Source organism: Lewinella sp. JB7 (genome assembly GCF_024297185.1).
Lineage (GTDB): Bacteria > Bacteroidota > Bacteroidia > Chitinophagales > Saprospiraceae > Neolewinella.
Map to the genome: position 1 here is coordinate 230,687 of NZ_JANCTD010000005.1, position 57,671 is coordinate 288,357.

The following is a 57,671-nucleotide window of genomic DNA, read 5'->3' on the forward strand; positions in this document are numbered from 1 at the left end:
CGGACTCCCCGGGCGGCCAGCCGGCTGAGATGGGGAGTTTGAATGGTCGAGTCGCCGAAGGCGGCCAGCAGCGGACTTATGTCCTCGCATACGATCCAGAGTACGTTGGGCCGCGCGGGGGCGGGGGAGCCAGGTGGTGATTCGTCGGAGGAGGTAGAGCAGGAAGCCAGCGTCAACAGCAGGGCGGGAACGCAGGAGCAGAGCCAACGGTAAGGCATAGTTTCGGGGTAGGGGGGGAGAATGCAAGTGGTCTTCACAAATATAGTCGACCCGCCAACAGTTCCCGAGTACCCCGGGCTACCTCCGGATCACCAGGGGTTGGGGACGTAATACGCGACCATCCGCCGTACCGCTCACCCGATAAATTCCGTCCGGAAGGGTTTCCAGCGGCAGGTCGGTATAGGTACTGCCGGCCACCCGGTCGCACTGTCGCTCCAGTACGCGCCGACCCATCGCGTCCACCACGGTGAGGGTAAGTTGGCGTACCGCCGGCTTATCCAACAGAACGTGCAGACGGTCCCTGGCCGGATTCGGAAAGAAACGGAGGTCGTCCGGTACCGGGGCGGACCGGACGGAAACCGTCCGACTGACCGTATGGCTACCGTCCAGGTCATACGCCAGTAAGCGGTAGAGCACGGTAGCGGTGGATCCGTCCGCCGGATCCGTCCATTCGTATTCGTGCGTGCCCTCCCGGATATTCTTGGCGGTCCGTTCCCCAACGGTTATCCAGTCGCGCTGCGTGAAACGTTGCACGAGGAAGCGGTCGGTAGCTATCTCGTTCGTGGTGGTCCAGTGGATCCGATTGAAGTCGCCGCGTGCTTCCCCCTCCAGGGAGAGCAGTTTGAAGGGCAGGGAAGAACTGAGCAGGTTTGGGTTGTCACTGATGGTGAGGTGATCTACCGAAGTGCCGTCTTCCCGCATGAGGATCTGGATGGTGTGCTGGCCGGTGGTGGTGACGTTGAGGGTGCCGGCAATCTGTTCGGTTTCCCAGATGCTGTCGGTGTTGACGGTGAACTCGTGGGTGTCCACGAACCCATCGTCAAAGAAAACGTGGAGGGAGTTATCGTTCTGGTTCGGTGATCGGTGCCGGAAGTAAATGTAATGGGTGCCCGTACTGACGAAGTTCACATCGAACTCTACGGTCGGCGAGCCCCCCAGAATAGCCGGCAGTACGGGCAAGTCGTTGTTCGGGACCCGGGTGTAGGCGCTATCCTGGGCCGTAATGTCGGTGTCTTCGACCCACCGGTAAAAAATTCCTTCGATGAGGGTAGCGATATTCCGGGTGGGGTGCTCCAGGGGTATGGATACCAATTTGTCGGCTCCCGGGTCTTGCGTATACACGTTCGCGGGATCGGCTTGTGCCGTCAGTTGAGTGCAGCCGAGAATGACAAGCCACACGGGCGCCAGCCAGCGGCTACCGCGGCGGTGCATGATGAAATCGGTAAGGAACATTTTTCACGAGACTACAAGACACAAGGAACACGCTTAGCTAACGGTAGAACCCTTACGCTAGTATGACAGTCCGTTTGCCGCCCGGAATTTTAGCATTTGCCTGAACGCATGGCTCCCGCGTCCCCGCCCGCTCCTACGTCACAGCAAAAGCCCGCTCGGATACGTGATCCGGCGGGCTTCGCGATAAGGAAAGTGTAGACAGATGCTTTTAGTGGTTCACCACGATGCGCTCGACGATCGTACCGCTACTGCCCAGCGACCCGGTCAGGACGTAGGTGCCGGCGGGCAGGCGATCGAGCGGAATGTGTTCCTCGTTCGTGCCGGCCAGGGCGGTGATCCGTTTGGTGGCGACGGTTTGCCCGCTCAGGGACGTAATCCGCAGGTCCACGGTTCCTCCGGTCGGGTGGTCATAGCGTAGAGTAGCGTAATCGCTGGCGGGGTTGGGGTAGACGGAGAAGGAAGCGGTTACTACCCGCGTAAACTCTCGCACTACGGAGATCAGGCTGCTAATGGATTCGGAGTCGTCCAGGTCGACCGTCACGATGCGGTAGTAGGCTAGTGCCGGTGCCTGCCGGTCCTCGAAGTAGTAATCAACCCGCTCGCGGCTGCTTCCCGCCGCCGCTACCCGACCGATGGTGGTCCAGCCGTCGTGACCGGATTCGCTGCGCTGTACCAGGTGGGCGAAGGTGTTGTCTTCGTAACTGCTCGACCACTCCAGGCGATTATGATCCGATTCCGCCCAGGCAGTAAAGGAAATCAGGTCGATGGGCATGGTCCGGGCATTAAAGGCGGGGCTGCTGCTGATGACCATGTTGTCGAGCGGGGTGCCGTCTTCCCGCATGGCAATGGTGAGCGTGTGAAGCCCGGTAGTGGTGATGTCGAAGGTGGGCAGGTCGTCCTGGTATACCCAGTCGTCGGGGCTAAGGGGATTAATGTGCTTCTCCTCCAGCTTCACCCCATCCAAATAGATGGTGTACGAATTATCCGAGCCGGTGGGTGCACGGTGCCGCATGGACAGGTAGTGGGTACCGGTCTGGGCGAAATCGATCACGTATTCCAGGAGGGGGGCGTCGGCGGATTTTTCGTTGTTGGCCAGGACACCTCCCGTGCTTACGTTCGGAACGATGGCGTAGCTGCCGCCCAGGGCGCTGACGTCGGTCTGGTTTTGCCAGCGCAGCGTATCGTACTGCCCGATGCCGGCCAAATTGCGCGAGGGTTTTTCCACCGGAAGCTCGACCACGCCGTAGGTGCCGGTCTGGGTATACACCCGGTCGGGGGGGCTTACTTCGGTCGTCAACTCCTTGGTCTCGCTGGGCTGATAGTTCTTGTCGGTCGTGATGATGATCTTATCGATCGGCGTGCCGTCTTCCCGCATGATGATACTCAGGAGGTAGGTGCCCGTAGTGCTGGTGAGGTAACCGTAGTTGGGGCTTTCCCAGGTCCAGTCCGTCGTCTGCTGAGAAATGTGCCAATCCTCGACGAAGTAGTGGTTCACCGACACCCATACCGAATTGTTGTTGGTCGTACCCCGGTGACGAATGTGGATGTAGTGGGTATCGATCTCGGTCACTTCGATCTCGAAGTCGAGGCGGGGCGCTGTCCACATATTGCTGGTTGTGCTCCGCTGGTTGGCATTGGTGGTATTCATGTAGCTACCTCCGCTGGCCGTAGGGTCGGCAATTTCTTCCCACTCGCGGCAGGCGAAGTTGTCGGTACCGGCTACGGCGTGGGTAGGCATTTCGACCTCCAGAATGATCAGGCCCTGTTCCGAGCGGTTGTCCTGGCGGTAACCGATGCGTTCGTCGGCGGACTTAGCGGTCGTGGTACCGGCCTCGGTCACGTCGGGGCCGAAGTCCGTGAGTTCCATATCGCTGACGGAGGTGACTACGGCCTTATCGAGGAGTAGTCCGGCTTCCCGGTGGTAGATGGTAATGGTGTGGGTACCGGTGCTCGGTACGTGAAAGCTCGACGGGGCGCGGAGCCAGGCCCAGTCCGCGCTTCCGGCCGCCATATTCCAGGTGTTCTGAAATACTACACCATCAAAGGCTACGTACACGGAATTCGAACTGGTATTCGGGGCCAGGTAGCGCAGATTCAGGTAGTGGATGCCGGTCTTGACAAATTCGATTTCGAAGTCCAGGCGTGCTCCCTTGGGTGGAGTTCCGTTGGCCGTCTGACCTCCCGCGGGTACCTTGATGTATGCGCCATTACTGGCAGTGTTACTGGTAAATTCTTTCCAGCTGACCTCCGCCACGTTTTGAGTGCCTACCGTCGACCAGCTGCGGGAAGTGGTTCGTTCCGCTTCCAGTACGACGAGTCCGTCGCCGGTACTATTGTCCTGTACATAAGTGACCGGATCGCAGGTCGACGTGGTGGCGGTGAGGGGGAGGGAAAGAAGGGAGCAAAGGAGGATGAGGGCCACGCAGGGGCGGGCCGTACCCGATAGGGCAGGGAAGGAATACTTGTTCATGATGTGTTTGTGTACTTGACCGCACGCAAAAGCGTGACGGGCAACTGTTTAAAAGCAGTATAGTGTCTACGGAGCGCGGAAGCGCGAATTAAAAAGGGGAAGGGACCGGACTATAGGAGACCGGAGCGATGCGTCGCGAACGTAAGGGGTCAGCCGGGGAGCGGACGGTTACGGAGCGGATCACATAAGGGGTGGGGGAGGGGCGATCGCCGATGGGCGACGCTAGCCACAATAGTGGCGGTAATGTACTTGTTCATCTGTCGTGTCTGTGAAATAAAAACGGATCATCGCAAAAGCAATGATATTAACTAGCCCCACAAATATACAACAAGCATGTACGAACAACCAAAGACTCGGCAAAAAAAGTCAAATAATTTTCTACCCCGGTAAAATACCGGGTACTGTTTTTCCCCTCACTGATATATATACCGGCACGACAATCAGTACCGGGGCGGGATTCCGGCGTATATTTTCGCGGTAATACCCCACTTTGCCCGGGGAGTTCTTCCCCGTGTTGTCCCTTATCCGGCAGCCTACTCTCCTAATCTTGATATATAAACGCCTTTTGTGACTGCCATCCGTATTCCTCCGTTTTTGCGCTTTCGCCCGTATGTCGCCCTTTGGTTGCTTCTGGGATTGGGAGTGGGGTCGCTGTGTTTATCCGGACAAAGTTCGTCGATCAATCTCCTGGATCGAGCCGCTACCCGCGCCCGGGCATTCGTGCGTGTAAATAAGAACGATAGTGCCCTGCTGGTGGCGGACTCGCTGCTGAGGGTACTACAACAGGAGGACATACTCGATTCCCCGGTAGGTCTTCGCGTACAACTGACGAAGGCAACGGCACTGGAATACGAACAGCGGGATTCCCTGGCCATGACCCTTTTGCTACACGTCCGGGAGGAGAGCCGGCGGCAGGAGCTGTGGGAGGTATACGCCCACACGCTGATCGCCCTGGCCGATCGCTTTGAGCACATGCGCCGGGCGACCAGCGCCCGGGAGGTACTTCGGGAAGTTCGTGCTACCCTCGATGCTCAGCCCTTGGATGCGGTATACCCGATCTACGCCATGCAATTATCATCGTGGCACCGCAATTTTTCGCCGACCAAGGATTCGGCGCTCTACTATGCCCGCGAGGTGCTCCGCACGGCCCCCGCCTACGGCGACACCGTGACGCTGGCCATGGGTTACGAACTGATGGGGCGACTCACCGACCACGTCCCCGTGCTTTCAATGAAGTATTACCAGGAGGCCATTCGGCTATATCGCCGTCTGGGGAACTACGCCGGGGAAAGTACCATTCACATCGAGATGTCCAAGCGGCACCGGAAGCTCAACCGTCCCGAACAAGCGCTCGTTTCCAACGATTCCAGTCTGATGGCCGCCCGCCTGGCCATGGAGAAGCAGGGGGAAAACGGCTACGCCCAGGCGCTGGCCTACCAGGCCAGGGGCGAGATATTTCACGAATTGGGGGTAATGGATTCCGCCGTTACCTACGTTCACGAAGGACACGACCTCGAGATCGATTACATTAAGCAGCAAGAGTACCAGAAAGCCGTCGAGGTCGAGGCCCGCTACAACGACCGCCTCAAGGCGGAGCGCATCGCCCGCCAGGAACGCGAACTCCAGAGTGAAGCCCGGGTCATCAATCTGCTGTTGGGTATCGTATTTCTTACCGTGGTAGCGGCGGCAGTCGTTATTTATTACGCCGTCCGCCTGGGCAGGGCGAACCGGGAAAATTTGGAGAAGTCCGAGCAACTGCGTAGTCTGGACGTCGCCAAAAACCGCTTCTTCGCCAACGTTAGCCACGAGCTACGTACCCCCCTTACGCTGATTCAGGGACCCATCGACACCCTCATGACCGAGGGCCAACTTTCCGATCGCCAACGCCGCCTGCTTAAACTGGCCGGGAGTAGCAGCCGGCAATTAAAGGACCTCGTCGACCAAATTCTCGAACTCCGCAAATTGGAGGCGGGGAAGGCCCAGGTGTACGCCGTCCTTACCCCACTTGCGGAGTTTTTCGACAACTGCTGCGCGCTCTTCATGACCCTTGCTGACCAAAAACAGATCGATCTGGCGTGCGACTTTTCTCTCGCCGATGATTTCACCGCGCTGATCGACCGGGAAAAATGCCGCGTAATTCTCTATAATCTGCTCGCGAATGCCTTCAAATTCACCCCCGCCGGCGGGTCGGTCTGCCTGCGGGTTTCCGCTACCGATACTACGCTCACCATCGTTGTCGAGGATGACGGCGTAGGTATCTCCGCGGAAGATATTCCCCACGTATTCAATCGCTTCTATCAGACCAACCGCACCAACCGGACCGCGGAAGGGGGTACGGGCATCGGGCTGTCATTGTGCAAGGAATACGTGGAACTTTTCGGGGGGCGGATTGACGTGGACAGTACGGAGGGGGAGGGAGTCACCTTCACGGTCGAGTTACCCATTGAACGCGTAGTGCCGGACCTGCCGGCGGAACTCGCAATGCCTACTTCTCCCCCGGAAGTTGACGGAAGCCCCCCGGCCGTCACCGCCCCCCGGCAGAAGGGTCCGGACGGCGAAGCCGCGAAACCCTCCGTACTGGTGGTCGAAGACAACGCCGACGTGCGGAAATACCTGGAGTATATTCTGTCGGGCCACTACCGGGTACGGACCGCCGACCACGGTAAACACGCGCTGGAGCAACTGGAAAAAATGCCCGATTGCCGGCTCATCCTCTCCGATATCATGATGCCCGTCATGGATGGGTACCAATTGCTGGAAGAGCTGAAGTCCCGGGATTCCACGCGTCACCTTCCCGTCGTGATGCTTACCGCGCGCAGCGAGCCCCGCGATGAACTCCGGGCCCTGCGCATTGGCGTGGATGGCTACCTTACTAAGCCCTTCAAGGAGCAGGAGCTGCTGGTCACCATCAAAAAATTACTCCGGCAGCAGTCTACGCGGACCGAAGTAAGGGCTAAAGAGTCTACTGCATCGGCGGAAAACGGAGTGGTGATTTCGGAAGAAGATCAGGTATGGCTCCAGGAATTCGAGGCTTATATCGAGGAAATGCTTTCCGAAACCAGCCTGAGCATCCCCCAAGTTGCGGAAACCTTTAACCTGAGTGAATCGACCCTCCTCCGGCAGGTAAAGCGGTTGGCCGGACTCAGTCCTCAGCAATACATCCGCGACGTCCGCCTGAGTAGGGCCCGTAAAATTCTGGAGAGCGGCGAATTCTCTTCCGTCGGCGAGGTAGCCGGCGCCGTGGGCTACCGCGATCCCCGATCCTTTAGTCGGGCCTATCAGAAATGTTACGGCAAACTGCCTTCGGAGTATAAGTAGGCTACTATCCGCGGTTCCGCAGATCGTCGATGAAGCGCGTGAGCTCCATCTCGTCGTACACCAGGACCTCCCGGGGCTTGGATCCCTGGGCGGGGCCCACGATGCCGAGTTGTTCCATTTGATCCATGATCCGTCCGGCGCGGTTATAGCCGAGCTTGAGCCGGCGCTGCACCATACTGGTGGAGCCGTGCTGCTGCTGGATGATGAGGCGGGCGGCGTCCTCGAACATGTCGTCCAGGTCGGCGTAACTGAGCGCGCCGGAACCGGCCATCTCCTCGTCGGTGTTGTACTCGGGCAGGAGGTAGGGTTCGACGTACCCGCGCTGGTTGCCGATGAAGTTGATCACCTCCTCCACTTCCGGTGTATCGACGAAGGCTCCCTGTAGGCGCACCACGTCACCACCGTTGCTGAGCAGCATATCCCCCCGCCCGATGAGCTGATCGGCGCCGCCGGCGTCGAGGATGGTACGGGAGTCTACCTTAGCCGTCACCTTGTAGGCGATCCGCGCGGGAAAGTTGGCCTTGATCACCCCGGTAATGATGTTGACCGAGGGGCGCTGGGTGGCGATGACCAGGTGGATGCCTACCGCCCGCGACAACTGAGCCAGGCGCGCGATGGGCATCTCCACTTCCTTACCGGCCGTCATGATCAGATCGGCGAACTCGTCGATGATCAGCACGATGAAGGGCAGGAATTTATGACCCTTCTCCGGGTTCAGGCGCCGCGCCACGAACTTCTCGTTGTACTCCTTGATGTTGCGCGCGGCCGCCTTCTTGAGCAGGTCGTAGCGCTGATCCATCTCGATACAGAGCGAGTTCAGGATGTGGATCACCTTGGTGGTCTCCGTCGTGATGGGCTCGGTCTGTCCGGGCAGGAAGGCCAGGAAGTGGCTCTCGAGTTTGGCGTAGGGGAAGAGTTCCACCTTCTTGGGATCGATCATCACGAGCTTCACCTGGGAGGGGTGCTTCTTGTAGAGGATCGACATGATAATCGAGTTGATACCCACCGACTTACCCTGTCCCGTGGCACCGGCCACCAAAAGGTGGGGCATCTTGGCCAGGTCGGCGATCAGCACTTCGTTCTTGATGGTCTTGCCGAGGGCCAGGGGGAGGTCCATCTTGGCGTTGCGGAACTTCTCGCTCTCGATCACCTCCCGCATACTTACCATCTGCGGGTTCTTGTTGGGCACCTCGATACCGATGGTTCCCCGCCCCGGGATGGGGGCGATGATGCGGATACCGAGGGCGGCCAGGGAGAGGGCGATATCGTCCTCCAGGTTCTTGATCTTCGAAATGCGCACGCCGGGGGCGGGTACGATCTCGTATAGGGTGACGGTAGGGCCGATGGTCGCCCGGATCTTCGTGATCTCAATCTTATAGTTGAGGAGCGTCTCGATGATCTGGTCCTTATTGGCCTCCAGTTCCGCGCGGTCGACTTCCTGCTTCGTTCCGTCGAACTCTTCCAGCAGCTGCAGGTGAGGACTTTCGTAACTCGGCAGATCGAGCGTCGGGTCGTAGGGTTCGGTATGATCCGTATTCTCCTCGGTCACCGCCAGACTGGTATCGATCCCCTCGTCGCCGTCGGCCACGATCAGGTTATCGTTGCCCACCGCCAGGGGGTCGTGGCTGACCAGGGTCAGATCACCCACCGATTCGAGGGGCATCTCCATCTGGTCGCCCTTCATCTGCTCTACGCCCTGCTCGGAAAGCGTGCGTGGACCCTCGATCTCAAAGTCGCCCCGATCGCCGGGAGCCAGTACGCGGGAGGGGCCGTTACTTTCGGACCGGGAGGGGGCAACGGACAGGGATCCACCGGGCGGGGCCGCGGGAGCGGTGCGGGTGGCGGAGGAAGCGGACGGACGTGGTTTACCCCGGAAGCGAAACAACTCCGAGAAGTGGTCCACCACGTCGTTTCTGATCTGCAGGGGCGACCCGTTGAAGTCGATGCGGGCCTCGAAGATGAGGTACAAACCCAGTAAGAGGAGCAACAACAGGATCACCCCGAATCCGCCCAGTACGCCGCTCAGGTGGGAGACGAGGTAGTCACCGACCCCGCCGCCGAGGGGAAAGTCGGTCAGGCCGCCGAAGGCGAAGCTCAGCAGTACCGCGGCGCCGATCGTCGACAGCATCACCTTCACAAAAAGGTTGGCCATGGGGCGCAGGGGCGCCCGACGCAGCCGGTTGAGTCCCAGCCTTCCGAGAAAGTACACGAGGATGAAGCTCGGCAGGCCGAAACAGAAGTAGATGAAGAAGTTGGACAGGAACGCCCCGAGGCGACCCAGCCAGTTATCCACCGAAGCGGCGTCTTCACTCAGCAGTTTCCAGCTAAAACGCAGGACGCGGTCCTGATCGATCTTCCAGGTGAAGAGGTAGGAAACGAAGGCGACGGTGAGGTAAACGGCAATGAAGATCAGCAGCAAACCGAACAGTTTCGGAATGCGCTCGTCGTTGAGTCCCATGCGAAGACCCAGTTGTCCGCTCTTTTTTTTCGTCTTGGCCATGCAGTAAGTCAGGCTTTGGCGCCGGGCGGCGAAATTACGATAAATGAGGGGAACGAACGGGACGGCGGATAACTTATGTGACCGGCCGGGAGCTTCGTCCCGATATTTCGGGGCCGGCAAAAAATTGTGCTCCGTATTACCAGCGGCTTCCGTAGTATTATAGTCCGTACCAATTCACTCTTCGATCACGCATGCGCTTCCCGACCTTTATCTGCCTGCTGCTGCCCTGCCTGCTCCACGCCCAGGACAACAAACCGTACCCCCTGCAGATCGCCGACCAGCCGGTGGACCTCACCGGACTTTCCTTTCAAGTCACGGAGGTTGTCGACGAAACCGGCATCACCAACGGGCGCTACGGTACGGTATACACCGGCCTGATGAACAACGCGCGCGACGTGACCTTCGAGCCCACCCTGGCAATGGATCTGCACGCGGCAATCGTGCGTAGTGCCACCGAACGCGACCTGCCCCCCGCCACCCTCGTGGTCCGCTTCTTCCGTCTGGATGAAGAAATCCAGGCCGCGAGCGAACGCCGCCGCCTTCAGTTCGAGGCCGCCCTCCGCACGACGAATGAGGAGGGCCGGATACAGACCTACGGTCCCCGACAGCAAACTGTGGTCGAGGGGGGGCTGGACGTAACCTCTGGCCACGCCGCGGCGGTGGCCGAAGCCTTAGCGGTACTGCTACACGAGCTGGACGCCGACCTGCGCGACGGAAATACGGAAACGGCTCGTGAGTTTTCGCCCGGAAATATGCCGGACGGTGCCTTTTTCTCCGTAGCCGATTACCGCGCCGGACGGATAGATACCACTCTACGTCTCCACCTAGCCGCACGCAACACTACCCGCGTTCTGGAGGACATTGCCTACGAGGAAGCTTTCTTCAACCGCCCGGATGACCTTACCCGTCGCGCGGTCCGGGAAGTGTGGGGCTACTACCACGGGGGCGTCACCTACCTCTGCATCCAGCAGCGCTTTCATACCCTCCGGACCGGAGCCGACGGGCAGGCATACGTTTTCATTCCCGGCGGCATCCCGGATCCGGAGAAGGTCACCCAGCGAATCGTCGTCGGTCAGTTGATGTTCGGCGCGCTGGGCGGCGCGATCGCCGGCGCCGGCGCCGCGCGCAACGTCCCCGAACTCTATCGTCTTGACCTGACCACCGGCGGGCTGGAACCCGTCCGCATAGTGCAGGACTACAAGAATGACTATACCGACCGGATCATCTTACACCACCCCGCCGCGGACGGGGCCCCGGAGATCACGGTCCGCATCAACGACCGGGAATACCGTTTGCCGGCGGGTACCCACGTAGTTGTCGATCGCGGAGGAACCCTGCGGCTGACCACCACCCCGGACATCAAGCCCCTGGAAAAGGCTATCTGGGGAACCGACGGTAAGGTAGCCCTGTACACGGTCGAGATCAACGCTAAGGGCAAACTCGCGCTCACCCGGGGCAGCCAGCAGAGCGCCGACGATGCGGCCCGGGCGGCGGCGGTTGGTGAACTGCCCCCGGCCGGCTGAGGACGGGCTCAGACTCCCGACCCGGGCAGTTTTTGCTTGTTCTCCGCTTCCAGCACGAAGGAGTTGCTCCGTGCGTCTACCTTCAGTCCCCAGCGCTCCAGGATCGGCAGTTCCAGTTGTCGTTCCCGGTACTCGTCCGGCGACATGATTGGGATGCTGTAAATAATGGGGTAGTATCGGTTACAGGCCGGACAAGTCAGCAGTCCTTCCAGAATTTCCCCACTTTCACTTTCCCGGAAGATGTGGGCGTTCAGGTCGCCCTTGTCAAATGGGCAGCAAAGCTTTTCCAGGAGTTTCGTCTGCATGGGTGCTAAGGTTTCAATTTGTGCAATGCCGCACGGTAGGCTTTTACCGCCTCGGCCGGGTCCGCTACGTCCAAAATACCCGAAATCACCGCAACACCGTCAAAGTCTAGACCGGACAAACGGAAGAGGTTATCGGGGTGGATGCCACCCGATAGGAATATGCTCATATCCGTAATGGCCCGGGCGGCCCGGATATTAGCGGGTTGTACAATCTCGCAATTTACGGCGGATGGTGACGGGAATATCGCGCAGAAGCTGAAGTAGTCTACACCCAATTCCTCCGCCTTTTTGATTGTTTCCCGGTCATTGCTGACCGTTACGCCAATGATGCTACCGCTAAGGACCTCACGGATGTGAACAAAATCTCCGGGGATCACGTCAAAGTGCACTCCTTGCAAGTCGGCTTCGTGGGCCAATTCCCAGTCTTCGTGCATAAGTACGGGTACCCCGAAGCTGGTGCAGATCGCCTTCACCTCCCCGAGAAAATTCAACTTTTCCATCCGGGGCACTCCCTCCGTCCAGTGGTTCCAAACCTGGACGAGCCCCAATCCACCCCGTAAGGCTTGCTCCAATTGTTGCAGCAGTCGCGGCCGATTTCTTTTGGGATCCAAAACCAGGTAAACCCCACCGAGTCGCTTTATCTCCATCCCTCCGCGAACGCTTTGTTGAACGCTCCCCAGTACGGGTCCGTACCGTCAAAAGAGAAAACTTGCCGGCGACCGGCTACGACGACCGTCTTATCCACCGAATCGGTGAAGTGTCCGACGGAGGCGGCTTGGATCCCTGCCGATCGTAGCGCGTTCAGTAATTTGCTTTCCGCTTCGGGGGCGACGGCTACGATCATGGAGCCCGCCCCGACGGACAACAGGGGATCGATCTGAAACACTTCCGCCACGGCCTGCACCTCGGGCTCCACCGGAATCAGGTCCGGGGTAACCGAAAATCCCAGTCCCGATGCCTCGGCCATTTCGTCCAGGGCCCCCAGTACGCCCCCCTCGGTGACGTCGTGCATGGCGTGGAGGTCCACATTGGCCGTCAGCGTGGCCACGGCGACGTGGCTCTCTTGTAGCACGGACATCGCCCAGAAGTTTTCCGCGGCTTTCCGTTGCACCTCCACTCCCGCCTTGTTGCTCACCGTCTCCGGAAATGCCAGGGCCAGTAGGGCCGTAGAAGATAGGGCGGCCGATTTGGTGACCACTATGGTATCGCCGGCCCTGGCCCCGTTACTGGTCAGGATGCGGGCCCGCGGGGCAGTAAGAAACATCGTGCCGCCCCCGGCGATAGTGGAATTCTGACCGCTGACCTGCCCGGTATGCCCGCCGGTAATGGCGATGTTGTGGGTTTTGCAAAGTCGATCGATGTGATCCCAGTACGCGTTAAAATCTGCCCTGCTCAGGCTCGGGGGTAAGTTCAGAACGAACTGGGCGTACTGTGGCGGGAAGCCGGTGGTGCTCATATCGTTCGCCAACAGATGCACCGACAACCAGGCGGAAACTTCCGGGCCCAGTGACAGAATCAGCGAAAGGGGGTCGCTGGATATGGCCAGCGCCAGGCCGTCTGACAGGTTGATCACGCTGGTATCCACGCCGAAGGAAGCTCCCTGGATGACTTCCGGTCTTACCGCGCCGCAGCGAGGCAGCAAGTCTTCCTTGAACACCCGCGCACTGACCTTCCCGCTTCGGTCTTCAAAAGCCCCCATCAGACGTCGTTGAGTTGCACGTGCAATCCGAAAAAATCACCGTAAGGCACCTTCCACTGCTGGGTCGGAAACCATTTGGGGAGCCCGGTAGCGTTCCAACGGATGGAATAATCCCGGTCGGGCAGCGCCTCCTTGATCAGGGCCTGCAGTGTCTTGGGCGTGTAGAAAGTGGCGGTGACGTAGTAGTTGTTTCTGCCGACGGCCTGCTGAACCTTGCGCCGGATGAGTTTGGGGGTGTTGCGGTTCATCATTCCGAAGATGATCCCGTACTTGCCCACGCGCACCGCCTCCCGAATTACCTGTACCGGATCTCTGTAATATTCAAAGGTGGTGACGAAGGCGAGCGCGTCAAAAGTGTGGTCCTTGAAGGGCATGAAATGTGAGTCCGCCATCACCAGATCGCCGGCAAACAACTGACGCCCCTGTGCCAGCATAAAGGGGGAGATGTCACCACCGGTAGCCTCGATACCGATCTCGTGCCACCAGCGCGTAAACCGGGTAGTGCCGCAGCCAAATTCCAGCAGGTTCTTTACCCGCGTATCCTGTGTGATGAGTTGCTCCAGCGTGCGCTTCTGCCAGACCTCCTGCCGCTTGTAGGGGCCTTCGTAATACTGTTCGTACTGGTCCGTATCGTCGCGATTGAAGAACCACTCTTTTCTACCTTGCCAGTTGCGAAGTTCACCCCCTTCGGTCAGTTCGAATGGCTGTTTGGCCTCAATCTTCTTCATCAGGTGCGGTTTCGGGGTGCAAGTCAACGTGCGGACTCCAGCACGCTCTTCAAAGATACCGCATCCGCTCGCCCGGGTTCAAATTAAATTAGGAAAATATCAATGTAAAGGATGCGGCATGCCACCGGCGTAATCCAATGACGTCCGGAGTGGCCGATCTATATGGGTTAGAGATTTTGGTGATATCGGCGGCGGCCGGGTGGGTGCGCCCGGACCCGCTAAACCCTACAGCGCAGGACACTGCCCTAGCGGCAAAGCGGTAAGTTTATGCACCATGCTACGTATTCTTCCCCTACTGCTGAGCTGCCTTGCCGTATGTGAGCTCGTCGCTCAGGCACCCGACCGACCCAACATCATCTTCATCCTCACCGACGATCAGCGGTTCGATGCGCTGGGGTATGCCGGAAACCCACTGGCCGTAACCCCGGAAATGGATCGGTTGGCAGACCACGGAACATACTTCCGCAACGCACTCGTTACTACTCCGATCTGCGCGGCCAGTCGGGCCAGTATCCTGACCGGTCTGCACGAACGCACCCACCGCTTCAATTTTCAGACCGGCGACGTGCCCGTCACGTATATGGATCACGCTTACCCGGCTGTCCTACGGCGCGCCGGCTACCGCACCGGTTTCTACGGTAAGTACGGCATCCGCTACGCCGGCGCCGATCGTCTCTTTGACGAGTACGAGCTGTACGACCGCGACAACGCTTATCCCGATCGCCGGGGCTACTACTTCAAAACAGTTGAAGACGACACCGTACACCTCACCCGCTACACCGGGCAGCAGGCCCTGGACTTCGTGGAACGCCACGCCGACGACGATCGGCCGTTTTGCCTATCGCTCAGCTTCAGCGCCCCCCACGCCCACGACCCCGCCGAAGATCAGTACTTCTGGCAGGCCGAATCGGACACTCTCCTGCAATCGGTCACCGTGCCCGCTCCCGCGCTCGCCGCCCCGGAGTACTTTGCCGCCCTGCCCCCGGCCGTCCGGGAGGGCTTTAACCGCCTCCGGTGGACTTGGCGTTATGACACCCCCGCAAAGTACCAGCACAGCGTAAAGGGATACTACCGCATGATCGCCGACATCGACCGGGAGATCGGCAAGCTGCGGCAAAAACTGGCCGAGCGGGGCCTGGACAAAAACACCGTAATCATCGTCATGGGCGACAACGGCTACTTCCTCGGGGAACGCCAACTCGCCGGCAAGTGGCTGATGTACGATAACTCCATCCGGGTACCCCTCATCGTGTACGATCCCCGCACCCCCGAACACCACGACAGTGAAGAACTGGCCCTGAACGTCGACGTGCCCGCCACCATCCTCGAACTGGCCAACGTGTCCCCACCCGCCGGTTACCAGGGGCGAAGCCTACTGCCGATCATCGCGGGCAAGACCCCGACGCTAGGACGGGATACGGTGCTGATCGAACACCTGTGGGACTTCGTGTCCATCCCTCCCAGTGAGGGCGTGCGCACCCGGGACTGGAAGTACTTCCGCTACGTGAACGACCGGTCGATCGAGGAGCTCTACCACCTGGCGGACGACCCCCGGGAGGAGCGGAATCTGGCCAATGATCCCGCCTACGCCGGACAATTACGGGCACTGCGCCGGTCCTGCAACGAACTCATCGACCGGTATTCCGACGAAGCTTCCCGGGGCCCCTACGACCTGTCGGTCGAGTACCTCCGCCAACCGGCGGGCCTGAAGCTGCACGATCCGACACCGGAATTCGCTTGGGTGGTACCCGACAGTGCCGTGCGGCAGCGGGGATACCAGGTGCTGGTCGCCTCCTCCGCCGCTGAACTGGCGAACAACCGGGGTGACGTGTGGGACAGCGGCCCCGTACGGAGCGCCGCATCCATCAATGTCGAGTACGGGGGCACCCCGTTGGTTGCCGGACAAACCTATCACTGGAAAGTACGCATCTGGGACCACCTGAACCGCCTGACCCGCTACTCCCAACCCCAGTCCTTCAGCGGCCCGGCCCGGGATACGCTGCCACTCACGACGCCCAATCACTTCGCGGTAGACCGCATCGCCCCCGTCGAAGTGCGGACGACGAAAGACGGATACTTCGCTGACTTCGGCCGGGATGCCTTCGCCAATCTCGAACTCACCTACACCGCCCGCCGTCCCCGTACGCTGACGGTGCGCCTGGGGGAAATGCTAAAGGAGGGTAGGGTCGACCCCGCGCCGGGAGGGACCATCCGGTACCGGGAAGTGGAGTTGCCGGTACGGGCGGGCACCCACACCTACGCTCTTTCCCTGCCGCCCGACGCGCGGAATACGAAAGACGTCGCCGTCCAGTTGCCCGATTCCTTTCCCGTACTGCTGCCCTTCCGCTACGCGGAGATCGACGGGGTCGAGGATGGCGGATTGGTGAGCGTCACCCAGCTGGCCTACCGGGGATACTGGGAAGATGCCCGCAGCACCTTCGCGAGCAGCGACTCCATCCTCGACCGGGTTTGGGACCTCTGTAAGTACACGATTAAGGCTACGACCTTTGCCGGTCTCTACGTCGACGGTGACCGCGAGCGCATTCCGTACGAGGCCGACGCCTACCTCAACCAGTTGAGCCACTACACCACCGATCGGGAATACGCCATCGCCCGCAGCACGATCGAATACTTCATGGAGCACCCGACCTGGCCCACCGAGTGGCAGTTGCACGTCGCGCTGATGTTCCACGCCGACTATATGTACACGGGCAATACCGAACTGATCGAGCGCTACTACGACCGGCTGAAGTACAAGACCCTGGTCGGATTGATCGGGGAGGACCACCTCGTCAGTTCCGCCCGCGTCACGCCCGGATACATGAAACTTCTCGGGTTTGCGAACCCCGACGAGAGCCTCCGCGACATCGTCGACTGGCCCCCCGCCCAGAAGGACACCGGCTGGAAACTGGCCACCGCGGAGGGTGAACGCGACGGCTTCGTCTTCCGGCCCAACAACACCGTCATCAATGCCCTCTTCTTCCGCAATATGGAGATCATGGCGGAATTCGCGGGGGTGCTCGGGCGACCGGAAGAACAGGCGGAGTTCGAGCTCCGTGCGCTGCAGGCCCGGCGGGCCATAAACGAAAAGCTGTTCGACCGGGAACGCGGAGTATACGTCGACGGGGAGGGCACGGACCACGCCTCCGTCCACGCCAACATGTTCCCGCTCGCGTTCGGATTGGTGCCGGACGAATACGTACGCTCCGTAGGGGAGCACATCCGCAGTAGAGGCATGGCCGCCAGTGTGTACGGGGCTCAGTACCTGCTCGAGGCCCTCTACCGGGCGGGAATGGCCGACTATGCCCTGGAAATGATGACCTCCACGAGCGACCGCAGTTGGTACAATATGATCCGGAGTGGCTCCACCATGACCATGGAGGCCTGGGACCTGAAGTACAAACCGAATCTTGACCTCAACCACGCCTGGGGTGCCGTGCCGGCCAACATCATTCCGCGTCACCTTTGGGGTATTCAACCTGCCGTCGCGGGGTACGGGGTGGCCCGTATACGTCCGCAGTTAGGCAGCCTGGACCGGAGCGAGATCACGGTGCCGACGCTGCGCGGACCGATCCGGGCCACCTTCGTCCGGCACGGAGCGCGCCGACAGTCGTACGAAATCACCATTCCGGCCAGTATGGTCGCTCGCTTTGAAATGGAACAACAAGATGATTTTGCCGTCACGCTCAACGGCCGGTCCGTAAATCCGGGCTTCGGGAGCATCCGTTTGGAACCCGGCATTAACCGGATCGAACTTCTGATCCAGTCTTTCTAGACGGCCGAACGACTGGCGCGTCCCCTGCCACGGCGACGACCGCTCGGTGCGGATTGATCCTTCCACCGTTTACTGGGAACGAGGGGAGTAGGGTAGTTCGCCCCGAGCCGCAGCCCGTGAGCTGAACGATCCGCCTCGTCCAGGGTGTCGGGCTGGTGCACGTACTCCACGGGCAGCTCCCGCAACTCCGGACACCACAGCTTGACGTAAGCCCCTTCGGGGTCGTAGCGCTCGGCCTGGTTGAGGATATTGAAGTAGCGGTTGTCGCGGGGGTCGGACCCGACGCCGGCGACGTAGTTCCAGTTGCACCAGTTGCTTGTAACGTCGTAGTCGATGAGCATGTGTTCGAAGTACTCGGCCCCGAGGCGCCAGTCCAGTTCCAGATCCTTCACGAGGTAGCTGGCGACGTTCTGTCGTCCGCGGTTGCTCATAAAACCGGTACGGGCGATCTCCCGCATATTGGCGTCGATGAAGGGAGTGCCGGTCTGTCCGTCGATCCACCGCTGCAGCAAGTCGGGGTTCTTTTTCCAGTCCGGGTGGTCGGTCGACTCCGAAAAGCCGTACTTCTGAAAGATGCGGTCGCCGTGTTTCTTACCCATGAGGCGGAAGAAGTCGCGCCAGAGGAGTTCGTAGATGACCCAGTAGGTACTGTCGTTGGCTCCGTTCTTGGCTTCGTAGGCCCGCACTTCCGCGTAGATCCTCTTGGGGCTAAGGCAACCCTGGGCAAGCCAGGCGGAGAACTTCGTGCTGTAGTCGCCGCCGATCAACCCGTTGCGGGTTTCCTTGTAGGTGGCGATGGCGTGGCTGTCGAATAAGTAATAGGCCAGTCGGTCGAAACCGCTCGTTTCGCCCCCGTGCCAGTCGATGGCCGAGCGCTCGTCGGCGGGCGGGGGGAGCACGCCGAAGTCAGCCAGTTGCGGAAGCTCTCCGGGATCGATGCCCGCGCCCTCGACCATGGGGAGGGAACCGGGGGCGGGCAGGGGATCGCGCACCGGGGTGAGCCGTTCGGTTTCCTTGCGAAACTGGGTGAAGCCGTCGGGAGTCTGCGTAATGGGGAAGGGAAGGTCGGAGGTGTAATAGAGCAATTTGCCCCGCGAATAATACACCTCCCGGCCGATGGCCCAGAGATTTTGCTCGACGGCATTCTGCACGCGGAGCTCCTCGGACGTCCGCTCGCGGTTACAGAATACCCAGCTGCCCTGACACTGCTTCGACAGTTCGGGCAGAATATCCTCGGGGTGGCCGGTACGAATGATCAGGTCTCCCCCCCGGCGGCGTAGGTTATCGCGCAGGTCGGCCACGCTCTCCAGGATGAAGCGGGCGCGGTGGGGGCCGATCTTCGGCAGGCCGGTCAGGGGGAGGGTGCCCCGCCATTCGCGGGGATCGAAAATGTAGACCGGCAGCACTTCGTCGCCGTGTTTCATGGCGTCGGTGAGTGCCTCGTTGTCGTGGAGCCGCAGGTCTCGTCTAAACCATACAATTGCCGCTCGCTTACCCATTTTCGTCGTGTTGGTTCCTGGTAAACTAACCGGGAGGGGTGGGGATGGTTGCGGTATTCCACGCTTCATTTGACGGCTTTACAAGCCCGTGATATTCCGTGTGCGGCGGGTGCGCGGGAGCCGGCCGAGGGTGGAAAAAGCAAACGCCAATGGTGGTAACCCGGCTTATCTCCACGGGATGCGTACCCTACTTCTTTGCTTTTTCGTGGTGCTTTGCTCCTGCGTCCGCGCCCGACCTGCACCCGTGACGCGGTGGCGGCGGTCGCCTGGACCCTGCGGAACATCGCGGACTACGGGGGCGACCCCCGGCGGATCTACGTGAGCGGTCATTCGGCGGGCGGCTACCTGACCAGTATGGTCGGCCTGGACACGACGTACCTGGGGGAATTCGGCCTGCACCCCGACAGCCTGGCCGGGCTCATTCCCTTTAGCGGACACACCATTACGCACTTTACGCCGCGGCAGGAGCGGGGCTTGCAATGGAATGATATCGTCGTGGATCGCTACGCCCCTATCCAGCACCTGCGGCCCGGGGCGCCGCCGCTGCTGCTTATCACCGGCGACCGGGAGCGGGAACTCTTCGGGCGGTATGAGGAGAATGCCTACTTCTGGCGCATGCTGCGGCTGTCGGGACAGGAGCGGACGTGGCTCTACGAACTGGAGGGCTTCGACCACGGAAATATGGTGGTGCCGGCGACGCTGCTGACGCTCGATTTCGTGCGCGGGAGGCTGCCCTAGTCGCGATCGCCCTCTTCCACGGGCAACTCCCGGGCGGCGGGCGTGGGTTCGTGGGACGTTTCCGAGGGGCTCATCTCCAGGCGCGTCTTGGGCAGGTGCTCGGGGTAGTTTTCCTGAATCCAGCCGATGAGGTGTTCGCGGATGGCGCACCGCAGGTTGAAGGTCTGTCCGGAATCCCCGGCGCTGGCAATGATCCGCACGGTGATCACGTCGGCGTTGTTGTCGGTGACGGCGACGCCGAAGACCTGCTTGTCCCAGAGTTCCTGGGTTTCGACGAAGCGCTGGGCCTCCTCCCGGAGTTTGGCAACCGGGAAGGTGTAGTCGACGTACATGAAGACGCTGCCGATGAGTTGGGTGGTACTGCGCGTCCAGTTCTGGAAGGAATCGTCGATAAATTTATTGAGGGGGACGATGAGGCGGCGCTGGTCCCAGATCTTGAGGGTCACGTAGGTGAGGGTGATCTCCTCCACGCGCCCGAATTCCCCGTCGACGATCAGGGCGTCGTCGATGCGGATCGGCTGGGTGAAGGCGATCTGGAAGCCGGCCAGGAGGTTGGCGATCGACTTCTGGGCCGCGAAGCCGATGATGATGCCGCCGACCCCCGCCGAGGTGAGCAGTCCCGTGCCGATGCTCCGTACGGCGTCGAACTGCAGCAGGATGAAGGCCACCGTAACGGTGAAGATGACGATGCCGACGATGCGCTGGATGTACTGCAGCTGGGTGAGGATCTTGCGTTCCTGCAGGTTGTTCTGCTCGTCGATGCTGTAGCGGTGCCGCACCGTATCGGCGGCTACGTTGACGATGCGGATGAGCAGGAGGGCACCGGCGATGTAAAGGATTGTCCGGGCGATCAGCACCAGGGGTTGTACGTACCAGGGATTATCCAGGTTACCGTCCGCGTCGTACACCAGCAGGCTGTTCCAGAACAGGACGATCAGGATGAAGGAAAGGAACCAGAAGAAGGCGTTACGGGAATTTTTCCGGATGGCGTCGAGGGTGTAGCTATCCGTGCGCCGGGCCCAGCCACCGACCACGGCGAAGAGGGTCAGGGTGACCAGGGTGGCGATCAGCAGGGCAACGCCGGCGAAGATGGCCATCTGAAGGTATGTCGGGGTATTGGCTACCAGTTCGGTTAGTTCTTCCATAAAGTTTGGGGGACTAAGTCAAAGAACGGGTAACGGGTGGGGCCGCAGCGGGTTCGCTTACTCCGTGTCCGGCGGCGGCAGAACGTGCAGGTGGACGACCTCGATGCGGGTATTGCTCACCTCGAGCATCCGGAAGTTGAAACCCTCCAGCTCCAGGCTTTCGTCCTGTTCGGGTACCCGTTCGGCGGTGGTGACGATGAAGCCGGACAGGGTCTGGTAGTCCCCTTCCGGGAGGCCGAGACCGTACTTCTCGTTGAGGTAGCTGATCTCAAGGCGGCCGCTGAAGCGGTAGTATCCGTTGCCCTCGTCGATCTCTACGTAGTCGTCTTCGTCGTACTCGTCCTCGATCTCCCCGAAGATCTCCTCCAGCAGGTCTTCCATCGTGACGACTCCCGCGATCCCGCCGAACTCATCGACTACGCAGGCTATGCTGAGCTGTTCCTTGACGGCCATGTCCAGGATGTCGGCCACCCGGGCAACCTCGGGGATAAAGGTGAGTTCGAGGATGCAGTCGCGGATCGTCTGGGGGAACTCCAGCAGTTGCTGGTGGTGTACGTAGCCCAGCACGTTGTCCATATCACCGTCTACGATGATGAGACGGCTCAGGTGGGTGTCGATAAATTTTTGTTCCAGTTCCTCGACCGTAGCGGATACGTCGATGCTCTCGATTTCCGTACGCGGCACCATGCAATCGCGAATCCGGACGTCCCCCAGGTTCAGGGCGTTGCCGAACAGTTTGGTGTCGATGGCCGCTTCCTGCTCTTCGGAGGTCTGGCTGCGGTTGATGAAGTTCTCCAGGTCGAGGCGCGTGAGGACGGTGTCGAGTTCCTCGCTGGGCCGTTTGAAGAACAGGCGCAGCAGCCAGTCGCTCGTCGTGGTCATGATGATGCTCGGGATCCACAGCAGTGCCTGGAGGAACCGCAGGGGGAGGGCCCAGAAGTACAGCGCGTTGTCGGAATACATCCGGAATACCGTCTTGGGTACGTACTCCCCGAAGATCAGGACGATAATGGTGATGAGCAGGGTGTTGACGAGGAGCACGACGATCTCCGTTTCGATGCCCAGGTAGGTGTTCACGACGATCGTGAGGGGCACGGTCATGAGCGAGGTGAAGGCCACCAAAGCGATATTGTTGCCGACGAGCATGGTGCTCAGGAACTGGGCCGGGCGCTCGAACCAGCGCGTAAGGATGCGGCTGCGGGTATTGTTGCGCTTCTTCTTAAGTTCGACGCGCAGCTTGTTGGCCGAAACGTAGGCGATTTCCGAACCACTGAACAGGGCGGAAAGCAGCAGGCAGCTAATGATGGCAATCGCCAGGCTCATGGGTTGAATTTACGGTTCTCCACCGAAGTCGATCTCCGTGTTGTCGCCGATGTTGAGGCTATGGCGCATGCCCCCGATGCTGGCGTCGTTGCCGACCACCGACTTGCGGAGCACGATGTCGTAGATGCGGGCGTAATCCCCGATGATGGAATCCGAGACGATGGCGTTGACCATTTTAGTGTTGGCACCTACCGTAACGTGCGGCCCCACGATGGAGTTGCTGATGTCGCAATCATCGCCGATGTGGACGGGGTGAATGATGATGGCGTTGTCGTAGGGCGGCGGGTCGTCGGTGGCGAATCCGGGGCGGTCCAGAAAAATGGCGTTGGTCTGCAGCAGCACTTCGCGGCGGCCGCAGTCGAACCAGTTGTCGACCCGGATGGCCCGCAGTTCCACGCCCCACTCCAGCATCCGGGCCAGGGCGTCGGTAAGGGGATACTCGCCGATGCTGCGGATCTTGTGTTCCAGGTTGTGGGCACAGGCCTCGATGAAGAGTTGTACTTCCCGGATCTTGTAGCACCCCACCATGGCGAGATTCGATTTGGGAATGATGGGCTTCTCCACGAGTGCGCGAATATTGCCCTCCCGGTCCTGCTCCACCACGCCGAACTGCCGCGGATCTTCGACGGTCTTCACGCCCAGGCAGGTCACCTCCGATTTCACGAATTCGCTGAGGTCCGCATCGATGATGGCATCACCGAAGAAGATGATGATTTCCCCGGCATCCGCGTAGTGATCGCGGGCCAGCCAGATCGCGTGAGCCGAGCCCATGCGCTCCTCCTGATTGACGAAGACGGTATTCAACTGCGGATACACCCGCTCGATGTACTCCCGAATCTTCTCCCCGAGGTAGCCGATGATGAATACGAAATCAGTCACGCCCAACGCGATCAACTGATCGACGATGAAGCTGATGATGGGTTTTCCGGCCACCGGAATCAGTGGCTTTGGCTGAGTGTAGGTCAGGGGTCGCAGACGCATGCCCGCCCCGGCAACGGGGATGATGGCTTTCATGGCGGCAAGTTAGTGTATTAGACGCTCACCGCGTTCACGGGCACATTCGCGCAAGGCGTGTGCGGGGCGGCGGTTAGATCTCGCCCTTCAGTTTTTTGTGGACGACCTCCATCTTGGAATTTACCTGCAGCTTGCGGTAGATGTTCTTGATGTGGTCGCGCACGGTTTCGATGCTGATGTCGAGGCGTTCGCCGATCTCGCGGTAGCTGAGGTTGTCGACGAGGCCCTGCACGATGTCGAGCTGGCGGCTGGTGAGTTGATCGGCGGCCGAAACGCTGCTTTTTTTCCGTTGCTGATTGTGAAAGGCCACTACCTGGCGGGCGATGCTGGGACTCATGTAACTACCGCCCCGGTTGACGGTATGCACGGCGTCGCGGATGATGGTCGGGTTGACCCGTCGCTTGGAAATGTAGCCCACCGCTCCGGCCTGTAGCGCGCGGAAGATGTTGTCGCTCTCGTCACTGTTCGTGAGCATGATGATGTCCATTTCCGGCCACCGTTCCAGGAGACGGGGGATACCCGCGATGCCGTTCATACCCGGAAGCATGATGTCGAGCAGTAGGGTATTGAGGCGACTATTGGTGGGTACCCGGCTCAGGAAGTCCTCGACGCTCGTGGCCGCGTGGATCACGGTCACGTCGCGGTTCGCTTCAAAGCACTCCTCGATGCTGGCCAACATGATCGGCTCGTCTTCAATAATTCCCAGGTTTATCATATCGCTTATTTTTCAGGAGAATCCTCGCCCGCTCGACGCTTACGGTAGGCCACTGCTCCACGGTACACGATCAGGCAGAACAACAGGACGCCGAGACCAAGGTAAAGATAACTCAGTTGGCCCACCTTACCGAAGATTACGGTGAATACGATACTCACCAGAAAGAATGTGGGCACTTCATTCCACAGCCGTAGCTTCCACGGAGATAGTGGCCGTTCCCCCCGCTGCATGGGGTGCATGATCCGGTATTTAGTGTACAACTGATAAACGACCATACCCACCACGAGGAATACCTTCAGCGCCAACCACCCGGGTGTGCCGGTAACGAAATACGCCGGATTGAGCGCGACCATCAGCAGGCCCCCGGCCCAGGTAATCATCATGGCCGGAATGGTGATGATGCGGTACACCCGATCTTCCATACCGACGTACTCTTCCCGCAGGATACGGGCCCTCAGGGCGCCGTCGGGAAGCCCGGAAGCGGCTACCCGGTCCGTCTCGGCGTGATTGACGAGCAGTCTGCCCAGAAAGAACAAGCCGGCAAACCAGCTGATGAAGCCCACCACGTGGAGAGCCTTGGCGAAGAGGATGAGCATAGTTTAGTCGGGAGCTTGCGGAGGCCAAACGACAAGCGAACACGCGGAGGGCCGATCTGTTTCGGAAGTCGGGAACGGTCGGACGGGATTTGTGGCGGACCCGGCTCCCGCGGCCCCGCAACCGCCAAATGGTGTGTACGCCTATGGTTCACGATCATTTAATGTGAAAAATGCGTGCCCCAACACCAGTCTCGACCCCGCACGCGTTAATTTTGCGTCCTCCCGGAAGCGTTTACACTTACTACACCTATATGCTATGAAATTCGACCAAATCTGCGGCAGGCTGTTCGTTATCCTTCTCCTGATCGCCCTCCTGTATTCGTAAGTCCGGTTTTCCCGGTGACCCATTACCTTAGCCGGCGGTAAACCCCTCTTGATGACCCGCCTGTCTACCCTGTCCATTGTAATTCCCGCCTACAATGAGGCACGGACCATTCATCTGATCCTCGATCGGGTACGCCAGGTAGAGCTGCCCGCCGGCATCCGCAAGGAAATCATCATCGTCAACGATTGTTCGACCGACGATACGGAAGCATCCATCCAGAACTACCAACGGGGCCACCCCACCTTCAATATTCAGTACCACCGGCATCCGGTCAACCGCGGTAAGGGAGCCGCCCTCCACACCGGCATCGCCCGGGCTACCGGAGAGTACCTGATCATTCAGGACGCGGATCTGGAGTACGACCCCCGCGAATACAACGAACTGCTCCAGCCCGTACTGGACGGCTTCGCCGATGTCGTGTACGGAAGCCGGTTCCAGGGCAGTAAGCCCCACCGTATTCTATTCTTCTGGCATACGATCGGAAATAAGTTCCTCACCACCCTGAGCAACGCCTTCAACAATCTTAACCTGACGGACATGGAAACCTGCTACAAGCTCTTCCGCACCGACATGGTACAGTCTCTTTCCCTACAAGAACAACGCTTCGGCTTCGAACCGGAGGTCACGGCCAAGATCAGCCGCATCCCTAAGGTGCGCATCTACGAAGTAGGCATCAGTTACTACGGACGCACCTACGAGGAAGGCAAAAAGATCGGTTGGCGCGACGGCGTACGGGCTATCTACTGCATCGTCAAGTACGGGGTAGGATGAGTGGAGGGGAGGAGGATTGGACTAGGGGACGACATCCAATCCTCCTACCTTCTACTCCTCGATTTCGAACAGCGCCTCATCGAGGTCGCCGTTGACGCTCAGTTCGGTGACTTTCAGCTCAATCGGGAAGGGAGCCATGCCTTCGAGGGTGAACGTACGGGGGAATTTGATGCCCTCCGTGACCTGGTAATCGCCGTACTTCTGCGTGATCGTCTGGGGTCCCTGCTGGCGGATGGTCTGCAGTTTCAGTTTGGAGTCGGCGTCGTAGTACTCGCGGACGGTGCCGGCGGGGGTTTCCGCGACGAGCACGAGGGCCCGCTTACCGTCCACCATCTCACTGCCCTCGATGCTCAGCTTATCGGGCGTTTCGAGGTAACCGGCTTCCTGAAAGATCACGGCCTGCTGGCCCATGGCGGTGACGGCTTCGTCCGGTAGGGGTACTTTTTGTCCCTGCTGAATCATCATGGCCTTGCCCTTGTTGTACCGTTGATCGGCCATGGTCATGCCCATCATATTCATCTGGCTGCTCATACGGCCGTCGTTGGTGGTGACGACCTGCTGACTGATCGTCTGACCCTGTACGTCGCCCTCCATTTTGATGGTTACGCTCCGCAGCGCCATGGCTGCTTCCTTTCCCCCGATGGCTTCGAAGTACCCGTTGAGAAGATCTTCCGGCGTAAGATCGGTGGGGGCGGAAAGGCTGGCCATATCGACCGGCATACCGTTGACGTCGTAGTAATCGACCTCCCCGCTGGTCGCGAACCGGGCCAGCTTCTCGGCGACTGCCTTGTCACCTACGACGATGATGTTGGTGTTTTTCGGGTCGACGATGTCACGGGCCACTTCGCTGATGTCGTTCACGCTGGAATTCTCCACGACCTTGAGGTAGTCGGGGTAGAAATCACGGTCGAGACCGTAGCGGGCGGTATTGAGGGCATAGGAGGCGATACGCTGGGGGCTCTCCAGGGCGCGACCGAAGGAGCCGGCAATTTGCATTTTGGCGTCCGCCAGTTCTTTCTCGGTAATTGGCGTGGAGGCGATCCGGTCGAGTTCCAGCATGAACTGGGTTACGGCGGAATCCGTCACCTCGTTCCGCACGTTGGCGTAGGCCCGGAAATTTCCGACCAGGGGATCGTCGCTGGTGCTGGAATACGCTCCGTAGGTATAGCCCTTGTCTTCCCGCAGATTGGCGAAAAGCCGTCCGTTGAAACCGCTGCCCAGTACGATATTCAGCAGGTTAGCCCGGATGGACTCCTTCGTTCCCGGCTTCAGTTTGATGGGCTGGGAGACGATGACGTTGGACTGTACGGCGCCGGGGCGGGGTACGAAGGTCACCCTCACCCCCTCCGGGCGCTGGGGGGTGGGAAACTCCGGTACGGCTACCTCCCTGCGCTGCCATGCGGAGAAATGCGTGTTGGCGAACCGCCGCGCCTCGTCGGGAGTGATATCGCCCACCATGACCAGGTAGCTGCGGTTGGGGACGAAGTAGGTGTCGTATACCGATTTGACCACTCCGAGATCGATGTTGGCCAGGGATTCCTCGGTCATCAGTTCGCCGTAGGGATGGTTTATACCGTAGGTTACGGCCTGGCTGACCCGGCTGGCGATGGCATCGGGAGTGGTGAGTTGCTGGGCCAGCGCGGCCTTGGTGTCTTCCTTGACTTTGCTGAACTCGGTCTCGGGGAAGCGAGCATTCAGCACCACGTCGGCCATCAGTGCGATGACGTCCTCCTTGTACTTACTGATTGTGGAGGCGTAGGCCCCGGAACCACTGGTGCTGAGGGTGGCACCGATGAAGTCGATCGCCTCGTCGATCTCTTCCTTCGACCGGTCGGCGGTGGCCCGGCGCAGCATACTCCCGAGAAGTTGCTGGGCGCCGGCATACTCGCGCTCCAGATGGGGAGGCACGTCAACGTAAAGCTGGTAACTCACCCGCGGAAGTTTGTGGTTCTCGATGACTACGACTTCGAGCCCGTTGTCGAGGGTGAAATCCTCGAAGTCCCCCAGGCTGATCTCCGGGGCGGGACCCGGTTCGGGCGCCGTAGCGCGGAAATCATTCCGCGGCTTAATGGTATCGGAAGCGGGGGGCGGGGCCGCGGGAGCCTGATATCCGGAAGCAGCCATGAGGGTCTGGCCGCTACCCGTGAAGCACAGAACGAACAGCAGCGTAGTGAGGGTAAGGTATATGCGTTGCATGGTATATTTTTTGGGAGATCTACTTGCTATCCGGCTGGGGGAGCCAGTACAGGACGATGCGGTTTTCGGGGGTGTAGTATTCCTGGGCTACGCGACGGATGTCTTCCTTGGTTACGTCCGTGTAGCGTTGCACTTCGGTGTTGATCAGATCGGCATCTCCGAGGAACATCTCGTAGTTGGCCAGACTTTCGGCGATTCCGGCTACGCTGCCGTAGCCGGAGATGGCATCGGCCTCGATCTGGTTGCGGAGTTTCTGAAACTCCCGGTCGCTGATCAGTTCGGTCTGCAGCTTACCTACTTCCGTGTCGAAGGCCTGCTCGACGGGACGCAGGTCGGTGGTCCCGGGGCGGGTGAAGGCGTAAGCGATGGCAAGCCCGGGATCCTGACTGGAGGCCGGGAAGCTTCCCGCCTGTACAGCAAGCTCTTTTTCGTCGACGAGTACCTTATTCAGACGGCTGCTTTGCCCCTGGCTCAAAACCTGGTTCATCATACTGATGGCATAGTAATCGGGGTGGGAGCGGGCCACGGTGCGGTAGCCGATGATGAGGGCGGCCAGGGGCACGTTGTCGTACACGGTATCCCGGACTTCCCCGCCGAGGGGCTTCTCCTCGATCTCGATCCGGGGGGGCTCGGGGCCCCGGGGGATGTCGGCAAAGTATTTTTCGATCAGCGCCTTGGTTTCCTCTACGTCGATGTCTCCGGCGATGCTCAGAATGGCATTATTGGGTACGTAGTACGTCTGGTAGAAGCGTTGAAAGTCGGCTTCTTCGGCGTTATTGAGATCCTCCATGTAGCCGATATTCGGGTCCTTGTAGGGATGCTCCTTGAAGGCGCGCTGGTAGAGTTCCAGGGTGATGGTGCCGTAGGGTTGGTTGTCGTAGCGTTGTCGCCGTTCCTCCTTGACGACTTCGCGTTGGGTTTCGACCCCGACCGTTTCGACCCGGGCGTGGAGCAAGCGTTCGCTTTCGATCCACAGGCCGAGGGCCAGTTGGTTGCTCGGCAGGATCTCGTAGTAGTAGGTGCGGTCGTTGCTGGTATTAGCGTTGAGGGCTCCGCCGGCAGACTGTACGTAGTCGTCGATCTCGCCCCGCTTCAGGTTTTCGCTACCCTCGAACAACAGGTGCTCGAAGAAGTGGGCGAATCCCGTACGGCCCTCGAAGCTGTCCTTGCCCCCCACCTCGTACATGATCGATACGGCCACGATCGGAGTCGTATTATCCTGGTGCAGAATGACCTTCAGGCCGTTGTCGAGGGTGTACTTCTCGAATTCAATGGAGGGTGACTGAGCCACGGCCGCGACCGACAGTCCGAGGAGCAGGAGCGGCAACAGTAACCGCCGTTTCGGGGAGTGCATAAGCAGATGATTTTTTCCGGTAAACGGAAAACATCTAGCATCGTTTGCGAACCGGGCTTATTTAGCGCATTTCTACAGGGCGCCCACGTCCTTACGGCGGCGTTCCAGCTCCTGCTGAATGATGCACCGTAGCCGTTTGCTCCGATCGTGGCAGCTGAACCGGCCCCGCACGTAAACGGTGGCACTGATGAGCACGACGGCCAGGAATGCCAGGGCGGCCAGCGTGCCGTAAACCAGTGGATGCCACCCCAGCAGGCCGGCCGCGCAGGCCGCGAAGAGCATGGCCGGAATGCACACCCCCAGCCGGAAAATGGTGCGGCGCAGCTCCCGTAGTCGCATGGATTCGATGCGCAGGCGGCGCAGCAGATGGTGCAGTTCGTGGGTGGCATACGCGGCCGCTCCTCCGGTAAGGATCAGGAGAAAGTCGTCGTTACCCGCGCGTTCCAGGCGGTTGATTTGTCGGTTCCAGAAGCGGTTGGCCATGTCAGCCCTAAAAATATAGCCCGCAGACCGGGCCGCAAAGGATTGCGAGAAATTTGTCGTACACCGTCCGGACTCGCCCGTTCATCACCACGATCCACTAACCGGTAAATATCAAACATACTTGGAAATCATAAAACAAATTGTAATATTTGCGGCTGCCCCACCACTTAATTAGAGAAAATGACCGCAGAACTGGCTCGTTCGGCCCTAAAGAAATTCTTTGGCTACGATGATTTCCGGCCCCAGCAGCTGGACATCGTCGAGCACGTATTCGCCGGGAACGACGGCATCGTGCTCATGCCCACGGGCGGCGGGAAGTCGATGTGCTTCCAGATTCCGGCGGTAACCATGCCGGGTACGGCCGTGGTGGTCAGCCCCCTCATCTCGTTGATGAAGGATCAGGTGGACGGACTGCGCGCCGTAGGTATCCGGGCGGCCTACCTCAACAGCAGCCAGCGGGGAGAAGAAAGCCACGGCGTGGAGCAGGCCTACGAAAACGGCGAACTTCACCTGCTGTACGTGAGTCCCGAAAAGCTGCTGTCTCCCGGGTTCTTCACTTTTTTGAAGCGACGGCGCGTTTGCCTTTTCGCCATCGACGAGGCGCACTGCATTTCGGCCTGGGGCCACGACTTTCGGCCGGAATACACCATGCTGCGTCAACTCAAGTCAGCCTTTCCCGCGGTCCCCGTACTCGCGCTGACCGCCACGGCCGACCGACTCACCCGCAAGGATATGGCCGAGCAGTTGGGTATACCCGACGCCCGCCAGTTCGTCGCTTCCTTCAATCGGCCTAACCTCAGCCTGGAGGTCCGCCCCGGACAAAAGCGGCGGGAACAGATCGTCCGCTTTATCCGCGAACGGCCCGGGCAGGCCGGCATCGTGTACTGCCTCAGTCGTAAACAGACCGAACAGCTGGCCGATAAACTCCGCGAATCCGGCTACAACGCGGAGGCCTACCACGCCGGGCTCAGTCCGGACCGTCGGGGCAAGGTGCAGTCGGATTTCATCAACGACAAGACCCTGATCGTATGCGCTACGATCGCTTTCGGTATGGGCATCGACAAGAGCAACGTACGCTGGGTCATCCACTACACCATGCCCAAGAACCTGGAGAACTACTACCAGGAAATCGGGCGGGCGGGCCGCGACGGCAGCAAATCGGATACCCTGCTCTTTTATTCCTACAACGATTACACCACCCTGAAGGACATGATCTCGGGCGGGGGTAATGCCGATATTCAGCTGGCGAAACTGGACCGGATGAAGGAGTACGCCGAAAGTCTGGCTTGCCGTCGGCGTATCCTACTCAATTACTTCAGCGAAGATCACAGCGACGACTGCGGCAATTGCGACGTGTGCGCTAATCCCCCCCAGCGTTTCGACGGAACGGTGCTCGCCCAGAAGGCCCTCAGCGCCGTGGCCCGTCTGCGGCAGTCGGTGGGCATCACGACCGCCATCGACGTGCTGCGGGGCTCGTCCAAGCAGGACATTCTGAAGAACGGCTACGATCGGGTGAAGACCTACGGCGCCGGCCGCGATATGTCTTCCTACGACTGGACGCAGTACTTCGGTCAACTCATCAGTCTGGGCTACCTCTACGTAGCACACGAAGACTACAACAAGCTCCGGCTGGCCCCGGCCGCCCGCCGGGTCCTGTACGACGGGGAAAAGGTGGAACTGGTGAAATTCCAGACCATCCGCGACCGCAAGCAGCAGGAGCAGAGCAAGACGGCCAAGCGCGCCGCCGCGCCCCGCAGCCGCGGCTCTCTCTTCGAAACGCTCCGGGAAGTCCGCCGGGAGCTTGCCCGCGAAGCGGCCATCCCTCCCTACCTCATCTTTTCCGACAAGACCCTCGAGGAGATGGCCGCCGCCGCCCCGACCACCGAACTCGCCATGGCCCGCATCAGTGGGGTGGGGGAGGTGAAACTGGCCCGCTTCGGCGCCCACTTTATACAGGCCATTCGGAACTTCAGCGATGAGTCCGTCTCCGCGACGGCGACGGCCGCGAGTGGGGAACCGGACGACACGCCCACTCACCTGCTCACCTACCGGCGCTACTTGAAGGGGGAGTCCGTCCGGGACATCGCGCGGGATCGCGGGCTCCAGGTCACGACTACCTACGGCCATCTGGCCAGAGCCTACCGGGAGGGGCACGATCTGGAGATCGAAGACCTCATTCCCGGCCAGACCATCGACTGGGTGGACGAGGCGGTGCGAGCTCTGCCTGACGATCAGGGCAGAAAGGCCATCCTGGCGTACATTGCCGAGCATCACCAGGACGGAATCGTTAAGTATCACCACCTGGATCTCGTTGAGGCTTACCGCACCCGCCATCCCCTAATCACTGCGTCATGAGCGATCACCCTGAATACCTCTTCGTATATGGTACCCTGCGCAGCGATATCCCGTCGAGCATGAGCAAATTCCTGCGCCGGCGGGCCGCGCTGATCGGAAAGGCTACCGTTTCCGGTCACCTCATCGACCTCGGCGATTATCCTGGCTTCATCCGGGGCGGCGGCTCGACGAAGGGTGAGCTGTACAGGATCAGTCCCGATCGGGCCGGAGAAACCTGGGAGCTGCTGGATGCCTACGAAGGTGTATCGGGGCTGTCTTCGGAAGATTACCACCGGGTTACCGTTGATGCTCAGGTAGCGGGCGGCGGCCACTTTCGGGCGCACACTTACGAGTACCAGCAGCCGCACCGGGATAAGCCGGTGATTCCTAACGGAGACTACCCCCCATTCTACCGGCAGAATTCCGCCCACCGAAAATTTACCGGCAACGACTGATGCGTATCCTGCACACCGCAGACTGGCACCTGGGCCACCGCCTGTACAACCGTGACCGGACCCCGGAACACCGGGCCGCCCTGGAGTGGCTGCTCCGGACCATCGACGAAGAACGCATCGACCTACTCGTGGTGGCGGGCGACGTATTCGACGTCACCAACCCCTCGAATCAGGCCAGGGAACTCTACTACGAGTTCCTCGCTCGCCTGATCCGGACGTCCTGCACCTCGGCCGTAATCGTTGGCGGCAATCACGATTCCGCTTCCCAACTCGATGCACCCCGGGAGTTGCTGCGCCATCTGCAGCTGCACGTCATAGGTGCGGCGACGACCGAGGCATCGGCACGCGTCATCCCCATTCGCTGCGGGGAGGAGGAACTGCTGGTGGCCGCCGTGCCCTACCTCCGGGAGCGGGACTTGCGCACGTCTACGTTCGGGGAAAGTCACGAAGACCGGTTACGGGGACTGCGCAACGGTATAGATCTGCATTTCCAGTCGATTGCCCGGGCCGCCTGCGCTTACCGGGGAAACAAGGATATCCCCATTATTGCTACCGGCCACCTATTCGTCGCGGGCGCCAGCGACGACGAGGAGAAGAAGTCCTATATCTACCAGGCCGATACGAGCAACATCGATGCCGGGCAGTTCCCGGAATGCTTCGACTACGTCGCCCTCGGTCACGTTCACCGGGCCCAACACGTCGGGGATCACCAGCACATCCGCTATGCCGGTAGCCTGGTTCCCCTCACCTTCGTAGAGGGGCAGGCCGCCCGTAGCGTACGCATCGTAGATCTCGGCAAAGCCGGACAACCGGTGACCAGTCGCAAGATCAATCTGCCCGGGAGCCGGACCCTGCTGCGCCTTCACGGGGAACTGCCGGACGTGCTCGATAAACTACGCGCCGCCGCCGCCGCCACGCCCCCGGAGGACGATCTGACTCCCTGGGCCGAGGTGCGGGTCCGCACCGATAAAGTCATTCCCAACTTGCGGGATAAATTGATGCAGGCCATCCAGGACGGACAGCAGGACCCCCGGGCAAAGCCCGTCATTGAACTGCTGCGCATTAGTCGGGAACGGCTCACCGCACCGCCGACGTCCGTGCGGGAGTCGGTGAAACAACTGGACGAACTCGAGCCCGATCAGGTGTTCCGGCAACTGTGCACTTCCCGGGGGCAGGACGATGCAACCGTCCAGTCCTTCCTGGCCGACTTCCGCGAGCTGCGCAGCTGGGTAAGTGAAGAGGGCCGCGCGACATGAGGATTCTGCGCATCGGCATTCACAACCTGAATTCGCTCCGGGGCAAGCACGAGCTTGACTTTACCGAATCCCCCCTGGCGGATAACCCCCTGTACGCCATCGTGGGGCCGACCGGAGCGGGCAAAACCACCATCCTGGACGCCATAACGCTTGCCCTGTACGGACAGACGGAACGCAACAAGGCAACGACCGAAGCCAATCGGGAAGTGAGTACGGTCATGACGCACGGTACCGCCCACTGCAGAGCCGAGGTCGAATTCGAAACCACGGACGGTCGCTACCGCAGCGTGTGGCGCCGGCGCCGGGCGCACAAGAAGGTGGGCAGAGACCTGCAGCCCAGCGAACGGGAAATCAGCCGGTTCAATCCCCAGAGTGGCAGTTTTGATATTCTGGCCACCAAAAAGCGGGAAGTGGACCGGTTAACGGAGGAGATCGTGGGCCTCAACTTCGAACGGTTCGTGCGGTCGGTGATGCTGACCCAGGGCGCCTTTGATCGTTTTCTGAAATCCACCAGCGGGGAAAAGGCCGAGATACTCGAGCAGATCACGGGGACCGACGTGTACAAGGAACTCAGCGAAGCGGCCTTTCGCCGTCACAAACTGGCCCGCGAAGCCTACGAGCGGGTAAAGGAGTCGATCAGCCAACGAATGCCCCTGGAGGCGGGAGCCCGCGCGGCCCTGGAAGCCGAACTGGAGGAAGGAAGTAAGCACATCATCGCGTGGACGAACGAGGTTGCCCGCTGGACCGGACTCCGGGAGCGTTACCTGACCGTCGATAAGTTAACCCACCAATTGCGGCAAGTCCGGGAAGATGGTCGATCGCTGGAAGCAAGCTGGCGGGACCTTGCCGACGACCGTCGCCGCTTAGCGGAAAACGACCGCTTAGAACCCTGCCGGGCCGATCTGTTCCTGGAACAAAAACTCGCCGAAGAAAGTCGGGAAGTAGGTGAATCGCTGGTCACCGCGGAGCGGATGGCGGAAGAACATCAGCGGGCCCTGGAACGGTCCGCCCAGGCTAGGCGGGAAGCCCGGGAGAGACAGCGAGCCAACGAGGAGGGCCAGGCCGAAGAGGACCAGATCATCCAACGCGCCGAAGCGGTGGAGCAATCGCTGGCCGGCCTCCACCAGGAGGGTCAGCGCCTTGCCGCCGAACTTTCATCGCACCTGCGTACCCGCGAAAAACTTCTCGCGCAGCTGCGGGCCATCGACCTCGAACTCCAAGACTTGGCGCGTGAACTCGACGGCGCCCGGCCCGCCGACATCGAAGAGAACCTGCGGCGACTGGAAGAAACGATTCCCCGCCACGAACGTGAACTTGCGGCCGTCGAAGCCGCGATACGGTACCGCCAACTCGAAGCGCGTATTGCCGCCGAGCGGACCAGAGCTACCACGATTCAGGAAGAATTGACGGCCGTCCGTCAGCGTTTGGCCGAACACCGGGAACGGGTGGACGCGGCCACCCAACTGGTAGAAATGCAAAAGCTGCGGGTAGAAAATGCCAGTCTGCGTGCCCAGGTGGCCGATCACCGCCATGCACTGCGGGCGGATCAACCCTGCCCCCTCTGTGGATCCTGCCACCATCCCTACCGGGAGCAGCATACCCCGGCCCCGGAAAATGAGCTCACGGAGGCGACCAACCAGCTGACCCGACTCCAAAATGAGCTCACCCGCCACGACAACGCCCTCGGGGTAAGCCTGCAGGAGGAGCGGGCCGCCGAACGACAACACGATAGGGTTGCTACTCTGCTCGCCGAACTCAGTAGCCAGCTAGGGGAGGAAGAGCCCAACGATTCGCTGGAGGGACTCCTGGCCGATGAATCCGTGATCCGGGCTGAACTCGAACGCGGACGGGCCGAACTGACCCGACTACGGAAGATACGGACCCGTCTCCCCGAACTGCGCGGCAAGGAAGTGCAGCGCGCGGAGACGGATAAGAAACGCACGGAAGTGGATGCCGCCATAACCACTCTGGAAGCGCAGGTCGCGCACACCGACCGGCAGCTCCGGGAGCAAACGACGGCGCTCAGACAGCTCATCGGGGAACGATCGGTGCGGGAATACCGCCGGTACGTAGCTGAGCGGTCGGAGCGTTTGCAAAAGGAAGTGACACGACTGCAGGCGGAGGAGCAGCGGTGCACCACCGCCGCCGCATCCGTCAACGAACGGGTAACCGTACTCCGGGAGCGACGGTCGAATCTGGACCGTGAAATCACGAAAGTCAAGCAGCGGCTGGAGCAGAGCCTGGCGGACTCGGATCACACCACCACGACCGCCCGTGCCGTCTTGCTGGATCCTGCCCGCGTGACTCACCTGCGACAGCAGCTTCGGGAGGCCGACCGCAAACGGCAGGCCGCGGATGCCATGCTCCAACGGGTTACCGAGGAGCACGCTCAGGCCACCCAGGCATTGCTGGAAGTGCCGCCCCGGGCGGAGGTGGAAGAAAGCCTGCAGGCCGCGGATCGCCAACTAGGGGAAACGCAACGGCAAATGGGCGCCGTTGGGGTACTCATCCGGCAGGACGATGCCCTGATCCGGGAGTCGGCAACGCTCACCGCCGAGCTGGCTGTCCTGGAGCGGGAGCGCGATCGTTGGGGCCGGATGAACGAACTGATCGGATCGGCCGACGGAAAGAAATTTCGCAGCTTCGCCCAGGGGATCACGCTGCAGCGGCTCGTCGAGATCGGCAATCATCATCTGGAGACGATCAACCCCCGCTACCGCATGCAGTACGCGCCGCCGCCCCCGGGGGGGAAGGAGGAACTGGAGATCGAGATCGTGGATACCTATATGAACGATAACCGGCGCACCATGTCTACCCTCAGTGGCGGAGAGACCTTTCTCGTCAGCCTGGCGCTGGCCCTGGGGCTGTCCGACCTGGCCAGCGGTAAACGCCTGATCCAGTCGCTGTTCATCGACGAAGGCTTCGGCACCCTCGACGGCAAGACGCTCGACCAGGCGATGGTGACCCTGGAGCAGTTGCAGGCGCAGGGGAAATCGATCGGCATCATCAGCCACGTGCAGCAACTGCGGGAGCGGGTGCACTGCCAGATCCGCCTCGAACCCGTGGGCGACGGGTTTAGTCGTATCGAGCTAGCCAACTGAGCACCGCTTCCCGGAAGGCGTCGGGTGCTTCGGCAAAGGCGACGTGGCCGACGCCCGGCAGGGAAAGAAAAGTACCGTTGCCCAGTCTCTCCGCGTAGGCGCGTTGGTGATCGTAGGGAATGATCGGATCCCGGTCCCCGGCGATCACCAGGACCGGCAGGTGAATGTCGTCGATCTCGTCCATCAGATTCATCTCGAGCAGGTAGCGGAACAGCGCCCGCTGGCCGGCCACCGGATGGTGGCGTACGTCCGGGAAGATCATACGCAGGGTAGGGTCGAGGTAGGGGTACCGCAACAGCTGCCGCCACCGGCGGGCGTAAAAGAGGGTGGCCAGTTTGAGGAAAACGACGTGCCGCTGCATCAGCCACCAACTGCCGTGGAAAACGGCCTTGCGGAGTACGTGGCCGCGGGCAAAAAACTGCAATACGCCCTCCAATCCGCGGGCCCGGCCGGTCATAAAACCGCCGATGCTGATGATCGAGGCAACCCGCTCGGGGTACTTCGCCGCGTAGTTGAGGCAGGCAAATCCGCCCAGGGAGTAGCCGACCAGGTGAAATTTGCCGTGAGGGATGAGACTGTCGATCGGTCGGGCCACCAGCTCGGCGAAAATTTCCTCGTTCAGGCTGTCGGCCGTAAATTCTCCGGCGTAAGTACTGGGGTGGTGGAGGGGCAGACTGATCGAGAACCATTCCCGCTGCCGGCGGATCTCGGCGTACATGGCCGGCTCCCAGAAATGCAGGCTGGCCGTGAGTCCGTGAATCCAGACGACGGGGAGACGGTCGGCCCCGGGATTGCGATAGGCGAGGCTGGCAATGCGGTGGCGAGCGTGGGTCGTGAAAGAAAGGCTTGGTGCTGACATGGCCATCTGGCGAACGAAATTGCCGGCCGGGCGGTTAGTTCTGCACGGCGGGCCTTTAATAAGCGGCCGCAAGGTAGGTCAATGCTGACGTACCTTTATTTTCATCACCAAAACCAAGCACACATGCAGGTTATCATCAATAAATCCTCCGAGCTCACCGATACGACCAAGAACGTCATCAACGAGAAGGTAAATAAGCTCGAAACCTACTACGACCGCATCGAGCGGGCCGAGGTATTCGTGAAGGAGGACGACGGCAGCACCACCAACGGCCACACCGTCGAAATTCGCCTGGCCATCCCCGGCAATGATCTGTTCGCTACCCACACCGACGAGAGCATCGAGCGCGCCACGGCGGAAGTCACCGAAGCCCTGCGCCGGCAAATCAAGAAGCACAAGGAGAAGATCACTTCTCACTAACATAGCTCGACACTGGAGCATCCTGCGGAAGGTCCCGGCGTACGCGGCGGGGCCTTCCGCGTTTTTGGCGGGAACGCGGGAGCAAGCACTGCCGCAAAACCTGTAATATTGCCGCAAACCCGGTTCACATGTCCGACGCTCTCCGCGAAACAAACTTCACCTTCGACCCCCCGGCGGAATGCTACCGCGGCAAGGTCCGCGACGTGTACCGCCGCGGCAATGAACTGCTGATGGTCGCGAGCGACCGCATCTCCTCCTTCGACCACGTGCTCCCGCGTGCCATTCAGCATAAGGGACAGATCCTGAATCAGATCGCGGCCCACTTTCTCCACGCCACCCGCGACATCTGTCCGAACTGGCTGGAGAGCAATCCCGACCCCAACGTGGCCGTCGGAAAGGCCTGTACGCCCATTCCGGTGGAGATGGTGATCAGGGGTTACCTCGTCGGGCACGGATGGCGGGAGTATTCGGCCGGTCGCCGCTCCCTCTGTGGCGTAGCCATGCCCGAGGGCATGCGGGAAGCCGACGCCTTCCCCGAGCCCATCATCACCCCCGCCACGAAGGCCGAGGAGGGGCACGACGAAGACATCAGCCGCGACGATATCCTCGCACGGGGCATCGTCGCGCCGGAAGTGTACGCCCGGCTGGAGGACTACACCCGTCGCCTCTTCGCGCGGGGCACCGCCATGGCCGCCGAGCGGGGGCTTATCCTCGTAGACACCAAGTACGAGTTCGGTCTGCTCGACGGTGAAGTGTACCTGATCGACGAGATTCATACCCCCGACAGCAGCCGCTACTTTTACGCCGAGGGATACGCCGAGCGGCAGCGCGCGGGAGAACACCAGAAGCAACTGAGCAAGGAGTTCGTAAGGGAGTGGCTTATGGCCCACGGTTTCCGCGGACTGGACGGACAGATCATGCCCGATATGCCCGATGATTTCGTCGAAAGCGTCACCCTACGCTACACCGAGCTCTACGAGCACATCACCGGTAAAACCTTCGAACCCGCCGATACCACCGACATCCCTCGACGGATCGCCGATAACCTGCGCCGAACCGCCTGGAAAGTGGCGGAATAACCCACCCAATCTTACCACCTCTCTCATCCCGCCCATGAAACTCATTTGCATCGGCCGCAATTACGCTGCTCACGCCGCCGAACTCGGCAACGCCCGCCCGGAACAGCCCATCGTGTTCATGAAACCCGGTTCCGCCGTACTCGCCAACAACAAGCCCTTTTATTACCCCGATTTCAGCCAGGACATTCACTACGAACTGGAGGTTGTCGTAAAGATCGGCAAGAATGGTCGTCACGTACAGCCCCCCTTCGCCCTGGACTACGTGGAGTCCATCGGTCTCGGGCTCGACCTGACGGCCCGCGACCTGCAGCAACAGTGCAAGGAGAAAGGCCATCCCTGGGAGATCGCCAAGGCCTTCGACCACTCCGCGCCGCTTTCCGCCGAATTCGTGGCTCCCGCTGACCTGCCCGACCTGAACGACGTGGAATTCAGCCTGGAAAAGAATGGCGAGGAAGTGCAACACGGGCACAGCCGGAATATGATCTTTTCGCTGACGGAACTCATCTGCTACGTCAGCCAGTACTTCCGGCTGCAGAAGGGCGATCTGCTCTTCACCGGTACTCCGGAGGGCGTAGGCGCGCTGGCCGTTGATGACGAACTGGTGGGCCACCTCTGGACGAAGGAAGGCAAACGGGAGTTGTTGCGCACGCGGGTTAAGTAGGGAATAATTCGTCGGAAAAAAATTGATCAGCGGGAGGAACTAAGCCTATGGCCGTGTGTTTACTCTCCGAAGGTCGGTACTCCGAGGAGTGCCGAGTCCCAACGGGGGCGTACCGGAATCGACAGGGAAGTAAGCTTTGTAGTAAGCATGCCGGAGCATGATTGGTTACTCCGTAAAAAATAACGATTGACTCTTTAGTTGGCACTCCCAGCTATGCTATGGCAGCCTAAACTCAGTTTAGCTGTCTAAATGTGCCGTGTGGTTGACGCCTGATACACACCGCGCCGCATATCATCACCCCCTCGGGCTGGCCCGTGACCCTGATCTGAGTCACGAGCGAGATTAAGGATCTAAGGCGCCGAATGAGTGGGTTACCAAACTTACCCGGTGCTCGAAAATTCGATTGGTAAATAAGCATGTAGAAAGCTGCCTTGCGCTTTCGCTGGACGCGAGTTCGACTCTCGCCGCCTCCACGATTCTTTAAGATGCCCCGACTTCCGCTAGGAAGCCGGGGCATTCTTGTTTACCGGACGATCACGGGGCGAACGGCCGAAGTGGTGCCGGCGGTGACTCGCAGCAAGTAGGTTCCCGCAGGAAGCCCAAGCCGGGTATCGAACCGGTGCGGACCTGCGGGTAAATGTCCGTCGTAAAGCTCGCGCACGGGGCGGCCCAGCAGGTCGAGTATGGCCACCCGGACCCGGGAGGGAGTCTCCAGCGTAAAGTTGGTGTACACGACTCCATCAGTCGGGTTGGGGTACACGGTGAAATCCAGACGGGCTACGGCCGCGTCGTTTGTGGACGTCAGGCGGCCGCCCCCACGTTCCACGGATTGCGACAAAAAGACCCGGTACTCCCCGGGGCCGAGGTCGATGCTGGTGTTTCCGGCGTCGAAGCGCACGTCCGTCCGGTTGAAGTAGTCGTACCAGGTGCCGGTGGAGGGGACGGCCGTCGTGACGGTGGCGGGAGTCACCCCGAAGTTACCGACGATGGCCGCCGGACCGTCCTCACTGTCGAGAAATACGTACTTGACCTTCCCGCTAAGGTCGGATGCCGTCACTTCCCCGTGGAAGAAATCGAAGTTGTTGCGGACGTAGAGCAGGTCGGCGATGGTATGGTACACCTCCTGGCGGTCGGCATTGTTGCGGTACGACCATACGATCGGTTTAGGATCGGTACGGCAGCCGTTATCTACCCGGCCGTCGGGGCAGTAGTTAATGGGGTAGTCGTATCCCAGTTCGCCGAATTGCCACAGCATCTTCGGTCCGGGCAGGGTATAGAAGAAGGCACTGGCCAACTCCACCCGGTTCAGCGCGGTGCGGAGATCCTTAACGCTATAGGCGCCGCTGCCGTTGCCGAACTGCAGATTCTTGTACATCATACGCTCTTCGTCGTGGCTCTCTATGTACGCCACGAGGCTGCGCTGGTCGAAGCCGCGGTTCTGGGCCAGTACACCACCGAAGTTCGACTTCGATCCGTCGTGGTAGCCCATGGATGCTTCCAGGTAAGCGTCGTGGGGCTGGAAACCGGACCAGAAGTACATGCCCTCCCCGTACTGTGCGAGTTCGTTCTCTTCCCGGCTCTCCCCCAGGTGCTCCATGATGACGTAGGCCTCGCTGTCTACCGACCAGACGCGATCGGCGTAATCCTGTAAAATCTCGATCCGCGATGCATCGTAGCGGTTCCAGGAAGCTACGTCGTTGCTGAAATTCTGGGTAAACCCTTTGCTTAGATCGAAGCGGAAGCCGTCGACGCGGTACTCTTCCAGCCAGTACTGAAGGGTGGTCTTCACGTACTCCCGCGTCAGCTCGCTTTCGTGGTTGAGGTCGTAGCCTACGTTGAAGGGGTGGCGGGCGGTGACGTTGGCGTAGGGGTTATCCGCACCGGGTTCGTAGGGCTGATTGCCCGGCCACATCCGGATCAGCGGACTCTCCCCGAAGGCATGATTGTAGACCACGTCGAGCACCACGGCCATGCCCCGGGCGTGGGCGGCGTCAACGAATGCCTTGAAATCTTCCGGTGATCCGTAGTACTTATCCAGGGCCATGTGAAAGCTCGGATTGTAACCCCAGCTGATGTTGCCCTCGAACTCACTGACGGGCATCAGTTCGATGGTATTGACGCCGAGGCGGTCGAGGTAGTCGAGTGTATCCGTGAGCGTCCTATAATCGTGAGCCGCTAAAAAGTCACGCAGGAGCAACTCATAAACGACCATCTTCTTCGGGTCGGGTTTTTCGAAGTCCGTAGTCTGCCAGGTGTAGTCCGGCGGGGTCAGGCGGAACCAGCTTACGATCCCCCCGGATGCCCCGCTGGGGTAGGAGGGGATGCCGGAGAAGGTCACGTCGGTAATGAAGGGATCGTTCTGGGGATCCAGAACGAGTGTACTGTAGGGATCGGCGAAACGCCCCGCGCCGTCTATGGCGTACTGGTACAGCAAGTCCTCACAGGACGGAGCGGTAGCGCACGATAGATCGGCCGCGGAAATTTCGATCCAGAACGAGTTACCGTCGGGGCTGCGGTTCATGCGGCTGCCGGCGGTCGGCGACCAGTCGTTAAAGTTTCCTACTACGAACACATCTTCCTTGCCGGGCGCGCGCAGCAGAAGGCTTACGCTTCCGCTCTCGTTGAGCGTCGCGCCGGGGCGGAGTCCCTCGGGGATAGCGGCGACGGCCGGCTCCCCCGTGATGTAGGTAACCGTTGCACGGGCCGTTTCTCCCCGGTACCGGGCCGAAATGGTGTAGGTAGTGACCGCCGCGTCCGGTAAGGTGACGCTTGCGGCGATATCCTCCGCGGTAGCCGTGGCAACCAATTGACCGTCGGTAGTGATCTCCAGCGTTGACGAGACGTAGGACGTTGCGCCGAGCATCACCCGGTCGCCGACCGTAGCGCTTATCACGGAGCTGGAGGGACTCGTGAGATCGAGCTCCAGGCGGCCGGTCACCCGAAAGGAATCCTGCACGACTTCCCCGCCGCCGGTGGCCTCCGCGCGAATAGTGTGGGCCCCCGGATCGAGGAGTCGCAGATCGTGAGAGAGTTCCCGCCCGTTTATCGTGGCGACCAAGCTATCGTTGTCGAATAGGTTAATCGTAGCGTCGGTGGTCGTGCCGACCGAGACCGGCAACACTTTACCCAGAGCATAGAAATCGTCAATCGGATCGCCGAGCAAGTTCAGGGTCAGCGCGTCCCCGGACTTGACATCCAGAAAAATGTCCTTACCTCCGCTCGCCTTTCCTTCCCGGTCGCCCGTAGCGTCCCGGAAGACCAGAGCGATCTGCAGGATCTCGGTGTCCTCCGCGACGCCGTAGTACGCGCGGACGGAGGGGGAAAAAGTGTAGGTGTACTTGTTCGGCTGCCCGTCCACGGGCGTTAACTTCCAGGCGGGATCGGCCTTTCCCCATTCGGTCTGCACGTTTTTCCAGTCGCTGGGTGAAGTGCTTGCGGCGGTGATTACGCCCGTATGCAGATACACATCGCAGCTGCAGTCCTTCAGTCCGCCGGTGCCCTGGCTGGCGTCGAACGTGATCGTGAGTGGGCGGTCGGCTACGGGGACGGCAGGGTCGGTGGTGACCAGTTGTGCCGGAAGAAGAGCGGTGAAGAGGAGGCTTAGGCTAAGTAAAAGTCTGTGCATGGTCGAAATTTGGTCGGCCGAAGATAGAATAAGAAAAGCCCCCCGATCATCCGATCGGGGGGCTTTGTTGGGTCAGAGACCAAGGTGCGTTCGCGTACCCTTAGTCGTTGTAGTTATCGCTGTGGCGCGAGCGGTTGCGTGGGTAACCTCCGCGATCCTCGTGCCGGCTGTAGCTTTCGTAGTCTTTGTCGCCACCGCGATCGTAGCCACCGCCCCGGTTGCCCCGGTCGTAGCGCGATCCGCCGTCGCTGCTGCGGTCGTAGCCGCCACGCTCGTAGCCGCCTCCGCCGCCACCGCTGTAGCCGCCACGGTCGTAACCGCCGCCTCCGCCGCCGCGTCCGCCACGGTCGTAACCGCCGCCTCCGCCGCCACGTCCGCCACGGTCGTAACCGCCGCCTCCGCCGCCGCGTCCGCCACGGTCATAGCCGCCGCCTCCGCCGCCGCCGCCACGGTAGCCGCCGCCACCGCCGCCGCCACGGTAACCGCCGCCGCCGCCACCGCCGCCGCGGTAGCCACCGCCACCGCCGCCGCCGTAGCCGCCACCGCCGCCTCCACCACCGCCTTTGCGGTCGTTTTCTTTGACAACGATAGTGCGACCGTCGAGGTCTGTTTGGTCAAGCGCTTCTATGGCAGCCTGCGCTTCATCGTCGCTTGGCATTTCTACGAAACCAAAGCCACGGGAACGACCGGTCTCCCGGTCAAGGATGATTTTTACCGACTCAACTTCGCCGTAGGCGCTGAAGGTGTTACGAAGGGTGTCTTCGTCGGTATCCCAGCTGAGCCGGGCAACAAATAAATTCATAATGAAAGAGAAAATGATTAAAACAAATGGTAATGTTGAAGGCAAGGCTAAAGGCTAGAATGTAAGTCCCATCTTGAAAACGGTAGCCAACTCCAGAACCGTGAAAAACTACGTTATTAACAACAACGCGGTCCCCTTATGTTGCGGACCAAAGCAAAAATAGCCCCTAAACCAATGCAATACCTAAAATTTTACGCTTTTCTCTGTTTGGCTAACTTTTCTTGTGGAGCTGATGCACCGGACGGGGGCATGTTTGGTGAAATAAATGATCAACTGACGCAACTGCGGGCTACCCACGCACCCGACCGGCGCACCGATCGGGTGGAAGTGGAAGCGGTCGAACGCGCGGATTCCCTGATTCTGCGGGGATACACCACCGTACCCGCCGCCCGGGAGCAGTTCCGCGCGTGGGCGCAGGATAATCCGCTGGTCGTCGATAGTACCCGCCTACTGATCCCCGGTGACACCGGCGAAGACTACGGCCTCGTCCGGGTATCGGTCGCCAACATCCGCACCGAACCCGGCCACTCCCGGGAGTTGACGTCGCAGGCGCTGATGGGCACTCCCCTCCAGGTCCTCGACGAGCAAAACGGCTGGTACCTGATTCGCACTCCGGATCGTTACCTCGCCTGGCTGGAGGGCGGCGCGTTTACCCGGATGGATCGCGCGACCGTGGTTGGCTGGTTCAACGACGATCTTCGCTCCTGCGTCCCCGCCCAGAGTACGGTACTCAGCGAACCCGGGGGCGGCCGGGTCGTCTCGGAACTCGTGGCCGGTAACCTGATGCAAACGAGTGGCCGTCGTCAGGCTGAGTACGACGAAGTGACCTTGCCCGACGGACGGATGGGATGGGTTCCCACCAACGACTTACAACCCTACCGCACCCTCGCCACGCCGACGGAAGTTCGGGTGCCGGACATAATCGCCACGGCCTTCGCACAGGTGGGTAAGCCTTACTTGTGGGGTGGTACCAGCCCGAAGGCCATGGACTGCAGCGGCTTTACTAAAACGGCCTATTACCTCAACGGCTACGTCATTCCGCGCGACGCCAGCCAGCAAGTGCACGCCGGAACGGAAATCCCCCTGGATTCCGCCTATTCGCAACTGCTACGGGGTGATCTGCTCTTCTTCGGCAACCACCGACCCGACGGGAGTGAACGGGTTACCCACGTGGGATTTTACCTGGAGGACGGGCGTTTTCTACACGCGGGGGCCGACAACGATTACATCACCGAAAACTCCCTGATGGAGGATGATCCGGATTACGCCCCACACCGCCGGGAGAGTCTGCTGCGTGCCCGGCGACTGCGCGAAAGCGGGGCGGGGGTGGTGCCGATTGATAGCGCCTTCCGGGCTATTTACACGAGGTCCTCGTCCCGGTAGGGGCGGCGGCTTTCGAGTTCCCGCAAATCCATGCGGTCCTCGAGGTCGGGTAGGGGGGTACCGCTTTCGTGTTCCCGGGGATGCACGTCTTCCGGATCGGCCAGCGGACCGTACAGGCTAAGGGCCTGCATGACCAGACCGATCCCCCAGCCAAGAATGGGCCACACGGCCCAGAATACGCCGACGTAGGTGATGAGGTTGAGCAGAACGAAAAAGCCGCACATGACCAGGTAAGTGCGTAAGTGGCGCCGGAAGTCGAGTTTTTTCTCGCTGAGGGTCTTCTGATTGTACTTACGGCGTTTGCGGCGGCTCATGGGGGCGTGCTTATTCGAGTATGGCGATCACGGTCTTGTTTCCCTTCACTTTTTGCCCGATCTCGACGTTGATCTTGGTGCCGAGGGGTAGGAATACGTCGACCCGGCTGCCGAACTTGATGAAGCCGAAGTCTTCCCCCTGCACCACTTGTTGGCCTACCTCCAGGTAGTTTTTGATGCGCTTGGCGAGGGCGCCGGCGATTTGTCGCAGCAGAATTTCCGTTTCTCCGGTATCGATCACCACCGTGGTCCGTTCATTTTCGGTACTGCTCTTCGGGTGCCACGCTACGAGGTACTTACCCGGGTGGTACTTGTTGTACTTCACCAGCCCGCTGACGGGGTTGCGGTTGACGTGCACGTTGACCGGCGACATGAATATACTCACCTGCAGGCGCTTGGCCTTGAAGTATTCCGGTTCGTAGGCTTCCTCAATGACCACGACCTTGCCGTCGGCCGGTGCGTACACCAGGTGATCGGCTTCTTCGGGAACCATACGGGTAGGGTTACGGAAGAACTGCAGAATGGTCAGAAAAAACAAGCCCGCGGCCACCGACACTACCGGAATCTGGGCCGGCGCCTTCCAGTACACCAGGGCAACGACGAGGCCGAGACCAACGAACAACACTGCCAATATCCGGCGACCTTCCGGATGTATCTTCATGGGTTTGCGCAAGACGGGGGTAGTTTTATGCGGTAAAGATCGGTCAAGGACTGCGAACGTAGAGCGATAACGTGCGGTACGTGCGATTCGTTCTTGCCGGAAGCGGGGGGCGACCGATTTAGCCGGGAACGTCGGTACGTAACCGAAGAAGGTCATGACCGGTAGCCGCCACCAGCGCCAACATTTGGGCGAGGTCCGCCGGGGTGGTAAACGCGTTGGTCAGCGTGCACCGCAGGTAAACGTGTCCGTTGATCCGGGTCTGTACGATGTAAAAGGTGCCGTCTTCGGTGAGCGTAGTACGGATGAGCTGGTTCAGTCCGTCCCGGTCGGAGGGGGAGAGGGTAGGGTGGGAGAAGCGAAAGCACACGATGTTGATGTCCGGCTCTACGAAGAGTTCCAGATCGGGGTGCTCCCGAACCTGCCGACCGAGTTCCCGGCCGAGATCACCTACCCGGACGACGTAGTCCCGGAAGAGCTCCGGGCCGTATTCGCTCAGTAGCGTGAACACCCGCAGTCCGAGCATCCGCTTGGTGCACTCGAAGCTCCGGCGGGCGATGTTGGACCAGTCTTCGTGGCCGTCTTCCGCGGCCAGGAGGTACTCGGCCCGTTGCTGAAAGGTGCGGTAAGCATCCGTCCCCTCCCGGAAGAAGAGCCCGGTAGTGATGGCGGGGGCCATCAGCATCTTGTGGAAATCCACGGCAACACTATGGGCGCGTTCCAGCCCCCTGGTGAGGGCCTCCCGACCGGGATCGAGGCGAACGGCCACCCCGTGGGCCCCGTCAATGTGTAACCAGAGGCCGTGGCGATCGGCCGCGTCGGCCAGGGCATCGATGCGATCGTAGGTGCCCGTGCTGGTGGTACACGCACTGCCGACGATGGCGATTGGGGTCAGCCCCCTGTCCCGCGCGTCGGCGATCAGCCCGTCGATGAGGTCGGTCCGCATCCGCAGCTCGTCGTCCGTGGGAACGTGGATGATACCCTCGGCCCCCCAGCCCATGATCCGCACGGCGCGATCGATGCAGTAGTGAGCTTGCTCGTTGACCAGCAGACAGGGGCGCACGTTGTGGCTGCCCCGCTGCCAGACGTCCCCCTCCGGCCACTGACGCGAGCGGGCGGCGAGTAGCGCCGTGAGGTTGGCCAGCGTACCGCCACTGGTGAGGAACCCTCCCGCGGAGGGGGCCAGCCGCAGCATGCGGGCGAACTCCTCGATCACGATCCGTTCGGTGGCCACGCCGGCCCGCCCCATCTCGAAGATGGCCATACCGGTATTGAGGAGGCTGGCCGCCGCGTCGCTCACCGCGGCGAGGGGGGCGGGGGGCACCACCTGGTGACCCATGTAGCCGGGGTGGTGCAGGTGGACGCTGTGATCGATGACGGCCGTGAAGATCTCCTCCGCTCCGGCCCGCCGGTCGAGCAGGGCCCGAAAGGTTTCCAGGCTTTCCTCGGGGGTCTCGGGCGGATTCGCGGGGTATTCCCCGACGTTGATCAGATAATCCGCCAAGCGGTCGATGAGGGCATGACCCGCCCCTCGGAATGCTTCCGGGTCGTAGGCGCGCTGGAGCAGTTCGGTCACCGTTTAGATACCCATTTCCGCCCGGCCCGCGTCCAGGATCTTGCGGGTTTCGGCCGCGTCCGCTCCCTGGGCGTATACCCGCAGTACGGGTTCCGTGCCGCTGGGGCGGACCATCAGCCAGCGATCCTCGCCGTCGAGGTAGAACTTGGTGCCGTCCACGTGCTTCACGTCGGTAACGGTGTAGGGACCGATCTTCTTGAAGGGATCTTCTTCGGCCTGCTTCACGATTTCCCACTTGCGGTCGTTCTCGACGTGTACGTCGTCGCGGTCGCAGTTGAAGCTGCCGACCTTGTCGTACACGTCCTGGATCAGCTCGTTGAGGGACTTGCCGGTCTTAGCCATGTACTCGGCGATCATCAGGCCGATCCAGATGCCGTCGCGCTCGGGGATGTGCCCGCTGACGGCCAGTCCGCCGGATTCCTCGCCACCGACGATCACCTCGCGTTCGGCCATGATCTCGGCGATGTACTTGAAGCCGATCTTGGTGACTTCGTACTTCAGCCCGTACTGCTCGGCCAGTTGCTTGAGCTTATCGGTTACGGAGAAGGTCAGGATGACCTCCCCGTCCTTGATCCCCTTGTAGTCGTACTGGTACATCAGCAACAGCAGCAGGATATGGTGGCTGTCGACGAAGTCCCCGTTCTCGTCGTAGAGTCCGATGCGGTCGGCGTCCCCGTCGTTGGCGATGCCGAGGGAGAGTTTGGGGTCTTTCTTAATGACGTCGCTCAGCTGGGTCAGGTTGCGGCCGATGGGCTCGGGGGCCTGTCCCATAAAGCTCGGGTTGTACTCGCAGTGGAGGTGACGGGCGTCGGGGAGCAAGCGGATCATGGCGGACTGTCCGGCACCGTACATGGCATCGTAGGCGATCCCGAAGCCGGCGTTGCGGATCAGGTCCATGTCGAAGTTGGCGTTGACGTGATCGAGGTAGATCTGCTCGAAGTCGTGTTCTTCGATCAGTCCTTTCTCGCGCAATTCCTCCATGGTCGGCAGGTCGGTGGGCACTGCATCGGGAATCAGGGCTTCCACGGCGGATACATCGTCGGGCACGCTCGGTCCGCCGAGTTTCGACTTCAGTTTGAAGCCGTTGTAGGACGGGGGGTTGTGGCTGGCGGTGATGACCACGCCGAGGTCGGCTCCCGTCTTCACGACCCCAAGGCTTACCATCGGCGTGGAGATGAAGGCCGGAGCCAGGAGGCTAGTGATGCCGTGCTTGCCCAGGACCCGCGCCGTCGTTTCGGTAAACAGCTCACCGGCGAAGCGGCAATCGTAGCCGATCACGACGCGCGACCCTCCCTGTTGTTTGAGCCACAGCGCGGTGCCTTCGGCCACGCGTTTGACGTTGTCGACGGTGTATTCCTGGGCGATGATGGCGCGCCAGCCGTCGGTGCCGAATTTGATCTTGATGGGGTCCATGGGGGTGATTGTTTTAATGGGTTACGCACGAAGGTGGCAAATTTACCTTGTATCCAAGTAATGGGTGGGGGGATTTGTGCGCGAAAGCGGCCGTGAATCCTACCTTTGCGGCGTGAACTACCTCACCGCCGTTCTCCTGGGGCTCGCCGCCGCGGGTGGAGCAACCCTATTTCCCGGCATGCTCAATATGACGAGCGTTAACGTAAGTCTCCGGGCGGGTCGGCGGGCCGGTTATCAGTTCGCGGCCGGTATGGCGGTAGCGTTTACCCTGCAGGCGGGGCTGGCCGTGTTCTTCGCCAATTACTTCACCGCCCACCCCGACATTCTGCGCCTCATGAAGCAGTGGGCCGCGCTGGTCTTTCTCGTCCTGGCCGTCTTTTTCCTCTTCAAGGGATACCGGGCCAAGGTCGCCGAAGCCCGGCCGTACCGGGGCAGTCCGTTCGTGCGGGGAGCCATTCTGGCCGTCATGAACTTCCTGACCGTCCCCTACTTCTTCGCGCTGAGTGGGTGGTTACTTACCGATGGATACCTGGCCGGAACCGCCGCGGCGCGTATAGGTTTTACCACGGGCGCGGGCGCGGGTGCTTTGTTTACTTTCGGGGCTTACGCCCGCATGGCCGACTGGATGTACCGGAGAGCCCGCTTCCTGACCCGCAACATCAACTTCGTCCTCGGAGGCCTCTTGGCCGTGCTGGCCGTGATCCAGGGCGTACGCAGTTGCCTGTAGGGGGAGTTGCCGGTTAATTTATCGACCGGGGCAAACACCCGGTCCGAAATCGGGCTTTCTAAGGGGTATGACCCGCACCGCCGCCGTCCATAATGTACCGTTCGACCTGGGGCGGATCGACCGTCTAACCGCCCGCTTCGCCGAGTGGGCCGCCGATACATTTTCCACCGGCGGATTCCCCCAGCGAGAAATGAGCGCACTCCGTAAGGCCGGTCTGCTGGCGGTAACGCTTCCCGGACAACCACTGGACCTGCGCGCCCGCCATACCCCAGCTCTGTTGCACCTCCTACAGCGTATTGGTGAGGGTAATTTGTCCGTAGGTCGCATCTACGAGGGCCACGTCAACGCCCTCCACCTCATCAGCCAGTACGCCACTCCCCGGCAACAGGAACGTTGGTTCGCGGACGCACGCGACGGCCATTTATTCGGCGTCTGGAACACCCAAATGCACGATGGCGTAAGCATGCGGATGACCGCACCGCAAACCGTCACCCTCAATGGGAGTAAGAGTTTTTGCAGCGGCTCCGTACACGTCACCCGGCCGTTGATCACGGGTGTACGCTACGACGCCGACGGAAACGACCGGGGCTGGCAAATGGCGGTGGTCCCCCTGGACAAACACCGGCCGGCGGTCGACGAATCCTTCTGGGACACCGCCGGCATGCGCAACAGCGTAAGCTTCAAGTTGGATTTTACCGGTATTCAACTGTCCGACGACGATCTGCTCGGGGGCCCCGGCGACTATTCCCGCCAACCGTCCTTCAGCGGGGGCGCCATCCGATTTGCCGCCGTACAGCTCGGGGGAGCCGCCGCCATACTTCAGGCGACCCGCGATCACCTGCAGAAGACCGGACGGACGGATAACGCCCACCAACGGACCCGTGTGGGACAAATGGCCATCGCCTTGCGGAGTGGCGAGCTGTGGCTGCGGCACGCCGGACAGATCACGGACGATCCCGCCGCCGATCCCTCCCTCATCATCCACACCGCTAACATGACCCGCACGGCCGTTGCCGATCAGTGCTCGACCATCCTGCAACTCGCGGAAAAGAGCCTGGGCGCCGCCGGCTTCCTGCACCCGCATCCCTTCGCCCGCCTGCGGGCCGACCTCGGGATGTACCTGCGGCAACCCGCCCCCGACGCGGTGCTGGAAGCCGTAGGTCAACACCTGCTCCATGACCACGCTACCGAATAATCCCACCCTCGTCGCCCGCAAAAAATCGGCGCTCCGGAACGAATCTCCCGTACACCCCATCGGCGACCTGCAGGCATGGTCATTCACGGTGATCGTCGCTCCCCACCCCGACGACGAGTCCCTGGGCTGCGGGGGGCTCATCGCCACGCTTACCGGGCGGGGGCAGGACGTCCGGATAATTTTTGTCAGTGACGGGTCCATGTCTCACCCCAACTCAGAGGAGTTTCCCCGGGAACGCCGGGCCGCCGTACGCCGGGAGGAAGCCACGGCCGCCTGCGCGGAGCTGGGCGTCGGTAGTGACCGGATAGTATTCTTCGATCTGCCGGACGGCGAGGTACCCCGAGAGTACGCCGCCAATTTCGGTGCTCCCGTCGAGACGATGGTCGACTTGCTGGAAAAGTGGCAACCGGATACCATCGTAGTGCCCTGGCGGCGGGATCTTCATCCCGATCACCGGGCGACCTGGGACATCTGTCGCGCGGCGGCCGATCGGCATCCCCAAACACTACGGTGGATCGAGTATCCCATCTGGATGTGGGAAGCCGACAGCATCGTGGATCTACCGCGCGACGAAGAGATGATCGTCTGGCGGCTGGACGTTTCGGCCTGCCGGGAGCGGAAAGAAGCGGCCATCGACGCCCACGCCTCCCAGCTCGGGCGGGTCATCCACGACGATCCGACCGGTTTCGTGCTCGCGGACCACGTGCTCGATCACTTCCGGGGAGCCTACGAGATCTACTTCGAGCCGGCCACCAAACGCCACTCCAGCCTGAGCGGAGCCTACTTCGACCGGGTCTACCGGGACCGCGACGATCCCTGGAATTTCGAGACCAGTGCCTACGAGCGGGAGAAGTACGCCGCTACCCTGGCCGCATTACCCCAGGACCGCTACCAAAGCGGGTTTGAAATCGGCTGTTCCATCGGGGTGCTCACCGAGCAACTGGCCGAGCGCTGTGATCGTCTGCTGGCCGTGGACACCAGCGAAGCTCCGCTGCAAAGCGCCCGGGAACGACTAGCCGGTTCGTCCCACGTAAGTTTTCGGCAGATGGTAGTACCGGAGGATTTTCCCGCCGGTACCTTCGATCTGGTGGTGCTCTCGGAAGTGGGGTATTACTGGGGATACGAAGACCTGCACCGTGCCATCGAAAAGATCCGGACGGCCGTCGTCCGCGGCGGTACGCTCATTCTCGTGCACTATACCCCCTACGTCCCCGACTACCCCCTTACCGGCGACGAGGTCCACGAGGCCTTCATACAACGCCTGGATGGATTCTACCGGGTACATGCGTCCCGGGCCGAACGGTACCGCATCGACGTGTGGAAGCAGGGGAAAGGCACGCCGACCGCGTGAACCGTCGCAGGTCACGGATGGCCACGTCGAAGGTGGTATCCGAAAAGGCGTGCGTCCGCTCCAGTTGTTGCCGTACATCCTGGTACAAACCGCCGAACGTAGTTGCGGTGACGATCCTCCGTTCCAGTTCCTCCGGCGAACATTCCAGGTAAGCGGCCAGGTCCAGCAGAGCGGGGGCATTTCCGACGCGCCGTGCGTAGAAGGCTTCCCGTAGGGCTACTTTCCACTTGTAGAGCCGCAGGCAGTTCGTCAGTCCGGGCACGACGGGTTTGCGGCTCTCGGTTGCCATCCGTGTCCATTCGTCTAACGCGTGACTGAAGGCGACGCCGTCTACCCGGTGACTGGCCCGGTCGGAGGTGGTCACGCGCACGGCGGGGTCGTGGACGAAGCTGACGTCGATACGTTCCAGCGCCCAGCCCAAGGCTACGTCCTCAATAGCCTTCAGGGCGGGCATTCCCCCGCAGGCCCGGTACGCGTCCACCCGTACCGCCATGCTGGGGCCGTACTGTTGAAAGTGTCGGGGAGCGGGATCGTCGGGCCGCGGGTCGATCATGTGCTCGAGGCGCGATTGCAGCAGCCGGTAAGTGACGTCCTGGAGGTAGATTTTCCGGTATCCGTCGCGGTGGCAGCGGGGCGTGGTAATCCGCCCGCCAACCGCCCGGGCGCCCCGGTCAAAGGCCCGCAACGTGGCGTACACCCAGTGGCGATCGACCAGGGTATCCGCGTCGGTGGTCGCGATGATGCCGTGGGGGGGCAGGCGATCGGCGGCGGCTTCCATCATCAGCCTCCGGGCAGTCCCGACGCATGCGATCTCCGGCGAAAATCGCCGCTCGCGAACGTGCAGGCGCGTGTTGGGGTACTGACGGGCAACTTCCCGTGCCACCGCGGCCGTAGCGTCCACGCAGTTGTTCGCCAACAGCACCACTTCGTAGAGGGCGGGATCGAGTGGGCGGTCATCATCATCGACCTGGGTGCACAGAGCCCGGAGCGTATCGCGGATGTACTCCGCCTCGTCCTTGGCGGGCACGGTGATCGTGAGCCGACAGGCGGGGTCGCGGGGGGGAAGCCGCAGGGGAGGGACGACGGGGTAGGCGGGGCTGAGCACGAAAGTGGGTGACTTGTACTGCTCAAATCCGGGAAAAACCGATGAATGTTTACCGGACCCACGAAAATTGTGGGTCGCGCTATCCGACTTGTCCGGTCGGAGCGGGTACCTGGCGGACCTCCGGTTCCAGGCAGACGCCAAATTTTCGGTGCACGATCTGCCGGACGTCTTCGCTAAACGCCAGTACGTCGGTGCCGCGGGCCTGACCCCGATTGACGAGCACCAGCGCCTGTTTATCGTAGGATCCGACCCGTTCGGTGCCGGTTCCCCGCAGGCCCGCCCGGTCGATCAGCCAACCGGCGGGCAGCTTCACCGATTCATCGTCGATGGGATAGCTCGGCATATCGGGATGGTCCGCCGCCAGTCTTTCGTAGTCCGCCCGATCGACCACCGGGTTCTTGAAAAAGCTCCCGCTATTGCCTAGGAAGAACCAGTCGGGCAGCTTGCTGCGGCGGATGTGGGTGACGGCGTTGGCAACGTCGGCGGGGGTAGGGTCGGATATGCCCCGTCGTTCCAGTTCGCTGCCGATGGCACCGTACGCGAGCTTGAGGGGCCGGCGTTCGCTGAGATCGAACTCGACCGAGGTAATGAGGTAACGACCCGGTTCGTGTTTGAAGCGGCTGTCGCGGTAACCGAAATTGCAGTCGGCGGGGGAGAGCGTCACCGGGCCCCGGCCGTACTCCCAGGCGTGGACGGCCGTGATGAATTCGCTGACTTCGGCCCCGTAGGCTCCGATGTTCTGCACCGGCGAAGCTCCGACGGTGCCGGGAATGAGGATCAGGTTTTCCATCCCCGGGAATCCGGCTTCGAGGGTGTAGCGCACGAACTGGTTCCAGTCGGTGCCGGCCGCAACCCGGAAGCGACCCCGCCCGTCGGTCCATTCGATGCCGCTGAGCAGCACGTGCACGGTGAGCCCCGGGATCTCCTCCATCAGCAGCAGATTGCTACCACCACCGAGCACGAGGTCGGGCGCGCGCTCGAATGCGGAACCGGATAGCTGCTCCGGGTGGCGTAGGGGCAGGTAGCGCTCGGCGACGGCCGGCAGCCCGAAGGTATTGAAGCGATCGAGGCGAACGTGTTCCCGGATCATTGGGCCAGGTCAAATTGCAGCCGGGCCAGGGCGGAGTACGCGCCGTGGGGGCGGGTGCTGAGTTCGGCGTGGGTTCCCGACTCTACAATGCTGCCGTTCTCGATCACGTAAATGCGGTCGACGTCGCGAATGGTTGCCAGCCGGTGGGCAATGATGATGCTGGTGCGGCCGTGCATCAGGTTGTCCAGCGCCTCCTGCACCACCCGTTCGCTTTCCGCGTCCAGGCTGCTGGTGGCTTCGTCGAGCAGCAGCACCTTCGGGTCCTTGAGGATGGCGCGGGCGATCGCGATCCGCTGCCGCTGCCCGCCACTGAGCTGAATGCCCCGGTCGCCGACTACGGTTTCCATTCCCTCGGGGAAGCCGTCGATGAATTCCAGGGCATTGGCCTGGCGGGCGGCCTCCCGTACCTGTTCCTCGCTGGCGTCCAGCTTTCCGTAGGTGATATTTTCCCGGATCGTGCCGCCGAAGAGTAACACTTCCTGGGGGACGAGGGCCAGTTGGTCGCGGTAGGCCTCCAGCTCGAAGGCGTCGATGGACTGTCCGTCGATGGCAATGGTACCCCGCGTGACCGGATAAAACCGCAGCAGTAGTTTCACGATCGTGGATTTACCGCTGCCGCTGGCTCCGACCAGGGCCACTTTTTCCCCGGGAGCGACGTGCAGGTCGATGCCCTTCAGCACGGTCACGTCCGGCCGGGTGGGGTAGGAAAAGGTGACGTCGTTGTAGCTGATGGCACCGGCAAAGATGCCCGGCAGGATGGCTTTTTTCGCCGATTCGGTTGGCTCCTGCGTTCCCGCCCCCTCGTATTCCTCGCTTTCCAAAATATCGACCACCCGGTCCGAAGCGCCGAGGGCGGCGACGATCTCACTGTAAAAAGTGCCGAGGCTCGCCACCGAGCCGCCGATAATGGCGGTAAATACAATGAAGGAGAACAGATCACCTACCGGCAGGTCACCGGCCTGTACGAGTAGGATGGCCCGGTAGATGATGAAGAACAAGGCGCCGAACATCACGCTGACCATGAAGGCCGAGAATAGTCCCCGCGCATTGGCGGTACGGATGCTGATGTCGACCGACTCGTCGATGCTGCGGGCGTAGCGGTCCAGTTCGAACGCCTCGTTGGTGTAGGCCTTGACGGTCGAGATACTCTGCAGGGTTTCCTCCACGATGACGTTGGATTCCGCGAGTTTTTCCTGGCGTGCCTTCGTCATCTTGCGCACGTAGCGGCCGAAGAACATGGCCGCGATCACCACCACGGGAAAGACGATAAGGCTGACCAGCGCCAGCCGGAACATCGTGAACAGAATGAAGATCGTGGCGCCGAGCAGGATGATGATCTGCCGGGCGAATTCCGTAAGCGTGAGGCTGAAGACCCCCTGAATCTGGGTAATGTCGTTCGTGATGCGGCTCGTGAGCTCACCGACCCGGCTGCGCTCGAAAAAAGGAATGTTGAGGTGGAGGATCTTGGCGAACAGATCCTTGCGCAGAGCCGCCATGGCCCGCTCGCTCACCACGGCCTGAATGCGAACGCGCCAGAAACTGAGGGGCGCCTGCAGGACGAGCAGCACCGCCAGCAGTAAAAATACCTGGTTGACGGTGAGGCCGTACTTACCGTCGCCGTTATACACGTTGAGGGCCTCCCCCGGCAATTGCAACACGACCAGAAAGACCAGCGAGCTGATGCTGAGGATGACGAAGCTCAGCAAAAACAACCAGCGGTAGCGCCATACGTAGTCGAAGATGCGCATCGAACGCCGCAGGCGGTCGCCGGTAATGCGGGGCTTATCTTCCGCCGGATGAGGTGTACTTACTGCCATGACTGACAAAGGAAACGCTTTAGGCCGCAAAAGATCATATCGCGGACCTTTTTTGAACTTACTGTGATCAAAGGAGGTAATAACACTGAATTTCCGGCAGCGACGTAGGCGATTCACCCCAGGCCGGTTTCTCCAGAATTGTCTTTTGGCAAACGTGTGTACACCGGAACGATTTTGAGAACCCCCGAGCCAACAATTTTACCCGCTAATTTCAGTTTAAGTCGTGTGCCGCTTTTTACCCATCGTGTACCAACCAAATGTGATGAAAGGACCGACTCTATCCTGTTTTATCCTGGCCTTCGCCGTTCTGTTCTCTCCGGTGGCTACCGGCCAGAGCTACTTCGAGTTGGGAGCCATGGCGGGCGATATGCCGTACAACGGCGACCTCAGCGACCCCGGCATCAAATTTCTTAACGACTGGAACACCTTCGGGGGTGTTTATCTACGGTACCGACCGGTCAACCGCATCGGCCTGCGCCTGAACGGCGTATTCGGTAACATCGCGGCCGAACGGACCACCA

Annotated in this window: 44 protein-coding genes and 1 other RNA gene (2 of these 45 running past the window's edge); 18 read left to right on the forward strand and 27 right to left on the reverse strand. The window is 60.9% G+C overall.

Annotated elements, in window-relative coordinates:
* The 3 genes from NMA52_RS11005 to NMA52_RS11015 all read right to left on the reverse strand — a co-directional run.
* Positions 1–218, reverse strand: the 5' end (the start) of a protein-coding gene (locus tag NMA52_RS11005; protein WP_254827717.1) for a sulfatase. 1,522 nt of this gene lie to the left of the window's left edge; only the first 218 of its 1,740 coding nucleotides appear in the window; it begins with the start codon at positions 216–218; its stop codon lies off the left edge, out of view.
* 79 nt (positions 219–297) lie between these two features.
* On the reverse strand, positions 298–1,452 hold the full coding sequence (locus NMA52_RS11010) for a T9SS type A sorting domain-containing protein (RefSeq protein ID WP_254827718.1): 1,155 nt from the start codon (positions 1,450–1,452) through the stop codon (positions 298–300).
* 208 nt (positions 1,453–1,660) lie between these two features.
* The gene (locus NMA52_RS11015) at positions 1,661–3,922 is read right to left on the reverse strand and encodes a T9SS type A sorting domain-containing protein (protein ID WP_254827719.1); all 2,262 of its coding nucleotides are present in this window, start codon (positions 3,920–3,922) and stop codon (positions 1,661–1,663) included.
* Positions 3,923–4,642: 720 nt separating this feature from the next.
* Here NMA52_RS11015 and NMA52_RS11020 point away from each other — a divergent pair.
* The gene (locus NMA52_RS11020) at positions 4,643–7,240 is read left to right on the forward strand and encodes an ATP-binding protein (RefSeq protein ID WP_254827720.1); all 2,598 of its coding nucleotides are present in this window, start codon (positions 4,643–4,645) and stop codon (positions 7,238–7,240) included.
* A 4-nt stretch (positions 7,241–7,244) separates the two neighbouring features.
* Here the strand turns inward: NMA52_RS11020 and NMA52_RS11025 are convergent, their stop codons facing one another.
* The gene (locus NMA52_RS11025) at positions 7,245–9,740 is read right to left on the reverse strand and encodes a DNA translocase FtsK (RefSeq protein ID WP_254827721.1); all 2,496 of its coding nucleotides are present in this window, start codon (positions 9,738–9,740) and stop codon (positions 7,245–7,247) included.
* A 191-nt stretch (positions 9,741–9,931) separates the two neighbouring features.
* On the opposite strand from NMA52_RS11025, the gene NMA52_RS11030 reads away from it, so the two are divergent.
* Positions 9,932–11,263 (forward strand): hypothetical protein, encoded by a 1,332-nt coding sequence (locus tag NMA52_RS11030; RefSeq protein WP_254827722.1) that lies wholly within the window; start codon positions 9,932–9,934, stop codon positions 11,261–11,263.
* 8 nt (positions 11,264–11,271) lie between these two features.
* Here the strand turns inward: NMA52_RS11030 and NMA52_RS11035 are convergent, their stop codons facing one another.
* The 4 genes from NMA52_RS11035 to NMA52_RS11050 are packed head-to-tail and all read right to left on the reverse strand — an operon-like array spanning position 11,272 to position 13,995.
* Positions 11,272–11,568, reverse strand: a complete 297-nt coding sequence (locus NMA52_RS11035) for a Trm112 family protein (protein ID WP_254827723.1) — start codon at positions 11,566–11,568, stop codon at positions 11,272–11,274.
* Between the two features lie 5 nt (positions 11,569–11,573).
* On the reverse strand, positions 11,574–12,179 hold the full coding sequence (locus NMA52_RS11040) for a thiamine phosphate synthase (RefSeq protein WP_254827724.1): 606 nt from the start codon (positions 12,177–12,179) through the stop codon (positions 11,574–11,576).
* Positions 12,180–12,205: 26 nt separating this feature from the next.
* Positions 12,206–13,267, reverse strand: a complete 1,062-nt coding sequence (locus NMA52_RS11045; RefSeq protein WP_254827725.1) for an AIR synthase family protein — start codon at positions 13,265–13,267, stop codon at positions 12,206–12,208.
* A complete protein-coding gene (locus NMA52_RS11050) occupies positions 13,267–13,995 on the reverse strand; it encodes a class I SAM-dependent methyltransferase (RefSeq protein WP_254827726.1) in 729 nt (242 codons plus the stop codon). Before NMA52_RS11050 ends, NMA52_RS11045 begins: the two co-directional genes overlap by 1 nt.
* Before the next feature lie 274 nt (positions 13,996–14,269).
* Between NMA52_RS11050 and NMA52_RS11055 the strand changes: the two genes are divergently transcribed.
* Complete coding sequence (locus NMA52_RS11055) at positions 14,270–17,770, forward strand: sulfatase-like hydrolase/transferase (RefSeq protein WP_254827727.1); 3,501 nt, start codon at positions 14,270–14,272, stop codon at positions 17,768–17,770.
* On the opposite strand, the gene NMA52_RS11060 is transcribed toward NMA52_RS11055, so the two are convergent.
* Positions 17,767–19,269 carry a DASH family cryptochrome gene (locus tag NMA52_RS11060; RefSeq protein WP_254827728.1) on the reverse strand — a complete coding sequence of 501 codons (1,503 nt, stop codon included), beginning with the start codon at positions 19,267–19,269 and terminating at the stop codon, positions 17,767–17,769. The genes NMA52_RS11055 and NMA52_RS11060 overlap by 4 nt on opposite strands.
* A 195-nt stretch (positions 19,270–19,464) precedes the next feature.
* Here NMA52_RS11060 and NMA52_RS11065 point away from each other — a divergent pair, with 195 nt between their 5' ends.
* Positions 19,465–20,007 (forward strand): alpha/beta hydrolase, encoded by a 543-nt coding sequence (locus NMA52_RS11065; RefSeq protein WP_254827729.1) that lies wholly within the window; start codon positions 19,465–19,467, stop codon positions 20,005–20,007.
* Here the strand turns inward: NMA52_RS11065 and NMA52_RS11070 are convergent.
* From NMA52_RS11070 to NMA52_RS11090, 5 genes are all read right to left on the reverse strand, one after another.
* Positions 20,004–21,152 (reverse strand): mechanosensitive ion channel family protein, encoded by a 1,149-nt coding sequence (locus NMA52_RS11070; RefSeq protein WP_254827730.1) that lies wholly within the window; start codon positions 21,150–21,152, stop codon positions 20,004–20,006. The two genes, NMA52_RS11065 and NMA52_RS11070, sit on opposite strands and share 4 nt — an antisense overlap.
* Before the next feature lie 57 nt (positions 21,153–21,209).
* On the reverse strand, positions 21,210–22,475 hold the full coding sequence (locus tag NMA52_RS11075) for a hemolysin family protein (RefSeq protein WP_254827731.1): 1,266 nt from the start codon (positions 22,473–22,475) through the stop codon (positions 21,210–21,212).
* Positions 22,476–22,484: 9 nt separating this feature from the next.
* Complete coding sequence (locus NMA52_RS11080) at positions 22,485–23,489, reverse strand: sugar phosphate nucleotidyltransferase (RefSeq protein ID WP_254827732.1); 1,005 nt, start codon at positions 23,487–23,489, stop codon at positions 22,485–22,487.
* 73 nt (positions 23,490–23,562) lie between these two features.
* Complete coding sequence (locus NMA52_RS11085; RefSeq protein ID WP_254827733.1) at positions 23,563–24,204, reverse strand: response regulator transcription factor; 642 nt, start codon at positions 24,202–24,204, stop codon at positions 23,563–23,565.
* Between the two features lie 5 nt (positions 24,205–24,209).
* Positions 24,210–24,800, reverse strand: a complete 591-nt coding sequence (locus NMA52_RS11090) for a CopD family protein (protein ID WP_254827734.1) — start codon at positions 24,798–24,800, stop codon at positions 24,210–24,212.
* Between the two features lie 376 nt (positions 24,801–25,176).
* On the opposite strand from NMA52_RS11090, the gene NMA52_RS11095 reads away from it, so the two are divergent.
* Positions 25,177–25,896, forward strand: a complete 720-nt coding sequence (locus NMA52_RS11095; protein ID WP_254827735.1) for a glycosyltransferase family 2 protein — start codon at positions 25,177–25,179, stop codon at positions 25,894–25,896.
* Positions 25,897–25,947: 51 nt separating this feature from the next.
* On the opposite strand, the gene NMA52_RS11100 is transcribed toward NMA52_RS11095, so the two are convergent.
* The 3 genes from NMA52_RS11100 to NMA52_RS11110 all read right to left on the reverse strand — a co-directional run bounded on the left by NMA52_RS11100 (position 25,948) and on the right by NMA52_RS11110 (position 29,929).
* Positions 25,948–28,092, reverse strand: coding sequence for a pitrilysin family protein (locus NMA52_RS11100; RefSeq protein ID WP_254827736.1), 2,145 nt, complete (start codon positions 28,090–28,092; stop codon positions 25,948–25,950).
* Between the two features lie 19 nt (positions 28,093–28,111).
* Entirely contained in the window at positions 28,112–29,446 is a 1,335-nt protein-coding gene (locus tag NMA52_RS11105; protein ID WP_254827737.1) for a pitrilysin family protein, read from the reverse strand.
* A 72-nt stretch (positions 29,447–29,518) separates the two neighbouring features.
* Complete coding sequence (locus NMA52_RS11110; RefSeq protein ID WP_254827738.1) at positions 29,519–29,929, reverse strand: hypothetical protein; 411 nt, start codon at positions 29,927–29,929, stop codon at positions 29,519–29,521.
* 180 nt (positions 29,930–30,109) lie between these two features.
* Between NMA52_RS11110 and recQ the strand changes: the two genes are divergently transcribed.
* The 4 genes from recQ to NMA52_RS11130 are packed head-to-tail and all read left to right on the forward strand — an operon-like array spanning position 30,110 to position 37,075.
* On the forward strand, positions 30,110–32,284 hold the full coding sequence (recQ, locus tag NMA52_RS11115; protein ID WP_254827739.1) for a DNA helicase RecQ: 2,175 nt from the start codon (positions 30,110–30,112) through the stop codon (positions 32,282–32,284).
* Positions 32,281–32,718 carry a gamma-glutamylcyclotransferase gene (locus tag NMA52_RS11120; protein ID WP_254827740.1) on the forward strand — a complete coding sequence of 146 codons (438 nt, stop codon included), beginning with the start codon at positions 32,281–32,283 and terminating at the stop codon, positions 32,716–32,718. The genes recQ and NMA52_RS11120 overlap by 4 nt, the downstream gene beginning before the upstream one ends.
* Positions 32,718–33,974, forward strand: coding sequence for an exonuclease SbcCD subunit D C-terminal domain-containing protein (locus NMA52_RS11125; RefSeq protein WP_254827741.1), 1,257 nt, complete (start codon positions 32,718–32,720; stop codon positions 33,972–33,974). Before NMA52_RS11120 ends, NMA52_RS11125 begins: the two co-directional genes overlap by 1 nt.
* The gene (locus tag NMA52_RS11130) at positions 33,971–37,075 is read left to right on the forward strand and encodes an AAA family ATPase (RefSeq protein ID WP_254827742.1); all 3,105 of its coding nucleotides are present in this window, start codon (positions 33,971–33,973) and stop codon (positions 37,073–37,075) included. Before NMA52_RS11125 ends, NMA52_RS11130 begins: the two co-directional genes overlap by 4 nt.
* Here the strand turns inward: NMA52_RS11130 and NMA52_RS11135 are convergent.
* Complete coding sequence (locus tag NMA52_RS11135) at positions 37,050–37,934, reverse strand: alpha/beta fold hydrolase (RefSeq protein ID WP_254827743.1); 885 nt, start codon at positions 37,932–37,934, stop codon at positions 37,050–37,052. The genes NMA52_RS11130 and NMA52_RS11135 overlap by 26 nt on opposite strands.
* A 123-nt stretch (positions 37,935–38,057) precedes the next feature.
* Between NMA52_RS11135 and hpf the strand changes: the two genes are divergently transcribed.
* The 4 genes from hpf (at position 38,058) to ssrA (ending at position 40,570) form a co-directional block, all read left to right on the forward strand.
* On the forward strand, positions 38,058–38,354 hold the full coding sequence (gene hpf, locus NMA52_RS11140) for a ribosome hibernation-promoting factor, HPF/YfiA family (protein ID WP_254827744.1): 297 nt from the start codon (positions 38,058–38,060) through the stop codon (positions 38,352–38,354).
* A 128-nt stretch (positions 38,355–38,482) separates the two neighbouring features.
* Positions 38,483–39,433 carry a phosphoribosylaminoimidazolesuccinocarboxamide synthase gene (locus NMA52_RS11145; protein ID WP_254827745.1) on the forward strand — a complete coding sequence of 317 codons (951 nt, stop codon included), beginning with the start codon at positions 38,483–38,485 and terminating at the stop codon, positions 39,431–39,433.
* Between the two features lie 34 nt (positions 39,434–39,467).
* Entirely contained in the window at positions 39,468–40,094 is a 627-nt protein-coding gene (locus tag NMA52_RS11150) for a fumarylacetoacetate hydrolase family protein (RefSeq protein ID WP_254827746.1), read from the forward strand.
* Positions 40,095–40,197: 103 nt separating this feature from the next.
* Positions 40,198–40,570: a transfer-messenger RNA gene (gene ssrA, locus NMA52_RS11155) on the forward strand.
* A 47-nt stretch (positions 40,571–40,617) separates the two neighbouring features.
* On the opposite strand, the gene NMA52_RS11160 is transcribed toward ssrA, so the two are convergent.
* Both NMA52_RS11160 and NMA52_RS11165 read right to left on the reverse strand, forming a co-directional pair.
* Entirely contained in the window at positions 40,618–43,719 is a 3,102-nt protein-coding gene (locus tag NMA52_RS11160) for an alpha-amylase family glycosyl hydrolase (RefSeq protein ID WP_254827747.1), read from the reverse strand.
* A gap of 100 nt (positions 43,720–43,819) precedes the next feature.
* A complete protein-coding gene (locus NMA52_RS11165; RefSeq protein WP_254827748.1) occupies positions 43,820–44,521 on the reverse strand; it encodes an RNA-binding protein in 702 nt (233 codons plus the stop codon).
* Between the two features lie 207 nt (positions 44,522–44,728).
* On the opposite strand from NMA52_RS11165, the gene NMA52_RS11170 reads away from it, so the two are divergent.
* Complete coding sequence (locus NMA52_RS11170) at positions 44,729–45,904, forward strand: SH3 domain-containing C40 family peptidase (RefSeq protein WP_254827749.1); 1,176 nt, start codon at positions 44,729–44,731, stop codon at positions 45,902–45,904.
* Here the strand turns inward: NMA52_RS11170 and NMA52_RS11175 are convergent.
* The 4 genes from NMA52_RS11175 to NMA52_RS11190 form a co-directional block, all read right to left on the reverse strand.
* Complete coding sequence (locus NMA52_RS11175; RefSeq protein WP_254827750.1) at positions 45,880–46,218, reverse strand: 2TM domain-containing protein; 339 nt, start codon at positions 46,216–46,218, stop codon at positions 45,880–45,882. The genes NMA52_RS11170 and NMA52_RS11175 overlap by 25 nt on opposite strands.
* 10 nt (positions 46,219–46,228) lie before the next feature.
* Positions 46,229–46,879 (reverse strand): phosphatidylserine decarboxylase family protein, encoded by a 651-nt coding sequence (locus tag NMA52_RS11180; protein WP_254827751.1) that lies wholly within the window; start codon positions 46,877–46,879, stop codon positions 46,229–46,231.
* A 118-nt stretch (positions 46,880–46,997) separates the two neighbouring features.
* Positions 46,998–48,452, reverse strand: coding sequence for a pyridoxal-dependent decarboxylase (locus NMA52_RS11185; protein WP_254827752.1), 1,455 nt, complete (start codon positions 48,450–48,452; stop codon positions 46,998–47,000).
* A 3-nt stretch (positions 48,453–48,455) separates the two neighbouring features.
* Positions 48,456–49,865 (reverse strand): phosphoglucomutase/phosphomannomutase family protein, encoded by a 1,410-nt coding sequence (locus NMA52_RS11190; RefSeq protein WP_254827753.1) that lies wholly within the window; start codon positions 49,863–49,865, stop codon positions 48,456–48,458.
* 112 nt (positions 49,866–49,977) lie between these two features.
* Between NMA52_RS11190 and NMA52_RS11195 the strand changes: the two genes are divergently transcribed.
* The 3 genes from NMA52_RS11195 (at position 49,978) to NMA52_RS11205 (ending at position 53,138) form a co-directional block, all read left to right on the forward strand.
* Positions 49,978–50,592 carry a LysE family transporter gene (locus tag NMA52_RS11195; RefSeq protein WP_254827754.1) on the forward strand — a complete coding sequence of 205 codons (615 nt, stop codon included), beginning with the start codon at positions 49,978–49,980 and terminating at the stop codon, positions 50,590–50,592.
* A gap of 67 nt (positions 50,593–50,659) precedes the next feature.
* A complete protein-coding gene (locus tag NMA52_RS11200) occupies positions 50,660–51,787 on the forward strand; it encodes an acyl-CoA dehydrogenase family protein (RefSeq protein WP_254827755.1) in 1,128 nt (375 codons plus the stop codon).
* The gene (locus NMA52_RS11205) at positions 51,768–53,138 is read left to right on the forward strand and encodes a bifunctional PIG-L family deacetylase/class I SAM-dependent methyltransferase (protein WP_254827756.1); all 1,371 of its coding nucleotides are present in this window, start codon (positions 51,768–51,770) and stop codon (positions 53,136–53,138) included. The genes NMA52_RS11200 and NMA52_RS11205 overlap by 20 nt, the downstream gene beginning before the upstream one ends.
* Here NMA52_RS11205 and NMA52_RS11210 read toward each other — a convergent pair.
* The 3 genes from NMA52_RS11210 to NMA52_RS11220 all read right to left on the reverse strand — a co-directional run bounded on the left by NMA52_RS11210 (position 53,038) and on the right by NMA52_RS11220 (position 57,150).
* Positions 53,038–54,243: a glycosyltransferase gene (locus tag NMA52_RS11210; protein WP_254827757.1), complete on the reverse strand. Its 1,206-nt coding sequence runs from the start codon at positions 54,241–54,243 to the stop codon at positions 53,038–53,040. The genes NMA52_RS11205 and NMA52_RS11210 overlap by 101 nt on opposite strands.
* A 79-nt stretch (positions 54,244–54,322) precedes the next feature.
* Complete coding sequence (murB, locus tag NMA52_RS11215; RefSeq protein ID WP_254827758.1) at positions 54,323–55,333, reverse strand: UDP-N-acetylmuramate dehydrogenase; 1,011 nt, start codon at positions 55,331–55,333, stop codon at positions 54,323–54,325.
* Positions 55,330–57,150, reverse strand: a complete 1,821-nt coding sequence (locus NMA52_RS11220; protein ID WP_254827759.1) for an ABC transporter ATP-binding protein — start codon at positions 57,148–57,150, stop codon at positions 55,330–55,332. Before NMA52_RS11220 ends, murB begins: the two co-directional genes overlap by 4 nt.
* 262 nt (positions 57,151–57,412) lie before the next feature.
* On the opposite strand from NMA52_RS11220, the gene NMA52_RS11225 reads away from it, so the two are divergent.
* Positions 57,413–57,671: the beginning of a DUF6089 family protein gene (locus tag NMA52_RS11225; RefSeq protein WP_254827760.1), read on the forward strand. Its footprint extends 599 nt past the window's final position; the window shows 259 of its 858 coding nt (coding positions 1–259); the start codon lies at positions 57,413–57,415; its stop codon lies off the right edge, out of view.

What these genes read in the sequence shown, in the direction of transcription:
- NMA52_RS11010 (WP_254827718.1), bottom strand. Translation starts at nt 1,452, where the DNA reads ATGTTCCTTACCGATTTCATCATGCACCGCCGCGGTAGCCGCTGGCTG.
- NMA52_RS11015 (WP_254827719.1), bottom strand. Translation starts at nt 3,922, where the DNA reads ATGAACAAGTATTCCTTCCCTGCCCTATCGGGTACGGCCCGCCCCTGC.
- NMA52_RS11025 (WP_254827721.1), bottom strand. Translation starts at nt 9,740, where the DNA reads ATGGCCAAGACGAAAAAAAAGAGCGGACAACTGGGTCTTCGCATGGGA.
- NMA52_RS11030 (WP_254827722.1), top strand. Translation starts at nt 9,932, where the DNA reads ATGCGCTTCCCGACCTTTATCTGCCTGCTGCTGCCCTGCCTGCTCCAC.
- NMA52_RS11035 (WP_254827723.1), bottom strand. Translation starts at nt 11,568, where the DNA reads ATGCAGACGAAACTCCTGGAAAAGCTTTGCTGCCCATTTGACAAGGGC.
- NMA52_RS11045 (WP_254827725.1), bottom strand. Translation starts at nt 13,267, where the DNA reads ATGGGGGCTTTTGAAGACCGAAGCGGGAAGGTCAGTGCGCGGGTGTTC.
- NMA52_RS11050 (WP_254827726.1), bottom strand. Translation starts at nt 13,995, where the DNA reads ATGAAGAAGATTGAGGCCAAACAGCCATTCGAACTGACCGAAGGGGGT.
- NMA52_RS11055 (WP_254827727.1), top strand. Translation starts at nt 14,270, where the DNA reads ATGCTACGTATTCTTCCCCTACTGCTGAGCTGCCTTGCCGTATGTGAG.
- NMA52_RS11060 (WP_254827728.1), bottom strand. Translation starts at nt 19,269, where the DNA reads ATGGGTAAGCGAGCGGCAATTGTATGGTTTAGACGAGACCTGCGGCTC.
- NMA52_RS11070 (WP_254827730.1), bottom strand. Translation starts at nt 21,152, where the DNA reads ATGGAAGAACTAACCGAACTGGTAGCCAATACCCCGACATACCTTCAG.
- NMA52_RS11075 (WP_254827731.1), bottom strand. Translation starts at nt 22,475, where the DNA reads ATGAGCCTGGCGATTGCCATCATTAGCTGCCTGCTGCTTTCCGCCCTG.
- NMA52_RS11080 (WP_254827732.1), bottom strand. Translation starts at nt 23,489, where the DNA reads ATGAAAGCCATCATCCCCGTTGCCGGGGCGGGCATGCGTCTGCGACCC.
- NMA52_RS11085 (WP_254827733.1), bottom strand. Translation starts at nt 24,204, where the DNA reads ATGATAAACCTGGGAATTATTGAAGACGAGCCGATCATGTTGGCCAGC.
- NMA52_RS11090 (WP_254827734.1), bottom strand. Translation starts at nt 24,800, where the DNA reads ATGCTCATCCTCTTCGCCAAGGCTCTCCACGTGGTGGGCTTCATCAGC.
- NMA52_RS11095 (WP_254827735.1), top strand. Translation starts at nt 25,177, where the DNA reads ATGACCCGCCTGTCTACCCTGTCCATTGTAATTCCCGCCTACAATGAG.
- NMA52_RS11100 (WP_254827736.1), bottom strand. Translation starts at nt 28,092, where the DNA reads ATGCAACGCATATACCTTACCCTCACTACGCTGCTGTTCGTTCTGTGC.
- NMA52_RS11105 (WP_254827737.1), bottom strand. Translation starts at nt 29,446, where the DNA reads ATGCACTCCCCGAAACGGCGGTTACTGTTGCCGCTCCTGCTCCTCGGA.
- NMA52_RS11110 (WP_254827738.1), bottom strand. Translation starts at nt 29,929, where the DNA reads ATGGCCAACCGCTTCTGGAACCGACAAATCAACCGCCTGGAACGCGCG.
- recQ (WP_254827739.1), top strand. Translation starts at nt 30,110, where the DNA reads ATGACCGCAGAACTGGCTCGTTCGGCCCTAAAGAAATTCTTTGGCTAC.
- NMA52_RS11120 (WP_254827740.1), top strand. Translation starts at nt 32,281, where the DNA reads ATGAGCGATCACCCTGAATACCTCTTCGTATATGGTACCCTGCGCAGC.
- NMA52_RS11125 (WP_254827741.1), top strand. Translation starts at nt 32,718, where the DNA reads ATGCGTATCCTGCACACCGCAGACTGGCACCTGGGCCACCGCCTGTAC.
- NMA52_RS11130 (WP_254827742.1), top strand. Translation starts at nt 33,971, where the DNA reads ATGAGGATTCTGCGCATCGGCATTCACAACCTGAATTCGCTCCGGGGC.
- NMA52_RS11135 (WP_254827743.1), bottom strand. Translation starts at nt 37,934, where the DNA reads ATGTCAGCACCAAGCCTTTCTTTCACGACCCACGCTCGCCACCGCATT.
- hpf (WP_254827744.1), top strand. Translation starts at nt 38,058, where the DNA reads ATGCAGGTTATCATCAATAAATCCTCCGAGCTCACCGATACGACCAAG.
- NMA52_RS11145 (WP_254827745.1), top strand. Translation starts at nt 38,483, where the DNA reads ATGTCCGACGCTCTCCGCGAAACAAACTTCACCTTCGACCCCCCGGCG.
- NMA52_RS11150 (WP_254827746.1), top strand. Translation starts at nt 39,468, where the DNA reads ATGAAACTCATTTGCATCGGCCGCAATTACGCTGCTCACGCCGCCGAA.
- NMA52_RS11160 (WP_254827747.1), bottom strand. Translation starts at nt 43,719, where the DNA reads ATGCACAGACTTTTACTTAGCCTAAGCCTCCTCTTCACCGCTCTTCTT.
- NMA52_RS11165 (WP_254827748.1), bottom strand. Translation starts at nt 44,521, where the DNA reads ATGAATTTATTTGTTGCCCGGCTCAGCTGGGATACCGACGAAGACACC.
- NMA52_RS11175 (WP_254827750.1), bottom strand. Translation starts at nt 46,218, where the DNA reads ATGAGCCGCCGCAAACGCCGTAAGTACAATCAGAAGACCCTCAGCGAG.
- NMA52_RS11180 (WP_254827751.1), bottom strand. Translation starts at nt 46,879, where the DNA reads ATGAAGATACATCCGGAAGGTCGCCGGATATTGGCAGTGTTGTTCGTT.
- NMA52_RS11190 (WP_254827753.1), bottom strand. Translation starts at nt 49,865, where the DNA reads ATGGACCCCATCAAGATCAAATTCGGCACCGACGGCTGGCGCGCCATC.
- NMA52_RS11200 (WP_254827755.1), top strand. Translation starts at nt 50,660, where the DNA reads ATGACCCGCACCGCCGCCGTCCATAATGTACCGTTCGACCTGGGGCGG.
- NMA52_RS11205 (WP_254827756.1), top strand. Translation starts at nt 51,768, where the DNA reads ATGACCACGCTACCGAATAATCCCACCCTCGTCGCCCGCAAAAAATCG.
- murB (WP_254827758.1), bottom strand. Translation starts at nt 55,333, where the DNA reads ATGATCCGGGAACACGTTCGCCTCGATCGCTTCAATACCTTCGGGCTG.
- NMA52_RS11220 (WP_254827759.1), bottom strand. Translation starts at nt 57,150, where the DNA reads ATGGCAGTAAGTACACCTCATCCGGCGGAAGATAAGCCCCGCATTACC.